At 71.2% G+C, this 55,379-nt stretch carries 54 protein-coding genes (1 of these 54 running past the window's edge); 29 read left to right on the forward strand and 25 right to left on the reverse strand.

What is annotated here, in order from left to right; translation table 11 throughout:
- The 4 genes from ACZ601_RS36090 to ACZ601_RS36105 all read right to left on the reverse strand — a co-directional run.
- The coding region (locus tag ACZ601_RS36090; RefSeq protein WP_469545832.1) for a putative T7SS-secreted protein at window positions 1–3,571 on the reverse strand (3,571 nt) is incomplete at its 3' end.
- Window positions 3,572–3,573: 2 nt separating this feature from the next.
- Window positions 3,574–4,236, reverse strand: coding sequence for a hypothetical protein (locus ACZ601_RS36095; RefSeq protein ID WP_469545835.1), 663 nt, complete (start codon window positions 4,234–4,236; stop codon window positions 3,574–3,576).
- Entirely contained in the window at window positions 4,233–4,565 is a 333-nt protein-coding gene (locus tag ACZ601_RS36100) for an SseB family protein (protein WP_469546013.1), read from the reverse strand. Before ACZ601_RS36100 ends, ACZ601_RS36095 begins: the two co-directional genes overlap by 4 nt.
- Before the next feature lie 292 nt (window positions 4,566–4,857).
- Window positions 4,858–5,484: a TetR/AcrR family transcriptional regulator gene (locus ACZ601_RS36105; protein ID WP_469545837.1), complete on the reverse strand. Its 627-nt coding sequence runs from the start codon at window positions 5,482–5,484 to the stop codon at window positions 4,858–4,860.
- A 145-nt stretch (window positions 5,485–5,629) separates the two neighbouring features.
- On the opposite strand from ACZ601_RS36105, the gene ACZ601_RS36110 reads away from it, so the two are divergent.
- The 3 genes from ACZ601_RS36110 (at window position 5,630) to ACZ601_RS36120 (ending at window position 7,482) form a co-directional block, all read left to right on the forward strand.
- Window positions 5,630–6,379 carry an SDR family oxidoreductase gene (locus ACZ601_RS36110; RefSeq protein ID WP_469545839.1) on the forward strand — a complete coding sequence of 250 codons (750 nt, stop codon included), beginning with the start codon at window positions 5,630–5,632 and terminating at the stop codon, window positions 6,377–6,379.
- A 127-nt stretch (window positions 6,380–6,506) separates the two neighbouring features.
- A complete protein-coding gene (locus ACZ601_RS36115; protein ID WP_469545842.1) occupies window positions 6,507–6,908 on the forward strand; it encodes a PadR family transcriptional regulator in 402 nt (133 codons plus the stop codon).
- The gene (locus tag ACZ601_RS36120; RefSeq protein WP_469545844.1) at window positions 6,895–7,482 is read left to right on the forward strand and encodes an HAAS signaling domain-containing protein; all 588 of its coding nucleotides are present in this window, start codon (window positions 6,895–6,897) and stop codon (window positions 7,480–7,482) included. Before ACZ601_RS36115 ends, ACZ601_RS36120 begins: the two co-directional genes overlap by 14 nt.
- A gap of 20 nt (window positions 7,483–7,502) precedes the next feature.
- Here the strand turns inward: ACZ601_RS36120 and ACZ601_RS36125 are convergent, their stop codons facing one another.
- Window positions 7,503–8,069, reverse strand: a complete 567-nt coding sequence (locus ACZ601_RS36125) for an NUDIX hydrolase (RefSeq protein ID WP_469545846.1) — start codon at window positions 8,067–8,069, stop codon at window positions 7,503–7,505.
- A complete protein-coding gene (locus ACZ601_RS36130; RefSeq protein ID WP_469545849.1) occupies window positions 8,066–8,509 on the reverse strand; it encodes a MarR family winged helix-turn-helix transcriptional regulator in 444 nt (147 codons plus the stop codon). Before ACZ601_RS36130 ends, ACZ601_RS36125 begins: the two co-directional genes overlap by 4 nt.
- Before the next feature lie 170 nt (window positions 8,510–8,679).
- Here ACZ601_RS36130 and eno point away from each other — a divergent pair, with 170 nt between their 5' ends.
- Entirely contained in the window at window positions 8,680–9,978 is a 1,299-nt protein-coding gene (gene eno / locus ACZ601_RS36135; RefSeq protein ID WP_440577291.1) for a phosphopyruvate hydratase, read from the forward strand.
- 33 nt (window positions 9,979–10,011) lie between these two features.
- Here eno and ACZ601_RS36140 read toward each other — a convergent pair whose 3' ends face one another.
- Window positions 10,012–10,302: a putative antibiotic biosynthesis monooxygenase gene (locus tag ACZ601_RS36140; RefSeq protein ID WP_469545851.1), complete on the reverse strand. Its 291-nt coding sequence runs from the start codon at window positions 10,300–10,302 to the stop codon at window positions 10,012–10,014.
- Between the two features lie 153 nt (window positions 10,303–10,455).
- On the opposite strand from ACZ601_RS36140, the gene ACZ601_RS36145 reads away from it, so the two are divergent.
- Entirely contained in the window at window positions 10,456–11,109 is a 654-nt protein-coding gene (locus ACZ601_RS36145; protein ID WP_469545853.1) for a TetR/AcrR family transcriptional regulator, read from the forward strand.
- Between the two features lie 87 nt (window positions 11,110–11,196).
- On the opposite strand, the gene ACZ601_RS36150 is transcribed toward ACZ601_RS36145, so the two are convergent.
- Window positions 11,197–11,877, reverse strand: coding sequence for a phosphotransferase (locus ACZ601_RS36150; protein ID WP_469545856.1), 681 nt, complete (start codon window positions 11,875–11,877; stop codon window positions 11,197–11,199).
- Between the two features lie 197 nt (window positions 11,878–12,074).
- Between ACZ601_RS36150 and ACZ601_RS36155 the strand changes: the two genes are divergently transcribed.
- The 3 genes from ACZ601_RS36155 to ACZ601_RS36165 all read left to right on the forward strand — a co-directional run bounded on the left by ACZ601_RS36155 (window position 12,075) and on the right by ACZ601_RS36165 (window position 14,655).
- On the forward strand, window positions 12,075–13,451 hold the full coding sequence (locus tag ACZ601_RS36155) for an alpha-lytic protease prodomain-containing protein (protein ID WP_469545859.1): 1,377 nt from the start codon (window positions 12,075–12,077) through the stop codon (window positions 13,449–13,451).
- A gap of 70 nt (window positions 13,452–13,521) precedes the next feature.
- Window positions 13,522–14,358, forward strand: a complete 837-nt coding sequence (locus ACZ601_RS36160; RefSeq protein ID WP_469545862.1) for a dioxygenase family protein — start codon at window positions 13,522–13,524, stop codon at window positions 14,356–14,358.
- 126 nt (window positions 14,359–14,484) lie between these two features.
- On the forward strand, window positions 14,485–14,655 hold the full coding sequence (locus tag ACZ601_RS36165) for a hypothetical protein (RefSeq protein WP_469545864.1): 171 nt from the start codon (window positions 14,485–14,487) through the stop codon (window positions 14,653–14,655).
- A gap of 9 nt (window positions 14,656–14,664) precedes the next feature.
- On the opposite strand, the gene ACZ601_RS36170 is transcribed toward ACZ601_RS36165, so the two are convergent.
- Window positions 14,665–16,377, reverse strand: a complete 1,713-nt coding sequence (locus ACZ601_RS36170; protein ID WP_469545866.1) for a bifunctional 3'-5' exonuclease/DNA polymerase — start codon at window positions 16,375–16,377, stop codon at window positions 14,665–14,667.
- Window positions 16,378–16,498: 121 nt separating this feature from the next.
- Here ACZ601_RS36170 and ACZ601_RS36175 point away from each other — a divergent pair, with 121 nt between their 5' ends.
- From ACZ601_RS36175 to ACZ601_RS36185, 3 genes are all read left to right on the forward strand, one after another.
- Window positions 16,499–17,410 (forward strand): NADP-dependent oxidoreductase, encoded by a 912-nt coding sequence (locus ACZ601_RS36175; RefSeq protein ID WP_440577200.1) that lies wholly within the window; start codon window positions 16,499–16,501, stop codon window positions 17,408–17,410.
- A gap of 244 nt (window positions 17,411–17,654) precedes the next feature.
- Window positions 17,655–18,857: a DUF2786 domain-containing protein gene (locus ACZ601_RS36180; protein WP_469545869.1), complete on the forward strand. Its 1,203-nt coding sequence runs from the start codon at window positions 17,655–17,657 to the stop codon at window positions 18,855–18,857.
- A gap of 146 nt (window positions 18,858–19,003) precedes the next feature.
- Window positions 19,004–21,163 (forward strand): FUSC family protein, encoded by a 2,160-nt coding sequence (locus tag ACZ601_RS36185; protein WP_469545871.1) that lies wholly within the window; start codon window positions 19,004–19,006, stop codon window positions 21,161–21,163.
- A gap of 32 nt (window positions 21,164–21,195) precedes the next feature.
- Here ACZ601_RS36185 and ACZ601_RS36190 read toward each other — a convergent pair whose 3' ends face one another.
- On the reverse strand, window positions 21,196–21,699 hold the full coding sequence (locus tag ACZ601_RS36190) for a hypothetical protein (RefSeq protein ID WP_469545874.1): 504 nt from the start codon (window positions 21,697–21,699) through the stop codon (window positions 21,196–21,198).
- 275 nt (window positions 21,700–21,974) lie between these two features.
- Between ACZ601_RS36190 and ACZ601_RS36195 the strand changes: the two genes are divergently transcribed.
- Window positions 21,975–22,217: a DUF397 domain-containing protein gene (locus ACZ601_RS36195; RefSeq protein ID WP_073733643.1), complete on the forward strand. Its 243-nt coding sequence runs from the start codon at window positions 21,975–21,977 to the stop codon at window positions 22,215–22,217.
- 19 nt (window positions 22,218–22,236) lie between these two features.
- On the opposite strand, the gene ACZ601_RS36200 is transcribed toward ACZ601_RS36195, so the two are convergent.
- On the reverse strand, window positions 22,237–22,764 hold the full coding sequence (locus tag ACZ601_RS36200) for an ATP-binding protein (RefSeq protein ID WP_469545877.1): 528 nt from the start codon (window positions 22,762–22,764) through the stop codon (window positions 22,237–22,239).
- Window positions 22,765–23,074: 310 nt separating this feature from the next.
- On the opposite strand from ACZ601_RS36200, the gene ACZ601_RS36205 reads away from it, so the two are divergent.
- The 5 genes from ACZ601_RS36205 to ACZ601_RS36225 all read left to right on the forward strand — a co-directional run bounded on the left by ACZ601_RS36205 (window position 23,075) and on the right by ACZ601_RS36225 (window position 28,034).
- Window positions 23,075–23,956 carry a helix-turn-helix domain-containing protein gene (locus ACZ601_RS36205; RefSeq protein WP_469545879.1) on the forward strand — a complete coding sequence of 294 codons (882 nt, stop codon included), beginning with the start codon at window positions 23,075–23,077 and terminating at the stop codon, window positions 23,954–23,956.
- Window positions 23,957–24,010: 54 nt separating this feature from the next.
- Complete coding sequence (locus ACZ601_RS36210; protein ID WP_469545881.1) at window positions 24,011–25,468, forward strand: aldehyde dehydrogenase family protein; 1,458 nt, start codon at window positions 24,011–24,013, stop codon at window positions 25,466–25,468.
- Window positions 25,469–25,585: 117 nt separating this feature from the next.
- On the forward strand, window positions 25,586–26,227 hold the full coding sequence (locus tag ACZ601_RS36215; protein ID WP_469545884.1) for a PadR family transcriptional regulator: 642 nt from the start codon (window positions 25,586–25,588) through the stop codon (window positions 26,225–26,227).
- A gap of 77 nt (window positions 26,228–26,304) precedes the next feature.
- Window positions 26,305–27,252 (forward strand): ATP-binding cassette domain-containing protein, encoded by a 948-nt coding sequence (locus ACZ601_RS36220; RefSeq protein WP_469546016.1) that lies wholly within the window; start codon window positions 26,305–26,307, stop codon window positions 27,250–27,252.
- Entirely contained in the window at window positions 27,249–28,034 is a 786-nt protein-coding gene (locus ACZ601_RS36225; RefSeq protein ID WP_469545886.1) for an ABC transporter permease, read from the forward strand. Before ACZ601_RS36220 ends, ACZ601_RS36225 begins: the two co-directional genes overlap by 4 nt.
- A 142-nt stretch (window positions 28,035–28,176) precedes the next feature.
- On the opposite strand, the gene ACZ601_RS36230 is transcribed toward ACZ601_RS36225, so the two are convergent.
- The 3 genes from ACZ601_RS36230 to ACZ601_RS36240 all read right to left on the reverse strand — a co-directional run bounded on the left by ACZ601_RS36230 (window position 28,177) and on the right by ACZ601_RS36240 (window position 31,449).
- Complete coding sequence (locus ACZ601_RS36230; RefSeq protein ID WP_469546018.1) at window positions 28,177–29,598, reverse strand: glutamate decarboxylase; 1,422 nt, start codon at window positions 29,596–29,598, stop codon at window positions 28,177–28,179.
- Window positions 29,599–29,696: 98 nt separating this feature from the next.
- Entirely contained in the window at window positions 29,697–30,971 is a 1,275-nt protein-coding gene (locus tag ACZ601_RS36235; RefSeq protein ID WP_469545889.1) for an ion channel protein, read from the reverse strand.
- 112 nt (window positions 30,972–31,083) lie between these two features.
- Window positions 31,084–31,449 (reverse strand): YbjQ family protein, encoded by a 366-nt coding sequence (locus ACZ601_RS36240; RefSeq protein ID WP_393340295.1) that lies wholly within the window; start codon window positions 31,447–31,449, stop codon window positions 31,084–31,086.
- A gap of 148 nt (window positions 31,450–31,597) precedes the next feature.
- On the opposite strand from ACZ601_RS36240, the gene ACZ601_RS36245 reads away from it, so the two are divergent.
- Window positions 31,598–32,314, forward strand: a complete 717-nt coding sequence (locus ACZ601_RS36245) for a DedA family protein (RefSeq protein ID WP_469545892.1) — start codon at window positions 31,598–31,600, stop codon at window positions 32,312–32,314.
- Between the two features lie 44 nt (window positions 32,315–32,358).
- Here ACZ601_RS36245 and ACZ601_RS36250 read toward each other — a convergent pair whose 3' ends face one another.
- Entirely contained in the window at window positions 32,359–34,077 is a 1,719-nt protein-coding gene (locus tag ACZ601_RS36250; protein WP_469545895.1) for a threonine/serine exporter family protein, read from the reverse strand.
- A gap of 189 nt (window positions 34,078–34,266) precedes the next feature.
- Window positions 34,267–34,761, reverse strand: coding sequence for an inorganic diphosphatase (locus ACZ601_RS36255; protein WP_024491916.1), 495 nt, complete (start codon window positions 34,759–34,761; stop codon window positions 34,267–34,269).
- Window positions 34,762–34,847: 86 nt separating this feature from the next.
- On the opposite strand from ACZ601_RS36255, the gene dacB reads away from it, so the two are divergent.
- The 6 genes from dacB (at window position 34,848) to folE (ending at window position 42,445) form a co-directional block, all read left to right on the forward strand.
- Window positions 34,848–36,344 (forward strand): D-alanyl-D-alanine carboxypeptidase/D-alanyl-D-alanine endopeptidase, encoded by a 1,497-nt coding sequence (dacB, locus tag ACZ601_RS36260; protein WP_469545897.1) that lies wholly within the window; start codon window positions 34,848–34,850, stop codon window positions 36,342–36,344.
- Between the two features lie 58 nt (window positions 36,345–36,402).
- Window positions 36,403–37,536, forward strand: a complete 1,134-nt coding sequence (locus tag ACZ601_RS36265; RefSeq protein WP_371772453.1) for a zinc-dependent metalloprotease — start codon at window positions 36,403–36,405, stop codon at window positions 37,534–37,536.
- A gap of 201 nt (window positions 37,537–37,737) precedes the next feature.
- Window positions 37,738–38,829, forward strand: coding sequence for a tRNA lysidine(34) synthetase TilS (tilS, locus tag ACZ601_RS36270; protein WP_440573610.1), 1,092 nt, complete (start codon window positions 37,738–37,740; stop codon window positions 38,827–38,829).
- 98 nt (window positions 38,830–38,927) lie between these two features.
- Window positions 38,928–39,467: a hypoxanthine phosphoribosyltransferase gene (hpt, locus tag ACZ601_RS36275; RefSeq protein WP_037777945.1), complete on the forward strand. Its 540-nt coding sequence runs from the start codon at window positions 38,928–38,930 to the stop codon at window positions 39,465–39,467.
- 196 nt (window positions 39,468–39,663) lie between these two features.
- Window positions 39,664–41,691 (forward strand): ATP-dependent zinc metalloprotease FtsH, encoded by a 2,028-nt coding sequence (gene ftsH / locus ACZ601_RS36280; RefSeq protein WP_469545902.1) that lies wholly within the window; start codon window positions 39,664–39,666, stop codon window positions 41,689–41,691.
- Between the two features lie 148 nt (window positions 41,692–41,839).
- On the forward strand, window positions 41,840–42,445 hold the full coding sequence (gene folE / locus ACZ601_RS36285; protein ID WP_469546022.1) for a GTP cyclohydrolase I FolE: 606 nt from the start codon (window positions 41,840–41,842) through the stop codon (window positions 42,443–42,445).
- 101 nt (window positions 42,446–42,546) lie between these two features.
- Here folE and ACZ601_RS36290 read toward each other — a convergent pair whose 3' ends face one another.
- The 7 genes from ACZ601_RS36290 to ACZ601_RS36320 all read right to left on the reverse strand — a co-directional run bounded on the left by ACZ601_RS36290 (window position 42,547) and on the right by ACZ601_RS36320 (window position 48,227).
- Window positions 42,547–42,978: a hypothetical protein gene (locus ACZ601_RS36290; protein WP_469545904.1), complete on the reverse strand. Its 432-nt coding sequence runs from the start codon at window positions 42,976–42,978 to the stop codon at window positions 42,547–42,549.
- 288 nt (window positions 42,979–43,266) lie between these two features.
- A complete protein-coding gene (locus ACZ601_RS36295) occupies window positions 43,267–43,749 on the reverse strand; it encodes a DUF3180 domain-containing protein (RefSeq protein WP_469545907.1) in 483 nt (160 codons plus the stop codon).
- Window positions 43,750–43,837: 88 nt separating this feature from the next.
- Window positions 43,838–44,449, reverse strand: a complete 612-nt coding sequence (gene folK / locus ACZ601_RS36300; protein WP_024493347.1) for a 2-amino-4-hydroxy-6-hydroxymethyldihydropteridine diphosphokinase — start codon at window positions 44,447–44,449, stop codon at window positions 43,838–43,840.
- Complete coding sequence (gene folB, locus ACZ601_RS36305) at window positions 44,446–44,805, reverse strand: dihydroneopterin aldolase (RefSeq protein ID WP_024493348.1); 360 nt, start codon at window positions 44,803–44,805, stop codon at window positions 44,446–44,448. Before folB ends, folK begins: the two co-directional genes overlap by 4 nt.
- A 211-nt stretch (window positions 44,806–45,016) precedes the next feature.
- On the reverse strand, window positions 45,017–45,499 hold the full coding sequence (locus tag ACZ601_RS36310) for a nuclear transport factor 2 family protein (RefSeq protein WP_440573614.1): 483 nt from the start codon (window positions 45,497–45,499) through the stop codon (window positions 45,017–45,019).
- Complete coding sequence (gene folP / locus ACZ601_RS36315; RefSeq protein WP_469545912.1) at window positions 45,496–46,356, reverse strand: dihydropteroate synthase; 861 nt, start codon at window positions 46,354–46,356, stop codon at window positions 45,496–45,498. Before folP ends, ACZ601_RS36310 begins: the two co-directional genes overlap by 4 nt.
- Window positions 46,357–46,385: 29 nt before the next feature.
- Window positions 46,386–48,227 carry a phosphatidylglycerol lysyltransferase domain-containing protein gene (locus ACZ601_RS36320; RefSeq protein ID WP_469545914.1) on the reverse strand — a complete coding sequence of 614 codons (1,842 nt, stop codon included), beginning with the start codon at window positions 48,225–48,227 and terminating at the stop codon, window positions 46,386–46,388.
- 139 nt (window positions 48,228–48,366) lie between these two features.
- Between ACZ601_RS36320 and ACZ601_RS36325 the strand changes: the two genes are divergently transcribed.
- Window positions 48,367–49,488 carry an alpha/beta hydrolase gene (locus ACZ601_RS36325; RefSeq protein WP_469545916.1) on the forward strand — a complete coding sequence of 374 codons (1,122 nt, stop codon included), beginning with the start codon at window positions 48,367–48,369 and terminating at the stop codon, window positions 49,486–49,488.
- A gap of 30 nt (window positions 49,489–49,518) precedes the next feature.
- Here the strand turns inward: ACZ601_RS36325 and ACZ601_RS36330 are convergent, their stop codons facing one another.
- Window positions 49,519–50,730 (reverse strand): betaine/proline/choline family ABC transporter ATP-binding protein, encoded by a 1,212-nt coding sequence (locus ACZ601_RS36330; RefSeq protein ID WP_469545919.1) that lies wholly within the window; start codon window positions 50,728–50,730, stop codon window positions 49,519–49,521.
- A gap of 131 nt (window positions 50,731–50,861) precedes the next feature.
- Between ACZ601_RS36330 and ACZ601_RS36335 the strand changes: the two genes are divergently transcribed.
- The 4 genes from ACZ601_RS36335 (at window position 50,862) to ACZ601_RS36350 (ending at window position 54,473) form a co-directional block, all read left to right on the forward strand.
- A complete protein-coding gene (locus ACZ601_RS36335) occupies window positions 50,862–51,575 on the forward strand; it encodes an ABC transporter permease (protein WP_469545921.1) in 714 nt (237 codons plus the stop codon).
- Window positions 51,576–51,578: 3 nt separating this feature from the next.
- Entirely contained in the window at window positions 51,579–52,253 is a 675-nt protein-coding gene (locus ACZ601_RS36340; RefSeq protein ID WP_440573620.1) for an ABC transporter permease, read from the forward strand.
- 78 nt (window positions 52,254–52,331) lie between these two features.
- Window positions 52,332–53,309, forward strand: a complete 978-nt coding sequence (locus ACZ601_RS36345; protein ID WP_440573621.1) for an ABC transporter substrate-binding protein — start codon at window positions 52,332–52,334, stop codon at window positions 53,307–53,309.
- A 102-nt stretch (window positions 53,310–53,411) separates the two neighbouring features.
- A complete protein-coding gene (locus ACZ601_RS36350; protein ID WP_469545925.1) occupies window positions 53,412–54,473 on the forward strand; it encodes a hypothetical protein in 1,062 nt (353 codons plus the stop codon).
- A 16-nt stretch (window positions 54,474–54,489) separates the two neighbouring features.
- Here ACZ601_RS36350 and ACZ601_RS36355 read toward each other — a convergent pair whose 3' ends face one another.
- A protein-coding gene (locus ACZ601_RS36355; RefSeq protein WP_469545927.1) for an NADH-quinone oxidoreductase subunit D crosses the window boundary here: on the reverse strand, window positions 54,490–55,379 show its 3' portion. Its footprint extends 253 nt past the window's final position; only the last 890 of its 1,143 coding nucleotides appear in the window; its start codon lies off the right edge, out of view; it ends in the stop codon at window positions 54,490–54,492.

Genomic DNA, 55,379 nt, shown 5'->3' on the forward strand with positions numbered 1-55,379 from the left:
GGGAGGGCCAGGACGCCGAGGTCTGGTTGCCGGCGTCGTCGTAGGCGTAGCGCTCGGTCCAGTTCTTGGCGTGGACGGCGGTGACGCGGCCCGCCGGGTCGAGGTCGAAGGTGCGGGTGCCCGACTTCCGGTCGGTGATGGAGGTCAGGTGGCCGTCCGCGCGGTAGGAGTAGGTACGGCTGTTGACGGGGCGGGCTCCGGCGGTGATGTGCTGCGCGGAGAGCCGTCCGGCCTCGTCCCAGGCCGACGTCATGGTGACCGTGTCGCCGAAGACGCGGGCGAGTTCTCGGCCTGCGGCGTCGTGGGTGAAATCGATCCGGTGCTCGCCGCTGCTCAGCTGCTGGGGGCGGCCGTCGGTTCCGTAGGTGTAGGTGGTGATGTGGCCGGTGGGGGTGGTGCGGCGGGTGCGGCGGCCCAGGGCGTCGTAGGAGTAGTTCATGGCGCGGCCGTCGACCAGTTCGGTCCTGGTGAGTCCGCGCCGGTCGTACTGGTAGCGGAGTTTGCTGTCCGGGCCGGTCGCTCCCAGGAGGCGCCCGGCCTGGTCGTAGGTGTAGGTCGTCAGCTGGCCGTCGACGTCCTTGCTGACCACCTGGCCGAGCTGGTCGCGGGTGAAGGAGATGGTCCCGCCGAGCGCGTCGGTGCGGGTGGTGACCTGGCCTGCGGCGTCCAGCTCGTAGGTGAGGGTGCGGCCGTCGAAGTCGGTCTCGGAGACGATGTCGCCGGCCGGGTCGTACGCGTAGGCCCAGGAATGGCCTTGGGGGTTGGTGACGCGGTTGAGGCGCAGTTCGTTGTCGTGGGTGAACTCGTAGCGGGCGCCGTCGGGTCCGGTGCGGGCGACCAGGAGATCGAAGTGGGTGTATTCGGAGCGGGATACGCCGCCGGTCGCGTCCGTGTGGGTCAGCGAGTTGCCCTCGCCGTCGTATGTCCATGACTCGGTGGCGCCGTCGGGGCCGGTGCGCCGGGCGAGTTGTCCGTCTGCGTGCCATTCCAGGAGGGTGGCGCCGCCCGACGGGTCGGTGACGCGGACCGGTCTGCCGAGGGCGTCCCGTTCCGTGCCGGTGACGGCGCCGGCCCGGTCGGTCACCTTCACCGGCAGGCCTGCCGCGTCGCACACCACGTGGGTGGTGGCGCCGAGTGCGTCGGTGACCGAGGTGAGCCGGCCGTCCCGGTCGTAGGTGTAGCGGGTGGTGGCGCCGGCCGGGTCGGTGGCCGATATCCGGTTGCCGCGTTCGTCGAACTCGTTGACCGTGCGTGTGCCGTCCGCCCCGACGGTCTCCACCGGCAGACCGAACGGGCCGCGCACGGTGCTCAGTTCGCTCCCGTCGGGGCGGGTTACGGAGATGAGCTGGTCGTCCTCGTCGTAGGCGAAGGCGGTGGTGCGGCCCAGGGGGTCGGTGCGGGTGGTGAGGTTGCCGCTCGGGTCGTAGGTGAACCGGGTGGTGCGGCCGAGTGGGTCGGTGACGGCCAGTGGGCGGCAGCCGGAGCCGAAGACGTGGCGGGTGGTGTGGCCGTCGGCGGTGGTGAGGGTGGTGGTGCGGTGGCCCGTCGTGGGGTCGGGGTCGGTGTAGGCCAGGGTGATGTGGACGTGGCCGGCCTCGCCGCCTTCGGCTATGACGCGGTCCTGGTCGTCGTAGACGTAGTCGTAGCGGCTGTTGTTGGAGTCGATCCAGGCGGTGACGCGGTGGCGGTCGTCGTGGACGAAGGTGGTGGTGGCGCCCGACGGCTTGGTGACGGTGGTCAGGACGCCGTCCTGGTAGCCGTAGCTCATCAGCGGCAGGTCCGCGCCGTCCTCGCTCGCCCCGGCCAGGGTCAGGGCGGTGACCAGGCCGTTGGTGGTGGACAGGTTCAGCTGGTGGCCCGCCGAGTGGGCCAGGGCCAGCGGCAGGCCGTCCTCGTCGCGGTCGATGGTGACCCTGTGGCCGTTGCGTTCGGTGGTCTCCGATAGCCAGGCCACTCCGTCGCCGCCGGGTTCGCTGCCCCGGGGGGCGTCGAAGTCGAGGACCAGGCCGCTGTCGGGGTCGGTGAGCGTGTAGTCGCCGCCCGCGTCGCGGGCCAGCAGGGTGCGGGACGCGCCCGACTCCGACTCGGTGGGCGCGCCGGGCACCGGGTGCGGGTAGCGGATCAGGAGGCCGGCGGCGGTGACGTGGACGACGCCGATGGCATCGATCTGGAGGCGCTCATCCACGGTGGACGTCCAGGACGGGCCCAGGAAGCGGCCGGCCGTCAGACCGGACTCGGTGCGGCGGGTGAACACCAAGGGCAGGATGCCGGGGATCGTGACGTCGGTCTGCGGGAGATACATCCGGCCCGTCGCGAGGTCGACCGGGTCGGTGCCCTCGCTGACGCGTTCCCCGTCCGGGCGGCGGTGGGTGCCCTCGGGGACGTCGTCGACGAGCCGGCGCAGCCGGGCGGCCTCGGCGGCCTCCTCCGCGACACGGGCGCCCTTGACCGCGGCGCCGCCGCCTCCGGTGGCCACGGTCAGCGCGATGTCGGGGATCAGCCGGCCCAGGCCCTCGGCCGGGTCCTTCATGAAGTCCTTGGCCATCTGGATGCCGGTGCCGGTCGGGTCGTTCGCGGCGACCACCAGACCCGCGGCCAGGCTGTTCAGGGACGTGACGTACTCGGCCGGATGCGTCAGGTTGTACGGGTCCATCGGGTTGAGGCCGCGCGCGAAGTTCACGATCCCCGCCGACGCCTTGATGATGCCGCCGTCCAAGTGCATTCCCATGACCTGGAGTTCCTCGAACCCGTCACCGAGCTGCTCCGTGTACGAGGGCTTCTTCGGCGCCATGTCACGGGCGGCACTGATCGCCGTGCGGGCGGTCTGCGCGGCCGAGTTCCGCTGCTCACGCGCCTCGGCCAGGATGTCCTGCGCATCCTTCATCAGCTTCTTGCCCGGGTCCTCGAACGTGGAGGCGGGCCGGGGCGGCAGCTCGGAGGGGTCACGCTTGTCGGACGGTTTGGCGTTGTAGCGGTCGACCGCCTTGTTGAAGTCGTCGACCTTCTTGCGGTGCGCGTCAGCGGCGGTCTCGGAGGCTTTGACGCCCTCCTTCCACTTGTCGATCGCGGTCTGCGCCTGGCCCTGCGCCCAGGTCACCGTCGAGGCGAACGAGTCGAGGGCGCCGAGCGCCTTGCTGGTGGCGTCGGCCGCGGCGTACCACTTGGCCGGCTGGGTGCCCACCGCCGTGCGCAGCGCGTCGGCCGTCTCGCCCTTGAGCTGACCGGAATCGAGCCCCTTCAGTCCGTCGCCGGTGCTGTCGAAGGCGGCCTGGAAGGCGCGGAGTTTGGTGACGGTGGAGTTGAGTTTGCCCGTGCTGCCGTAGATCAGCTTGGTCTTGTCCTCGGTCTGCCCGAGGTCCATCTCGTCGACCTCGGCGCCCATCCGGTTGGCGACCGAACGCGACTGCTCGCGCACCCAGTCCGCCCCGGAGTCCCAGCCGACGTCGTCCAGCCGGTCGGCCGTCCAGTTCCCGACGTCCTCGACCCGGTCACCGGCCCACTCGACACCGTCCTCCACCACGTCCTCGACCGAATCGGGCGTGATGTCCTTGATGAAGTCGCCTATACCCACAGTCAGTTGCCCCCCGGCTCCGACTCACCCTGCTGCTGCCCCTGCTGGGCGCGTTCCTCCGGTGACGGGCCGAGCGTGTCGTCCAGCGACTGGTCGAACTGCTCGTCGGATATGCCCAGCGCGTTGTTGAACATGTCGGACTGCCGCCCGCCATAGCCCTCGGTCAGGACGGTGCGGCCGGTGTCCTTCCAGGTCTGGCCCATGTCCTGGCCGGCCTTCTCGAACGACTCCGGGCTGTAGTCCGGGGTCAGATAGTCCGGCGTGAAGATATCGCCCCAGTCCTGCTGGGCGATCTCCTCCTCACTCGCGTGCGGATTCCCGCCGAACACGGCGTTGGCGCCGACCTTGAGGGTGCCCGCCAGGTACTGGTCGTTCTCCCACTGCGTACCCGCCGCCAGCCCGAGCCGGTCCGCGAGCCCACTCGCGTCCCGTACCAGGGCACGCACCCCCCACTCCCAGCGCTCGCAGAAGTCCTCGAAGTCCACCGACACCCCGTGATGACCGGCTTCCATCCCCGTGATCGCCAACGACGAGAAACCCTTGCCCATCACCGAACCCGTGGCGCCGCCGAGATCACCGAGCTCGTCGATCGTCGTGTTCAGGCCCTTGGTGAACTTGGTGACCGACTCCTTGTCCAGATGCAGATCCGCCCCGTCACCACTCACCGCTCAGCCCCCTCTTCACCCTCACCCGTATCGACGGCGACCGCCTCCGGAACGATCCCGGTGACCGGCGGGAAGAACATCGACCCGTCCTCGGTCGCGATATCCACGGCCAGGCCCGCGGGCTCACCCAGCGCGGGCACGATCTCATCGACGATGCGGGCACCCAACAACGCCGCGTAATCCACGGGCTGGTCCCCCGGACCGTGGTGCACGGCGAACCGGGCCAGCGCCGTCTCGTCGGTGAACCCGCAGATCCACCGCACCCCGCCCATCCGCACCGACCACAGCCGCTCATCGGCCACCGGCACCAGAAGGAGCGAACGCCGCATCTCACCCACCAACGCCCGCGGGTCACCAACACCGCTCCTGCGCTCGGCGATCTGCTCGGCCAGCGCTTCCCTTGTGTGCTCCACGGGCCCTCCCCCTCGTAGGCGACTCGATGGCGCCGTAGCTCACGACGCACGGGATGGCAGCGCCGGTTCTCACGACGCACGGCATGGCAGCGCCGGTTCTCACGACGTGCCGCTCGATGCCGATCCGCCTCAGAAATATATCGGGGGAGAAACGCGCTGGCGGGACGGCTCGTTGAGGCCCTGCGGTAGCGACTTCCCGCTCCGCGCGTCAGCCGACCGGGCCCGCCGGGTCCGGGGCGACGCCCTGGAGGAGGTTGGCGATCAGCCGCTCCGCGAACTCTCTGCTCAGCGGTTGCGCGGGCATCAGCAGCCGGTGGTAGACGGCGCCCCACAGCTGGTCGACGATCGTCTCGGGGTCGGCCTCCGCGCGGATCTGGCCCACCTGCTGTGCGCGGGTGAGCCGTTCGACGGCGAGGGCGCGGCGCTGAACGACGTAGTGGGTGGAGAGCGCCTCCGCCAGGCCGGGGTCGCCCTGGGCGGCTCCGATGATCCCGGCGATGACGGGGCCGTTGCGGGTCAGTAGATCGACGAAGCTGTGCAGCTGCGTGGTCAGGTCACGCCCGATGTCGCCGGTGTCGGGGAAGGCGAGGGTCTCCTTGAAGGTGTCGAAGTAGGCGTCGAAGGCCAGGGCGCCGGGGGAGGGCCACCACTTGTAGAGGGTCATCTTGCTGACGCCCGCGCGTGCGGCGACCTTCGAGAAGGTCAGGGCGTGGACCCCCTCGGCGAGCAGTAGCTCGGCCGCCGCGGTCAGCGTCGCGCGGCGGACGTCCTCAGCCCGGCGGCGTCCGCGCCCCGGCTTGAGCGGCTCTGTCCTGTCGGCCTCTGGTCGCTCCATGTGGCTGCTCCTGGTCCGGCGTGGCCGAGCCGGTGGGCGCGACCCTGGGAGGGATTATATGGACTCACCGAACATATCTATATGGACGACGAGTCCATATGGCAGTAGTGTACTTACTGTCCACAAAGATGAGAGGGAGGTCGCTATGGCCACCGTTGAGGAATCCGCCACCCGGGTGGCGATCGTGACCGGGGGCTCCGGCGGAATCGGCGGCGCCGTCGCGGCTGCGCTGGCCGCGCGGGGCATGGCGGTCGTCGTGCACTACTCCGGCGGTCCGGAGCGCGCCGGAAAGGTGGTGGCCTCGATCCAGGAGGCCGGTGGCCAGGCCGTTGCCGCCCCCGGCGACATTGCGGACGAGGTGGAGATGGCGGCCCTGTTCGACACCGCGGAGGAGCGCTTCGGCGGGGTGGACGTGGTGGTCAACACCGCTGGGATCATGCTGCTCGCGCCGGTGGCCGAGATGGACCTCGACGCGTTCGACCGGATGCACCGGGTCAACGTGCGCGGCACGTTCGTCGTCTCGCAGCTCGCCGCCCGGCGGCTGCGCCCCGGCGGAGCGCTGATCAACTTCTCGACCTCGGTCACCAGGCTCCAGCAGCCCACGTACGCCGCCTATGCGGCGAGCAAGGGGGCGATCGAGGCGATGACCCTGATCCTCGCCCGCGAACTGCGCGGCCGGGACGTCACCGTCAACGCCGTGGCTCCCGGGCCGACCGCCACCCCGCTCTTCCTGGAGGGCAAGAGCCCCGAGCTGGTCGAGCGGATCGCCGCCGCCTCCCCGCTGGACCGGCTCGGCACGAGCGAGGACATCGCGAGCGCCGTCGCCTTCCTGGCCGGCCCCGACGGGCGGTGGGTCAACGGCCAGGTCCTGTTCGCCAACGGTGGTATCGCCTGACTGCCTGACTGCCTGACTGCCTGACTGCCTGACTGCCTGACTGCCTGACCGCCCGACCGCCTGACCGCCGGGCTCTCGTGTGTGCGCGGGCGGGGCGTCAAATGCTTCGCCTGGTACATTGCTATGCATGGAACCAGGTGAGGCAAGGCGCCAGGCCTCGGGCAAGGCCGAGAGCCAGCTGCTCAAGGGAGTGCTGGAGTACTGCGTTCTCGCGCTGATGCGGGACGAGCCGAAGTACGGCGTCGAGCTGCTCCGCGAGCTTCAGGCGACCGGTGCCCTGGCGACCGGCCAGGGCACCGTGTATCCGCTGCTGTCGCGGTTGCGGCGGGACGAGCTGGTCGTCACCACCTGGCGAGAGTCGACGTCCGGTCCGCCGCGACGGTATTACGAACTGTCCAGGTCCGGCCGGGCCGCGCTCGCGGAGTTCACCGCGATCTGGCCCGGCTTCCGTGGCGCCGTCGACCGACTCCTCACGCCGGGCAAGGAGCTCGGCGCGCACCTGGAAGGGCACACTCTTGAAGACCGATGAAACGCTCGTGCGGGACTACCTCGCGGCGGTCGAGCGTGAGACGTCGACGCTGCCGCCGGCGGCCCGCCAGGAACTCATCGCCGATCTCGGCGAACACATCGAGGTCGCGCTCGCCGAACGGCCCGGCAGCACCCGCGAGATCCTGGACGAGGTGGGTGACCCCCGCGCGATCGCCGCGACGGCGTTCCAGGAGCTCGGCGGCGACGCGGGGGTGAAGCCGCGGAAGCCGGGCCGCCGTCGTTCTCCGGTCTGGCTGCCCCTGGTACTCCTGCTGGTCAGCACCGTCCTGCCCTACCTGGCGCGGAGCGCGGTCCTGAACTGGATAGCCGTCGCGGGCCTGGTCAGCGGCGTCGTGATCATCTTCCGTGCCCGCTACTGGACCGTGACCGAGAAGTGGACCGGGGTGGCCCTGGCCTTCATCGTCCCCCTCGTCATCAAGGTCGGCTGGTACATCTTCGTCCTCTCCGACGACGGAAGCAGTGCGGACTCGGCGCTGCGCTGGTCGGTCGTCGCCCTGACGTTCATCGTGACGCTGGCCGGAGCCGGGTACCTGTGGCGGAACAGGCGCCCCTGAACCACCAGCACCCCGCCTCCTCACCCGTCCGGGTGGTCCCGCAGGGCCTTCGCGATCAGGTCGTGGATGAGGTATTCGCCGGGGGCGCGGTTCTCCGTCAGACGGGGGAGGTCGCCGGGGCCGAACCAGTCGTAGGCGGTGTGCTTGGCCCACTCCAGGGCGGGGCGGCGCAGATCGCCGTCGACCTCGACGAGATAGTCGGCCTCGTGCCGCGTACCGGCCCCGTCGTCGCCGGTCCAGGTGGTGATCCCGAAGAGGCGGCGGACGCGGCGCAGGCGCCAGCCGGTCTCCTCCTCGATCTCGCGCGCGAGGGCGTCCAGTAGTGATTCGCCGGGCTCGACGTGGCCGCCGATGATGTCCCAGCAGTCGGGGAAAAGCCGCCGGTGGGGGCCGCGCCGCTGGGCGAAGGCCCTGCCGTCCGCCCCGAGGACGACCGCGCCGACCGCCCAGACCTCGCCGTCGGCCGGGACCGGGAACTCGACGCCCTCGTCCACGGCTACGGCCACGTCCGCACCGGCACGCGCACCGGCACCCGCACCCGCGCCGGCTCCGGAGCCGTCACCGCCGTCGTGACCGGGCGCGCTCATGACGTTCCGGACAGGCCCTGGCGGGCGGCCAGCCGTTCCATCAGGGCCGCGCTGCGCGCGAGCAACCTGCGTTCCTCCTCCGAGAGTTCGGCCTCGATGGCCAGGGCCAGCCAGCCGGCCCTGCGGCCGCGCTCCGCCTCCAGCGCGGACCGGCCGGCATCCGACAGCTCGACCAGGGACTTGCGTCCGTCCGTCGGGTGGGACCTGCGGGTGACCAGGCCCTGATCGAGGAGGAGGCCGACCGCGCGGGCCATCGACTGCGGGCGTACGCGCTGGTCGGCCGCGAGATCGCTGGTGGTCATGGCGCCGTCGCGGTCCAGGGCGCCGAGCACGGCGATCTGCCCGACCGGGATCAGGTCCTCGCGCTTCACGCGCCGGCTGAGCTTGCCCATCGCGGTACGCAGTTCGGTGGCGACGGTGGCGGCTTCCGGGGTCGGCATAGGGCACTTTAACCCGGAAACGCCGTCGCGCAGCATAACTGAACAGCGGTGCTGCGCAGCTGTGCTGTACAGCATGACTGAACAGCCATGCTGTACAGTTTCCAGATGTCGGGCCGAGCGCCAGCGTCGTCGCAGCCAGGGTCCGGCAGGTGACAAGGGAAGGAACTCCCATGCTCGTAAGCGCAGTTGAGCCGACCGCCGTCCGTAGCGTCACCGCTCGCGCCGTTCTGGACAGCCGAGGCAACCCCACCGTCGAGGTCGATGTCGTCCTCGCCGACGGATCCCTGGGCCGCGCCGCCGTCCCTTCCGGAGCCTCCACCGGAGCCCGCGAGGCGGTGGAGCTGCGGGACGGTGACCCCGGGCGCTGGCACGGCAAGGGCGTCGACCGGGCCGTGGCTCATGTGAAGGGTGAGATCGCGGACGCGGTCACCGGGCGCGACGCCGATGACCAGACCGGCCTCGACGCCGCGCTCGTCGCGCTCGACGGCACGCCCACCAAGGCGCGGCTCGGCGCCAATGCCCTGCTCGGGGTCTCCCTCGCCGCCGCGAAGGCCGCCGCCGTCTCGCACCGGCAGCCGCTGTACCGCTACCTCGGCGGGGCCGGTGCCGGTGTGCTGCCGGTGCCGATGATGAACATCGTGAACGGCGGCGCCCACGCCGACAACCCGCTGGACTTCCAGGAGTTCATGATCGCGCCGGTGGGTGCGGGCTCGTTCGCGGAGGCCGTCCGGATGGGCTCCGAGGTCTTCCATACGCTCCGCCGCGACCTGCTGGCGGCAGGTCACTCCACGGGCGTCGGCGACGAGGGCGGCTTCGCGCCCGCGCTGCGTACGGCCGAGGAGGCGCTCGACTTCGTCATGGCGGCGATCGAGCGGGCCGGATACCGGCCCGGCGCGGACATCGGCCTCGTCATGGACCCGGCCTCGTCGGAGTTCTACCGGGACGGTGCGTACGTGTACACGGGTGAGGGCGTCCGGCGTACGTCCGCCGAACAGGTGGACTACTTCGCCCAGTTGATCGACGCGTACCCGATCGTCTCGGTGGAGGACCCGATGGCGGAGGACGACCTCGACGGGTGGCGCGAGCTGACGGCCCGGGTCGGGGCCAGGTGCCAGCTGACCGGGGACGACGTGTTCTGCACCAACGAGGCGCTGGTGCGGGAGGGGATCCGTACCGGAGTGGGGAACGCGGTCCTGGTCAAGGTCAACCAGATCGGGACGCTGAGCGAGGCGCTCGGGACGGTGGAGGCCGCGCGGCGGGCCGGGTGGGCGGCGGTCATCTCCCACCGCTCCGGCGAGACGGAGGACACGACCATCGCGGATCTGGCCGTCGCCACGGGGTGCGGGCAGATCAAGACCGGGTCCCTGTCCCGCTCCGACCGCACGGCCAAGTACAACCAGCTCATCCGGATCGAGGAGGAGCTGGGGGATTCGGCGGTGTACGGATACGCCGCCCCGTCCGCCGGCTGAGGCGCGACGGCGGATCGGCGCCGGGCCCCGCCCTCAGCGAAACCGGCGCAGCGCCGCGGTGCGGGCCTTCAGGAGGTTCGGCACCAGGGCGTAGACCACGGCCGGGACGACGATGCCGGTGATCACCAGCGTGCGCAGGAGCATCGGGAAGCCCGAGACGTAGGGGCCGATCGCCAGCTGGACGACGGTGAGGGCGGTGAAGACGGCCAGCCAGGTGAGCAGGACCCGCATGTGTAGGGAGGGCAGCGGGACGGGCTGCGCCGAGGCGCTGGGAGTGGTGGGAGCGGTGGAAGCGGCGTAGGTGGTGGAGGTAGCGGTGGGCATCGGGTGGTCCTTCCGTGGTCGGGGGATCGTGCGGTGCTGCCGCCGGGGCTGTGCCGCTGCCCCCGGTGACGGGTTCCACTGAACCAACCAACTGGTTGGATGTCAACCATCCAGTTGGTTGGCCATCCGGTGGACTCGTTCTACGCTGGTGCCATGACCTCGGACACGCCCCCCACCAAGGAACGGCTCCTCGCTGCGGCGAAGGAGGAATTCGCGGCACACGGCATCGCCGGAGCCCGGGTCGACCGGATCGCGGAGCTGGCCGGTGTGAACAAGGAACGGATCTACGGCTACTTCGGCAACAAGCAGAAGCTGTTCGACGCCGTCGTGGGCCGTGCGCTCGACGAGTTGGCCGAGGCCGTCCCGCTCAGGAGCGGCGACGACCCCGCGGAGTACGTGGGGCGGGTGTACGACTTCCACCGGGACAACCCGGTCCTGGTCAGGCTGTTCTTCTGGGAGGGGCTGCACTACCGCGACGGGGTGCTGCCCAACGAGGAGCGTCGCCGCAGCCGCTACGAGGAGAAGATCGCCGTCCTGGCCGAGAGCTTCGGCACCGAGGCGTCGCCGAAGGTCGCGGCCTGTCTGCTGACCCTGATCGGGCTCGCCGCCTGGCCGAACGCGGTGCCGCAGCTCACCCGGCTGATCCTCGGTACGAGTGCGAGTGCGAGTGCGAGTGCGAGTGCGAGTGCGAGTGCGAGTGCGAGTGCGAGTGCGAGTACGGGCGCGGGCGCGGGCGCGGGCGCGGCGGAGCTGGATCTGCGCAGCCATGTGGTGGCGTTCGCTCGGCAGGCCCTGTCTGGGGGCTGACCCCCGACCTGACCGGACCGACACGGGGATCGCGCTGGCCAACACGCAGGTGATGGCCACCTCGGGCCGGGGGCGGGGGACCGGAGCCTACGCCGACAGCGAGGTGATCAGGTCCGACGCCTTCCCGATCAGGGCCAGTTCGGCCGGGCTCATCGTCGGGTTGGCGGCTCTGCGGGCCGCCGCCGAGGCGAGGTGGCGGACCGGGATGCCCTCGTCGGCGGCCAGCAGCGGCACCAGGATGTCGACCAGCGCGCGGGCGCCCGGCGCCGCCGGGGCGTGGGGATCGACCGCGACCTGGGCCAGGATCAGCGCGGTCATGGCCCGGTCCAGGGCGGGCGGGCCCTCCTCCGTGTTGCTCCAGTCGATCACCACGGGGCCACCGGCCGTCAGCATCACGTTGCCCGGGTGCAGGTCGAGGTGGAGGATCCGGTCCTCGGGATCCGCCGAGAGCCGGGCCGGGACGGTGTGCAGGTCCGCGAGCAGGCCGACCAGCATGGCGGAGCCCTCTTCCCCGCCGAGTTCGCCGGACATCAGGGACTCCAGCATCGTCGGACCGTTCAGGCGCTGCAGCACCAGATCGCCGGGTCCGGCGGAGACGGGCAGCGGGCCGAGCCGGGGGACCGGGTAACCGGAGGCCGAGAGATAGGACATGACGGGCATCTCCCGCCTGGCGTCCAGCCCGACGCGGTAGCGCCGCAGGACCCACTGCTCGTCCAGCTCGTATACGTCGGCGGAGCGTCCGGTGCCCAGCAGTTGGCCTATTCGCATGAGGGGAACCTACTCGGGCCGGGCCTGAACGGGGAGGCCGGAGCGCGGGTTTCACCGTATCGCCGCCGGTCACGTGCGCCCCATAACGCGATGCGATGGGGCGGACGGGATCTCCTGGAGCCGGGCACGCGCGGCTACGTTGTCGGCAATTCCCCCGCAAATTCCCCGCAACGAAGGAGAGTTCCGTGGAGAGATCCATGCTCCGAAGACGCGCACTGGCCGCGTGCGCCGCTACCGTGGCCGTCGGCGCGCTCGCCCTGGCCGGACTGACCGGCACCGCGTCCGCAGACCCTTCCCCCGCCTCTCCTGCCGCCCCCGCCGCTCCCGCCGCCGGGGCGGACCGGCTCTCCCCCGGCCTGATCGAGGCGATGCGGCGCGATCTCGGGCTCACCGCCGACGGTGCGCGGGCCAGGATCGGCGCGGAGTCCCGTGCGGCAGCCTCGGCCGCCGGGCTGCGGCACTCCCTCGGCGCCGGTTTCGGCGGCGCCCGGGTGAGCGGTGACGCGGCGGAGCTGACCGTCGCCACCACCGACGCGGCGGACACCGCCAGGATCACAGAGGCCGGTGCGCGGGCCGTCGTCGTCGCCCACAGCCTGGCCGAACTCACCTCGGCCAAGGCCGCCCTCGACCGGGTGGCGCGGCAGCGGCCGCCGAAGGACGTACCCGCCTGGTACGTCGATGTGAGCACCAACCGGGTCGTCGTCGAGGCCGGCCGGAGCGCCGCCGCCGAGACCTTCCTCGCCGAGGCCGGAGTGCCGCGTGGATTAGTGACGATCAGTCAACCCAAGGGGCTACCGCGCACGTTCACCGATCTCCGGGGCGGTGACGCGTACTACATGAACGGCACGGGACGCTGTTCCATCGGCTTCCCCGTCAAGCGTGGCACTCAGGGCGGCTTCGTCAGCGCCGGGCACTGCGGCACCCCGGGTGTCACCACCAGCGGTTACAACCAGCAGGCCCAGGGCTCCTTCCAGGGCTCCACCTTCCCCGGCCGCGACTACTCCTGGGTCGCCGCGAACACCGGCTGGACCCCGCGTCCGCTGGTGAACGGCTACGGCAACGGCGATGTCACGGTCACCGGGTCCACCGAGGCGCTGGAGGGTTCGTCGGTCTGCCGCTCGGGCTCGACGACCGGCTGGCACTGCGGCACCGTCCAGCAGCGCAACAGCAGCGTCACCTACCAGGAGGGCACCGTCTCCGGGGTGACCCGTACCAACGTGTGCGCCGAACCCGGCGACTCCGGGGGCTCGTTCATCTCCGGGAGCCAGGCCCAGGGCGTCACGTCCGGCGGCACCGGCAACTGCTCCCAGGGCGGTACGACGTACTTCCAGCCGGTCAACCCGGCACTCCAGGCGTACGGGCTGACCCTGGTCACCAGCGGCACCCCGACCGATCCGCCCACGGACCCGACAGACCCGCCCACCAATCCCGGCGGCAGCTGGGCGGCCGGCACGGTGTACGCGGCGGGCGACGTGGTGACGTACGGCTCGGGCAGCTACCGGTGCCTCCAGGGGCACCAGGCCCAGCCCGGCTGGACGCCCCCGAACGTTCCCGCGCTGTGGCAGGCGCTGTAGGGCCTGTCGCCTCGGCCCCTGGATCCCGGCAGCCCCGCGACCTCGCAAACCCCACCCCGAGGAGTCCGCCATGTCCCCCGACCCCGTCGACCGCTTCTCCGAGGACCGGCCGATCAGCCGCAAGACCCTGCTCAAGGCGGCCCTGGTGGCCACCGCGGTCCCGCTGTTCGCCGGGACCGGGGTGGCGCTGGCCCGTGACACCGGTTCCAGTGGTCTGCCGCTCGCCCCCACACCGGACTGCGACGACGGCGGCGGCCCGACCCACGACCAGATCGAGGGCCCGTACTTCAAGCCCGACTCCCCGCTCCGCACCAGCCTGGTGAGCGCGGGCACGCCCGGTGTCCGGCTGACCGTCAGCGGCTATGTCTTCGGGCGGGCCTGCGAGCCCCTGCCCGGAGTGCTGCTCGACTTCTGGCAGGCCGACACCAACGGCGCGTACGACATGAGCGGATTCGCCTTCCGGGGCCACCAGTTCACCGACGCGACGGGGGCCTTCACCCTCTCCACGGTCGTGCCGGGGCTGTATCCCGGCCGCACCCGGCACATCCATGTGAAGGCCCAGGCGCCCGGCTCCGGCGTCCTCACCACCCAGCTCTACTTCCCCGACGAGCCGCGCAACAGCACCGACACCCTCTTCGATCCGGCACTCCTGATGAACGTCCGGTCCGTCGGCCCGGCCAAGGAGGGGACCTTCGACTTCGTCCTCGACGTCGCGCAGGACCCGACCGATCCCACCGATCCCACCGATCCGCCGACCGGGCCGGGCGGCAGCTGGGCGGCCGGTACGCCGTACAAGGCGGGAGACCGCGTCACGTACGGCGGGGGCGCGTACCGCTGTCTGCAGGCGCACACCGCCCTGACCGGCTGGGAGCCGCCGAACGTCCCCGCGTTGTGGGAACGCGGGTAGCCGAGCCGGCCGGCGGGCCCCACCGCCCGGCGTGTGCCCCGGGCTCCTCCCCGGGGCACACGCCGTACCCGCCCTTCCGCAGTAGCCTGGAGTGACGGCGGGGGAGGCCCGAGGAGGCCAGAACGCATGGAGACCCTGATCACCGTGTTGGTAGTCATCGGCATGATCGCCGTGGTGGCGCTCGCGATCCATCTGCTCAACGGCCGCAACCGCCACCGGCACCTGGCCGGAGCCACCGTCCCCCGGGACCACGGGCTCACCGTGTTCCGCACCCGCACCGGCACCCGCCGCCGCTGATCCGGCCCGTCACTTGGCGTCCGAGTACCGCCGCACCACCGCCGTGGTGAACGGGAAGCGCACCGGTGTCTCACCGAAGGCGATCCGGCCGGCCAGTTCTCCGGCGGCCCGGATCGCCTCCACCACCGTCTCCGCCTCCTCCAGGGGGCAGTGCACGATCACCTCGTCGTGCTGAAAGAAGACCAGTTCGGCCCGGAGCCCGGCGGCGGTGAGCGAGCGGCGCAGCGCGGCCAGCAGCAGCAGCGCCCAGTCGGCGGCGCTGCCCTGCACCACGAAGTTGCGGGTGAAGCGGCCGCGGGCACGGGCGTTGGACGAGGCGTAGCCGGGCGTGAAGCCGCCGTCCGCCGGGGGGCCGGAGCCCTCCCCGGGGGGATCGTCGCCGCCCTCCTGCGGTATTCCGGCCTCCCCGTCGTCCCCGCTGCCGACCGCCGGCGGGCTGGTCCGGCCGAGCCAGGTCCGTACGAGACGGCCCTCCTCGCCGGCCTTCGCGGCGTCGTCCACGTAACCGACGGCATGCGGGAACCTCCGGCGCAGGGCGGCCAGATTCTTCAGGCCGTCCCCAGAGGTCTGGCCGTAGACGGCACCGAGCAGGGCGATCTTGGCGTGGTCGCGGTCGCCGTGGAAGGCGCGGTCGGACAGCGCGGTGTAGAGGTCGCCGTCGTGGCCGGCCACCTCCATCAGGCCCCGGTCGCGGGAGATCGCGGCGAGCACCCTCGGCTCCATCTGGTCGGCGTCCGCGACGACGAGGCGCCAGCCCTCGTCGGCGACGACCGCCCGCCGGATCACCTTGGGGATCTGCAGCGCCCCGCCGCCGTTGGTCGTCCAGCGGCCGCTGACCGCGCCTCCCGGCTGGTACTCGGGGCGGAAGCGGCCGTCGCGGACCCAGTCCTGGAGCCAGCTCCAGCCGTGGGCCGTCCAGATCCGGTACAGCTTCTTGTACTGGATGAGCGGCCGCACCGCCGGATGGTCCAGCCCCTCCAGCTCCCAGCGGCGGGTCGACCTCACCTTGATCCCGGCCTGGGCGAACGCCCGCACCACGTCGCCGGGGAGGTCCGGGCGGACCCGGTGGCCGAAGGCGGCGGACACCTCGTCCGCCAGCTCGGCCAGCCTGCGGGGCTCGCCGCCCGCGTACCGCTCGCCCAGCAGCTCCTGGAGGACGTCGCGGTGGACGTCGGCCCGCCAGGGCAGCCCCGCGCGGTGCATCTCGGCGGCGACCAGCATTCCGGCCGACTCGGACGCCGTCAGCAGCCGCATCCGGTCCGGCCGGGCCGTGGCGTCGTGCCGGGCGAGCTGGTCCGCGTACACCTGGAGCAGGGCGTCGAAGGGCAGCTCCGTGCCGGAGCGGGGTTCGAACAGGGAGGACTGGGAGCCGGGCACCGCATGGCGCGGCGCCGGATCGGGCGGCACCGGGGCGCGCAGCAGCCGGGCGTGGGCGGCGGCCGCGGAGCGGGGTTCGCCCAGTCGGCCCTCGTGTCCCAGCAGGAGCGACTCGGCGGCCTCGATGTCGTAGCAGCGCTCCACACGCACCCCGGCGGTGAGCAGCCGGGGGTAGATCTCGGTGGTCGAACGCCACACCCAGCGGGTCACTCCGGGGCGGCTGCGGACGGCTTCCGCCAGGTCGGGTTCGGTCACGGCCGGGGCGGTGGGCAGACCTGCGGCGTCCAGCGGGACGAGGCGGGCGCCGCCGCCCTCCGTGGCGGCTACCGCCCAGCGTTCGGTCATATGGCCGAGTCTGGCACTCCCCACTGACAGCGCGAGGCGGCTGGCACGGGCGGGTCGCAGCCGGGAAGATCGACACAGACCCTGCTCCGGGCCCCGGAGCACCCACCGAGGGGACAGACGCGTGGAAGCGATCGTTTTCGAGGAGTTCGGCGGACCCGAGGTCCTGCACCCCGCCCGGGTCGAGGACCCGCACCCCGGCCCGGGGCAGGTGCGGGTGAAGGTCATGGCCGCCGGGGTGAATCCGATGGACTACAAGATCCGGCGCGGCTGGATGCGGGAGATGGTCCCGACATCGCTCCCGGCGATCCCGGGCGTCGAGTTCGCCGGAGTGGTCGACCGGACGGGGGAAGGGGTCACCGGTGTCGAGGTGGGCGACGAGGTGCTGGGCCGCAGCGTCACCGGTTCCTACGCGGAGTACGTGCTGGCCGACGCCACCCGCGTCGCGCCCAAGCCGGCCGGGCTGAGCTGGCAGGACGCGGCCGCGCTGACCATCGCGGCGGACACCGCCCAGCGCGTCCTGGACGAGCTCGCGGTGGGCGCGGGCGACACGCTGCTGCTGCACGGGGCGGCCGGAGCCGTCGGATCGGCCGCGGTGCAGTTGGCGGTGGCCCGGGGTGCGACGGTGATCGGTACGGCGTCCGCCGCCAACCACGACTACCTGCGGGTGATCGGCGCGACCCCGGTGGAGTACGGGGACGGGCTGGTCGGCCGGGTCCGCGAAGCCGCTCCCCAGGGTGTGGACGCGGTCTTCGACGTGGCGGGGCGCGGTGCGCTGCCGGACTCCATCGAGCTGCGCGGCGGCACCACGGACCGGATCGTCACCATCGCGGACCCGGCGGCGGCCGAGCACGGCATCCCCTTCTCCGCAGGTTCGCCCGGGTCTGCGGAGCAGTTGGCCGAGCACGCCCGGCTGGCGGCGGACGGCGAGCTGCGGGTGCCGGTCGAGCGGGCCCTGCCGCTGGTCGACGCGGCCGACGCGCAGCGGCTGAGCGAGGCGGGGCACGTACGGGGGAAGCTCGTCCTCCTGCCGTGAGCCGTTCCGGGCGGGCCGCGCCTGGCTGTGAGCCGTTCCGGGCGGGCCGCGCCTGGCTGTGAGCCGTTCCGGGCGGGCCGCGCCTGGCTGTGAACCGTTCCGCGCGGGCCACGTCTGGCTGTGAACCGTTCCGCGCGGGCCACGCCTGGTGATCGGCCGAGTTCATCCACAGGCTGTGGATGAACTCGGCCGTCTCCTCGGCCTCCGCCGCCTCCGCCGAACCCGCCACGCCTACCCTGACCTCATGGAACCGGTGATCGACCAGGCATTCGCGGCCGCCCTCTACTCGGACGGCGACGCCGGTCTCGACACCGGAGCCTCGCTCCTCGCCGCGGACCCGGCGAGCGACGGCGAGCTGCTGCGGCGTGGCGAGGAGTTCGTCCGGCGGGCCTGGGAGCGCGGCTGGCTGCCCGCCGATCTCGTACGGCTCGTCCGCCGCGAACTCGACGAGCACGGGGCCGCGCTGGCCGCCGGGCTGATCGCCTCCGAGGTGCGGCGGTACGAGCGGCTGCCGCCCCGCTGGCAGTCCCAGCTGGACGAGCTGCCGCCGGCGCCGCAGCCGGGCCGGCCCGACCGGTTCTCGTACGCCTCCGCGTTCCTCGGGCTCTGCCGGCTGCTGCTGCGGCTGCCCGCCATCGAACCCGTCGGGCCCCCGCCCGGGGCGCCGCGCGACCGGCTGAGCATGCCGCCCGCGCACGACGAACCCCGCATGCTGACCCGGATCAGGGCGCTGCTGGCCAAGGCGGAGGCGACCGGGTTCCCCGAGGAGGCGGAGGCGCTCACCACCAAGGCGCAGGAGCTGATGGCCCGGCACAGCATCGACGAGGCGCTGGTCGCCGCCCGTACTCACAGCGACCGCGCGCCGGGCGCCTGCCGGATCGGGGTGGATGCCCCGTACGAGACGGCGAAGGCGATCCTGCTCGACGCCGTCGCCTCCGCGAACCGCTGCCGGGCCGTGTGGAACAGCGACCTCGGCTTCTCGACGGTCGTCGGCTTCGAACCGGACCTGGAGGCCGTGGAGCTCCTGCACACCTCGCTGCTGGTGCAGGGCACCGTGGCGATGACCAGGGCGGAGGCGGGCCAGCGGGCCGGCGGGCGCAAACGGACCAAGACCTTCCGGCAGTCCTTCCTGATGGCGTACGCCCAGCGGCTGGGCCGCCGGCTGGCGGAGGGCACCGCCCGCGCCACCGCGGAGGCCGGCGCAGAGGGGGCCGCGGCCGGACCGTCCAATGGGGCGGACCCCGGTCTGCTGCCCGTGCTGGCCGCCCGCGACATGGCGGTCACGGACACCGCGGAGCGGATGTTCCCGCAGACCACGACCACCCGGGTGCGGGGTGCCGTCGACCCGGACGGCTGGACCCACGGCACGGCCGCCGCCGACCGGGCCCGGATGGGCGCGGACACCCCGGAGATCCCCGGCCGGGGCCGCCGGACCCCGCGCACGTAAACCCCGGCGGACCCCACGGCCGTAAACCTCGCCGGACCTCGCGTACGTAGCCCCGGAAGCCTCGCCGGACCCCGCGCACGTCACTTCAGCAACCCCGATATCTCAGACAACTCGGGCATAACGCCAAATCCGGCTAGGCTCTCGGCATGAGCTGGCTCCGGGCGCTGAAGGAGACCGCCCGCTCGGGGCTGACGATCGAGCGGCGGCGCCTCGAACCGCTGATCGCGATCCGGGGCGCGGTCGGTCTCGCCCTGGTGATCGGGGTGACCCTGGCCCTGTTCGGTCCGGTGGTCGCGGCCGGCGCCGCCTTCGGCGCGTTCCAGGCGGCCATCGCCACCTTCCAGCGCAGCTGGCGGCCCCGGCCGGTGCTCGCCCTGGTCTCCGGCGCGAGCCTCGCCGTCTCCACGTTCCTCGGCTACGTCACCGGCTCCCATCTGCCGGTCTTCATGCTCCTGCTGGTGCTCTGGACCTTCGTCGCCGGCCTCGCCTGGGCGGCGGGTCCGACCGGCGGCATCATCGCCGCGTCCAATGTCGCGATCATGCTGGTGACGATCACCCTGCCCACCTCCGTCGCCCAGGCGGCCCTGCACGGGGCGGTGATCGCGTTCGGCGGGGTCGTCCAGGCGGCCCTGATCGTGGTGTTCCCGGTCCGCAGATGGGGCGCCCAGCGCGACGCGCTGGCCGACGCGCTGGCCGCGGAGGCGGACTACGCCCGCAGGCTGCGCCACGACCCGGTCGCCCACTTCGACCCGCTGCCGCTGATGGAGGCCCGCAGCGCAGCCGCCGTCACCCCGCGCCAGGCCCGCCGCCGCCCGGCCGAACTGCACGGATCGCGCGGGGTCGCGGAGCGGATCAGGCCGGTGCTCGCCTCCCTCGCGGACCCGGCCATGGGCGTACCGGCCGAGGGCCCGGAGCGCGACCGGGTCCGTGAGCTGCTCGCCGCCGCCGGATCGCTGCTCGACGCGGCGGCCAGGGCGATCCGGCACGGCGATCCGGTGCGGCTCCCCGCGTCCGCGGTCGCCGCGCTGAAGACCCCCGACACCGGGTCGCTGCTCGCCGGCCCGCCGCTGCGCGCCGCCGACCGGCTCGCCGCCCTGCTCTCCGACGTGATCGAGGCGGCAGAGGGCGACGGGACCAAGGAGGAACGGGCGCAGGCGGAAAGGTCCGCCGACGTCGTCGCGGCGAGCCGGGGCCGGCGGCAGCCGGACCACCAGCGGCGCCCCACCCTGCTGCGGCTGGTCCCGGTCGTGATCGGTTCGATGCGCCGCGAGCTGCACCCCGGCTCACCGATCCTGCGGCACGCCATCCGGGTCTCCGCCGTCGCCGCCGGCGGCTACCTGCTGGGCACCGTGCTGCCCTACGGCCACGGCTACTGGGCGCCGATGACGGCCGTAATGGTGATGCGGCCGGAGTTCTCCCGGACGTACGAACGCTCCGTGGCCCGGTTCGGCGGCACCGTCGTCGGGGTCTTCGTCGCCACCCTGATCGTGCAGACCGCCACCCCGGGAGTGGGGCTGTCCGCCGCGCTCGCCGTGGTCTGCGCCCTGCTGATGTACCTGCTGATGCGCACCGGCTACGCGGTCGGCCAGGCCTGCGTCGCCGCGTACGTCGTCTTCCTGCTGGGCATGGCGGGCGACGACTGGTCGCAGACCGTGCTGGAACGGCTCGTCCTCACCCTCGGCGGCGGCCTCCTCGCGATGGTCTCGTACGCCGTCTACCCGGCGTGGGAGACCCCTCGGCTGCGCAACCGGCTCGGTGACTGGCTCAAGGAGGACGGGCGGTACGCCGCCTCGGTCGTCGACCAGTACGCCGATCCGGCGGACCGGGGCCACGACGACGTGCGCGAGGCGCTGCTGCGCACCAGGGCGGCCCGGGTCGCCTGGCAGGAGGCGGTGGCCACCGCCCAGCACGAACCGGTGCGCCACCGGGGCCTGTCGCACGCCGCGGCCGGTGACACCCAGCACGCCCTGTCCCAGCTCGGCCGGGTCGCCATGCTGATGGAGGCGCACCTGCCGGAGGGCGGCGCCACCCCCGTACCGGAGGCCGGTCCGCTGGCCGAGGCGTTGCGCCGGGCCACGGACCAGGGCGCGAAGGCGGTGCGGGAGCGGCGGGTGCCGGACTGGGGGCAGGTGCGGGACGCGCTGGCGGAATGGGACGAGCGGGAGCGGCTGCGCGACGGAGTGGCGGACCCGGTCGTGCGCAACGGGGCCGGTCTCCTGCTCGACGCGCTGGAGGAGTTCTCCCGGGGCCTGGACGACGGCCCCCGGCCCGGGGCGACCGGCGCGCCCGCCGGGCCGGCGGACTGAGGGCGCGGCCAACTGCCGCGCGGAGCCGGGTGTTACGGGGTCGGCAGTCCGGGCAGTCCTTCGAGCGGGTCGGCGTCGGTCTTGCCGAGGGAGTCCTTGGTCCCGCCGTCCCACGAGACGACGAGGACCTTGCCGTCGTTGGACTCGACGGTTCCGGCGGTCCGGTCGGTGTCGCCGTCGGCGCACTTGAGCGCCAGCTGCACCTTGTCCGTGCCCTTCGCACTGCCCGAGCAGACATGGGAGTCGGCGACGACGACGGCCTTGCCGTGCGCGACGGACAGCACCACGGCCTTGCCGTCGGTCTGCCCGGCCCAGGCGCCCTCCAGCGCCTTGAGGCCGTCGGTGGACGTGCCGCCGCCGTCCCCGCCGCCCGCAGCGGAGCCGTCGCTGTGGTCAGGCGCCGGCGCGGAGGCGGAACCGGAGCCCTTGCCGGAGTCGGAGTCGGGCTTGTCGTTGTCACTGCCGCAGCCGGTGAGCGCGAGCGCGGTCAGCAGGCCGGTGGCGACAACCGCACCGGTACGTACGAGTTTGCGCATCGGGAATTCCCCCTGGATGACGAAAGACCATCCAAGCTACCAGTGGGTCGCAACGGGCTTCGGCCGGTCAACTCGGGGAATCGGGAGCGGAACGGGCCCGTCGTCCGTCTCTCTTAAGAGCTCTCTTACGGGCTCTCGCTCACGAGAAGCTGTAATCAGGGGAACACCCCGCGTGCACGTGCATCTGCTCATGCATCCGCTCATGCATAGGAATTTGAACACAGCTATGATCCGAGACAGTTGACACTTGCACCTTGCAACTCGGGGAGCGTCCTGTGCACCACGTGTACAACGGCATGGCGGCGACAGAGCTCCGCGGAGTCGCCTGGCAGAAGAGCAGACACAGCAACTCCCAGGGATCCTGCGTGGAGTTCGCGAAACTGCCCGATGGAGATGTGGCGATGCGTAATTCGCGGCATCCCGACGGGCCGGCGCTGGTCTACACGCCGGCCGAGATAGAGGCGCTGCTTCTCGGCGTCAAGGACGGGGAGTTCGACCACCTCATCGCGGAGGGCTGAGCTCCGCCCCCGCGGCGGGTCACACCGAGTCGGACAGCCGGAAGAGCGCCCAGACGACCTTTCCGCGCAGTGCCGCACCGGAGGAGGCACTGTCCGCGCCCAGCGCGGGCGAGGGGTGCCAGCCCCAGGAGTCGCTGAAGGACTCCACCAGGAACAGCCCGCGGCCCGATTCCGCGGAGTCGGGGGCCTGCGACGCCACCGGGCTCGACTGGCTCGGGTCCCGTACCGCGCACACCAGCCGCGAGGTCCAGCGCATCAGGTGCAGCCGTACCGGCGGGTCCTGTGATTCGCGCGGGACGTCGGAGGGCAGCGCGTGCCGCAGGGCGTTGGTGACCAACTCGGAGACCACCAGGGCGACATCGTCGAACCGCTCGCTGAGACCCCAGCCGGTCAGGGTCGATCTGGTGAACTGCCTGGCCCCGCCCACGGCCTCGTAACGGGCGGGCAGGGTGCAGGTGGCCGATCCGGAGACAGCGGAGGGATCGATGGGGGGAAGCCCCTGCCGTAACGGCTCGAAATCGAGCATCGTCGATCCATTCGTCCCCATGCGAGGCACTCCCGGGATTCGCGGCTGTCTCGGTACTGCGGTACTCGGGTACAGCGGCACAACACGAACGAGCACGCAGGTGCGCGACGCCCATGGTTCCGAATGCGCAGGGCAGATGCAAGGGCAGATGCACGTGCACGCGCCTGACCTGTCCGACCCCGTGCCGGTTCTGGCTCATTTCTTCCCGGGGGCAGTTTTGGAGTCTTGGGCAAGTCTTCTCATTTCCGTAATCGAATGAGTACGGGCTGAAGCGTTTTGATGGCAGAATCCGCCCCTGGGGTTCAGGGGGAGCCCCGATGCCAGGGAAGCGATGGGGAGGGTTGGACCAGTGGCGGCAGGCGAGTCGAGTGGATCCGTGGTGCGGCGCATCCTGCTGGGCTCACAGCTCAGACGGCTGCGTGACTCGCGCGGTATCACCCGTGAGGCGGCCGGCTACTCCATCCGGGCTTCCGAATCGAAGATCAGCCGCATGGAGTTGGGACGGGTGAGCTTCAAGGCCAGGGACGTCGAGGACCTGCTCACGCTCTACGGCGTCACGGACGAGGCGGAGCGTGAATCCCTGCTCGGCCTGGCCCGTGAGGCCAACGTGGCGGGCTGGTGGCACAGTTTCGGCGATGTGCTGCCCGGCTGGTTCCAGACGTATATCGGTCTGGAGGGAGCGGCCTCGCTCATCCGGATCTATGAAGTCCAGTTCGTCCACGGCCTGTTGCAGACCGAGGGCTACGCCCACGCGGTCGTCTCCCGGGGCATGCGCGGCGCCCCCGCCGCCGAGATCGACCGCCGGGTCGCGCTGCGGCTGGAGCGCCAGAAGGCGCTCGTCGCGGAACGGGCTCCACGCTTCCACGCGGTGCTGGACGAGGCGGCGTTGCGCCGTCCGTACGGCGGGCGCGAGGTGATGCGCGAGCAATTGCGGCATCTGCTCGAAATGTCGGAACAGCCGAACGTGACTCTCCAGGTGATGCCCTTCAGTTTTGGCGGGCACGCGGGTGAGAGCGGTTCCTTTACGATGCTGCGATTCCCGGAATCCGATCTGTCGGACATTGTCTATTTGGAGCAGCTGACAAGTGCGCTCTATTTGGACAAGGCCGAAGAAGTCGCCCAGTACGAAAAGGCGATGGTGCGGCTCCACGCGGACAGCCCGGGTCCCGAGGAGAGCCGGGATCTGCTCCGTGGTCTACTCCAACTCGCCTGATCTTTCAGTACCATGACATCCCCACAGGAGTCTGCACCTGAGTTAAGGGATCGCATGTCCTTCTTCCACGAGCTGGCCGGCCAGTACATCGACGGTGAATGGCGCACCGGGACCGGCTCGTGGGACATCATCGATTTCAATCCCTACAACGGGGAAAAGCTCGCGGCCATCACCATCGCCACCGCCGCGGAGGTCGACCTCGCCTATCGCGCCGCCGAGCGCGCCCAGCGGACCTGGGTCACCAAGAGCCCGTACGAGCGCGCCCAAGTGATGGAACGGGCCCTGCGCATCACCGAGGAACTGGCCGACGAGATCGTCGAGGCGATCATCGATGAACTGGGCGGCACCCGGGTCAAGGCGTGCTACGAACTGCGCGCCGCCCAGGAGTTCCTGCGCGAGGCCGCCCGTCAGGCGCTGGTCCCCGGCGGCCGGATCCTGGCCTCTCCGGTGGACGGCAAGGAGAACCGGCTGATCCGCCGGCCCGTCGGGGTCGTCGGTGTCATCAGCCCCTTCAACTTCCCGTTCCTGGTGGCGATGAAGTCGGTCGCGCCGGCCCTGGCGCTCGGCAACGCGGTCGTCGTCAAGCCCAACCAGAACGCCCCGGTGGCCGGCGGCGGACTGGTCGCGAAGATCTTCCACGACGCGGGGCTCCCGGCCGGACTCCTCAACGTCCTGGTCACCGACGTGGCCGAGATAGGCGACGCGTTCATAGAGCACCCCGTCCCCAAGGTGATCTCCTTCGCCGGTTCCGACCGGGTCGGCCGCCATGTCGGCGCGACGGCGGGCGCGCTCTTCAAGCGCACCATCCTCGAACTCAGCGGCAACAGCGCCCTGGTGGTGCTCGACGACGCGGACATCGACTACGCGGTCGACGCCGCCGTCTTCAGCCGCTTCGTCTACCAGGGCCAGGTCTGCATGGCCGCCAACCGCATTCTGGTGGACCGGTCCGTCGCCCCCGAGTTCACCGAGAAGTTCACCGCCCGGGTGGCGGCGCTGCGGACCGGTGACCCGCGCGACCCGGAGACCCAGATCGGCCCGGTCATCAACACCTTCCAGGCCGACGCCCTGACCGCGCTGGTCGACCAGGCGGTCGCAGAGGGTGCCACGGCGCTGGTCCGGGGCCGCACCCGGGGCAACCTCGTGGAGCCCACCGTGCTCGCCGGACTCGCGGAGGACTCCCCGCTGCTCTCCCAGGAGATCTTCGGCCCGGTGGCGCTGCTGGTCACCTTCGACGGCGAGGCGGAGGCCGTACGGATCACCAACGACAGCCCGTACGGGCTCAGCGGCGCCGTGCACACCGCTGACGTGGAGCGCGGGGTGCGGTTCGCCCGGCGGATCCGCAGCGGGATGTTCCACGTCAACGACGCCACCGTCCAGGACGACCCGCTGGTCGCCTTCGGCGGCGAGAAGGACTCCGGGACGGGCCGGCTGAACGGCGACGCGGCGGTGGACGCCTTCACCACCCAGAAGTGGATCTCGATCCAGCACGGCCGCAGCGTCTTCCCGTTCTGAACCCGAGCGTCTTTCCGCTCCGGACCTGAGCGTCTTCCCGCTCCCGACCGGAGTGTTTTCCGGGTCCGAATCACGCACCGCTACTCTCATCAAAGTTGAGTAGAGAGGTGTGTGGGTATGTCCGCGATCCGGCTGCTGGTCCTGTGTGCCGTACGGCAGCACGGCCGGGCGCACGGCTATCAGATCCGCAACGACCTGGAGTACTGGGGCGCCCACGAGTGGTCCAGCGCCAAGCCGGGCTCGATCTACCACGCACTGAAGCAGATGGCGAAGCAGGGCGTCCTGATCGCCCACGAGGTCGCCCCGAGCACGGCCGGCGGCCCGCCGCGCACCGAGTACGAGATCACCGAGCAGGGTGACGCGGAGTACTTCGCGCTGCTGCGCGCGGCGCTCACCTCGTACGACCAGAAGCTGGACGTGCTCTCCGCGGGGCTGGGCGGCATCGTCGACCTGGAGCGGGCGGAGGCGGTGTCGCTGCTCAAGGAGCGGGTGGCGGGTCTGGCCAGGTGGCGGACGTCGGTCACCGAGTTCTACACGCCGGAGGCGGGCCCCGAGTCGATCGGCCACATCGGCGAGATCATGAACATGTGGGTGCACTCGGCGGACGCGGGCGCCGAGTGGACGCGCGGGCTGATCGCCCGGATCGAGGGCGGCGCGTACACCTTCGCGGGTGAGGGCAAGCCGTTCGTCGGCGTACTGGCCGAGGGCGAGGAGAACCCGTACGCGACCGGTGTGGCCGACCCCGGGGACGCTCACTAATCAAGTTTGACGAATGGGGTGCGGGCGGCTACCTTTCCCTCGCTAGTCAAGTTTGACTACGAGAGGGTGTGACGATTTTGACCGACGCGATCGTCGTCGAAGGAGTGCACAAGCGATACGGCGCGAAGCGGGCCCTGGACGGTCTCGACCTCGCGGTCGCCCGCTCCACCGTGCACGCGGTGCTCGGGCCCAACGGCGCCGGAAAGACCACCTCGGTCCGCGTCCTGTCCACGCTGCTGCGGCCCGACGCGGGCCGGGCCCAGGTGGCGGGGTACGACGTACGGCGGCAGGCGGGCCGGGTCCGGCGCCGGATCGGGCTGCTCGGGCAGCACGCGGCGGTCGACGAGCGGCTCGGCGGCCGGCAGAACCTGGAGATGTTCGGGCGGCTGTACCACCTGGGCGCCCGCCGGGCGGGCGTCCGGGCGGACGAGCTGCTGGAACGGTTCGGGCTCGCGGACACCGGCCGCAAGGCGGTCGCGGCGTACAGCGGCGGCATGCGGCGCCGGCTCGACCTGGCCGCCTCACTGATCACGGACCCGGAGGTGCTCTTCCTGGACGAGCCGACGACCGGGCTCGACCCGCGCGGCCGGGCCGAGGTGTGGGCGGCCGTGCGCTCCCTGGTCGGCGGCGGCACGACCGTACTGCTGACCACCCAGTATCTGGAGGAGGCCGACCGGCTCGCGGACCGTATCTCGCTGATCGACGGCGGACGGGTGGCCGCGGAGGGCACGGCCGACGAGCTCAAGGCGAGGGTCGGCGGCGACCGGATCGACGTCGTCGTCCGCGACGCGGCGGATCTCGACCGGGCGGCCGGGCTGCTGCCCGGCGGCACGGTGCTGGACCGGGACCGAGGGCTGGCCGGCGCACCGGCCGGGGACCGGATGGCGACGCTCACCCGGACCGTACGGGCGCTGGCGGAGGCGGGCATCGAGGCGGAGGACATCGCGGTGCGCCGGCCGACGCTGGACGAGGTGTTCCTCTCCCTGACCGGACACGGTCCGGACGGCGTGGAGGTGGCTCCATGAGCGCGGTGGGCTGGGCGGTATCGGATTCCTGGACCATGACCCGGCGCGAACTGGCGCACTGGGCGCGGCAGCCGTTGCAGGTCTCCGTGGGGCTGGTCTTCCCCGTGATGCTCCTGCTGATGTTCAACTACCTGGTCGGCGGCGGCCGGGGCGTCGAGGGCGACACGGCCGAGTACCTGGTGCCCGGCATGCTCGCGCTCACCATGGCCTTCGGCCTGGAGTCGACGATGCTCGCGGTCACCCAGGACCTGAACAAGGGGGTCGTGGACCGGTTCCGTTCGATGCCGATGGCCTCCGGCGCGGTGCTGGTCGGCCGGTCCGTCGCGGACATGCTCCAGTCGGTGGCCGCGCTCGCCGTGATGGGCGCGGTGGGGTACGCGATGGGCTGGCGGTGGCACGAGGGGGCGGCCGCGGCGCTGGGGGCGGTGGGGCTGCTCCTGCTGCTGCGGTTCGCGATGCTGTGGCTCGGCATCCTGCTGGCGCTGGTCGCCGGACGGCCGGAGATGGTGCAGGCGGTGCAGATCCTGGTCTGGCCGGTCGGCTTCCTCTCCAACGTGTTCGCGGCGCCGGAGTCGATGCCGGGCTGGCTGGGCGCGGCCGTCGAGTGGAACCCGATGTCGGCGACGGCCACGGCGGTACGCGGCCTGTTCGGCAACCCGGGCGGCGGCGGTGACTCCTGGGCGTCCGCCCACGCCGAACTCCTGGCGATTCTCTGGCCGTTGGCGCTGCTGGCGGTGTTCTTCCCGCTGGCGGTACGGCGGTTCGCGAGGCTCAGCCGCTGAGCGAATCCAGCCCGTCCGGCCACCTTCGCGGACCGGGCGGACCGGGCGGACCCGGCAGATCCAGCCCGTCCGGCGTTTGAGGACGGAACCGGTGACCGGCCGGGACCGGTGCCGTCGCGTACGGGCCGGGACCGGCGCGGGCTCAGTGGTGGAACGACGTCGCCGCCCCGTGGTCCCGGCTCAACGGATGGTCCTGCGCACGCAGTTCGGGCAGCAGCAGCCGCAGGTCCTCCAGCAGCAGCTCCGCGAGGTCGGAGGAGAAGCCGTTGCGGCAGACGATCCGCAGCACCGACAGATCCTCCCGGTTGGCCGGGAACGTGTACGCGGGCACCAGCCAGCCCCGCTCGCGCAGCCGCCGGGACACGTCGAAGACGTCGTACGCCGTCACCTCCGGCGCGGTCGTCAACGCGAACACGGGCAGCTGGTCGCCCCGGGTGAGGAGGCGGAAGTCGCCCAGGGCCTCGATCCGTTCGGCGAGACCGCGCGCCACGTCCCGGGACGCCTGCTGCACGGCCCGGTAGCCCTCCCGGCCCAGCCGCAGGAAGGTGTAGTACTGCGCCACCACCTGCGCGCCGGGCCGGGAGAAGTTCAGCGCGAACGTCGGCATGTCCCCGCCCAGGTAGTTGACCCGGAAGACCAGCTCCTCCGGCAGCTCGGCGGGCGAGCGCCACAGCGCCCAGCCGACCCCCGGGTAGACCAGCCCGTACTTGTGCCCGGAGGTGTTGATCGAGGAGACCCGGGGGAGCCGGAAGTCCCAGACCAGGTCCTCGTCCAGGAACGGCGCGACCATCGCCCCGGACGCGCCGTCCACGTGGACGGGGATGTCAAGGCCGGTGCGCTCCTGGAGGGCGTCGAGGGCGGCGCAGAGCTCCTCGATGGGCTCGTACGAGCCGTCGAAGGTGGAGCCGAGGATGCCGACCACGCCGATGGTGTTCTCGTCGCAGAGATCGGCCGCCGCCTGCGGGTCGAGGTGGAAGCGGTCGCCCTCCATCGGGACCAGGCGCGGTTCGACCTCCCAGAACGTGCAGAACTTGTCCCAGCAGACCTGCACGTTGACGCCCATGACCAGATTGGGCCGGGCGGTCGCCGGATAGCGGTCGGCGTTGCGCAGGGCCCAGCGGCGCTTCAGCGCGAGCGCGGCCAGCATGCAGGCCTCGCTGGAGCCGGTCGTCGAACAGCCCACCGCCGTCGCGGGGTCGGGGGCGTTCCACAGGTCCGCGAGCATCGCCACGCAGCGCCGCTCCAGCTCGGCGGTGCGCGGGTACTCGTCCTTGTCGATCATGTTCTTGTCGCGGCACTCGCCCATCAGCACCCCGGCCTGGGGTTCCATCCAGGTGGTGACGAAGGTGGCGAGGTTGAGCCGCGAGTTGCCGTCGAGCATCAGCTCGTCGTGGACCAGGCGGTACGCGGTGGCGGGCGGCAGCGCGCTGTCCGGCAGCTTGTGCCGGGGCGGCGCCGACTCCATCCCGGCCGTCGGATCGGCCTCCCCGAAGAACGGGTTGAGGGCCAGCCTGCGCTGCTCTGCGGACGGTTCGCTGCGGGGTGAGCCCTGGTGGAGCGGCATCGCCGGCCTGCCCTTCATCGGTTCCTGGCCGCGAGGCCGTACGAATCAGACCTTACGGACACTCCGGGCGTCGGGCGCGGCGGGCGGGTCCGCCCGGGTCACCGCAGCGGTGTGCCGTCCTCCTTCAGCTGCATCTGCGGACGCCCCGTCACCAGCAGCCAGGCCGGGAGCGTGGCGACGCAGAGCAGCGGGAGCAGGTTCATGTCGGAGGCCAGCACCGCGGCCGTGAACAGGCTGAGCCAGCCCTGCCGGGTGACCGCCAGCAGCACCCCGAGCACCCCGCACGTCACCGCGACGGCCACCGGCACCCCGTCGACCAGGGCGTGGGCGCACAGGCCGAGCGCCACGCCGACGAACACGGCCGGGAAGATCCGCCCGCCCCGGAAACCACAGGTCGCCGCGATCAGCAGGGCCGCGGCCTTCACCACGGCCATGAGCGCGAACCGCCCCGCCGACCAGCCGTCCGGGTCCGCGGCCAGCTCCTTCACCTCGTCCAGCCCCTTGAACAGGGTGAGATGCCCGCCCAGGGCGCCGAGCAGCCCGAGCAGCAGCCCGCCCAGGGTCAGCGCCAGGACCGGGTGGGGCAGGGCGCGGAAGGCGCGGTGCACGTAGGGGAAGGCGTACACCGCCGCCAGCCCCAGCACCGCCCCGGCCGAGGCGATCACGACGGCGGCGAGCAGGTCGCCCCAGTCCGTGTGGGTGTAGGCGGGCAGCGCGAGGTCGAAGCTGGGGTGGGCGGCCAGCGTCATGGTGAGGGAGCCCGCCGCGCCCGCCGCGAGCGGCCCGAAGAGCCGGTCCCAGAGCGCGCCGGGTCCGGGCTGCGAGGCCAGTGTCTCGGTGAGGATCAGCGCGGCGGCGACGGGGGTGCCGAACAGCGCGCCGATGGTGCCGGCCGCGGCGAGCGCCACCCACAGCTCGGCCGGGGCGCCCGGCGCGAACCGGCGCCCCGCCCAGAAGGCCAGTGCGATGTTGGCTGCCACGATCGGGTTCTCCGGGCCCAGGCTGACCCCGCCCGCCAGTGCCACCACCGTCACCAGCAGCAGCCCCGGCACCACGCCGGGCGGCAGCGGCGGATCGACCAGGCCCATGGTCGCCGGATCGGGACCGGCCCGGCCGGGCACCGCCCGGACGACCAGCCCGGCCACCAGCCCGATCGCGGTGAGCATCACGATCATCCACAGCGAGGAGTACCGGCCGATCGACAGCGCGTCGGGCAGCGTCTCCCAGAGGACGTCCTGCAAGCGGTCCGCGAGCAGACTGACCCCGAGCAGTACGAGGGCCGAGACCACTCCGACGGCGAGCGCGGGGACGAGGAGCGGCAGCAGCCTGCGTGCGGGGGCCGGTTCGGCGGAGACAGCGGAATCGGTGGACATCGGCTCACCATAGCGACGCAAAAGCCGTATAACCCTCAACGTCAACGCGGGCCGCCGGGAGTAGCCGGAGGCGCGGTTACGGGGGGACGGGGTGCCCGCCCCCGTAAGGCGTTCAGAGCCTGCTGATCACCGCGGCCGTGCCGTACGCGCAGACCTCGGTGCCCACGTCGGCGGCCTCCGAGACGTCGAAGCGCATCATCAGCACCGCGTTGGCGCCCCGGGCCTTCGCCTGCTCCACCAGCCGTTCCATGGCCTGGTTGCGGGTCTCGACGAGCGTCTTGGTCAGCCCCTTCAGCTCGCCGCCGATCATGGACTTCAGCCCGGCACCGATCTGGCTGCCGAGGTGCCTGGACCGCACGGTCAGGCCGAACACCTCCCCGATGACCTGGGTCACCTGGTGGCCCGGCACGTCGTTGGTGGTGACGACCAGCACATCGGCCTGTGCCGCCTGGCCGCCGCCGTAATCCTCAATGCCCATGGTGTGGCACCTCCTGACACCGAGTTTTGCCCCGGTTCGCCCGGTGTGCATCTCCACGGGGGCCGGTGGAACCCGGAGGCGCTCCGCCGCGTTGATAGCTTTGGGCGGCCACGCAGCCGTCATCCACCACATCCTGGAGCCCGGACCCTTGAATACGCTTGCGCTCGGACCGAGCTGGCTGGACCCGGACTATCTCATCGGCGAGTTCGGCCTGATCGGTGTGCTGGCCATCGTCTTCGCCGAATCCGGTCTGCTGATCGGGTTCTTCCTGCCCGGTGACTCCCTGCTGTTCACCACGGGTCTGCTGGTGACGACGGGCAAGCTGCACACCCCGTTGTGGCTGGTCTGCATCCTGGTCGGGCTGGCCGCCGTCATCGGTGACCAGGTGGGCTATCTCTTCGGCCGCAAGGTCGGCCCGTCGCTCTTCAACCGTCCGGACTCCCGCCTCTTCAAGCAGGAGAACGTCGAGAAGGCCCACGAGTTCTTCGAGAAGTACGGCCCCAAGTCGCTGATCCTGGCCCGCTTCGTGCCCGTGGTGCGGACGTTCACGCCGATCATCGCCGGGGTGAGCCGGATGAACTACCGCTCGTTCATCACGTTCAACATCATCGGCGGCGTCCTGTGGGGCGTCGGGGTGACGCTCCTGGGCGCGGTCCTCGGCAAGATCGAGTTCGTGCACAAGAACATCGAGGCGATGCTCGTCCTGATCGTGCTGATCTCGGTGGTGCCGATCGGCATCGAGTTCCTGCGCGCCCGCGGCAAGTCGAAGAAGGAAGCGGCCGCCGCGCGGGACGACGAGGGCGAGGACCCGGCCGCCGGTGGCTCCACCGGCACCGGCCGTCGCGGCCGTCACGCCAAGCGCTGACGCGGCGTCCGCCCCGCCCCCGCTCCCGGCCAGGGACCGCCTGATCAGAAGCCGCGCGTCCGCTTGGCCGCGCGGCGGTTCGCGCCGCCGATCGCGCCCGGCACCCGCATGAACAGCCGGGAGATCTCGCTTCCCAGGTTCACCCCGATGGCGATGGCCCCGGCCGTCGCCACCGCGGTCGACAGCGAGGCGAGACCCCGGTCCAGCTCGTTCTGCGCGATGCCCAGCAGACCGAAGTACGTCGCGGAACCGGGCAGCAGCGGGCCGATCGCGGCCGTGATGAACGGCAGCGAAGAGGTGTAGCGGTACCGCGAGAACAACTGCCCGAAGAGCCCCACCAGACCGGCCGCCACCGCCGTGGCCGCCACCGGCGAGAGGTGGCCCGTCCGGGCCATCGCACCGAAGATCACCCAGGCCACACCGCCGTTCAGGGTCACCGCCAGCACCGTGGACCGGTCCTGCTGGAGCAGGATCGCGAAGGCCAGGCTCAGCAGCATCGACGCCAGGATCTGGAGCCACGGCCGGTCGTGCGAGATCAGCCGCTCCTCCGGGTTCAGCTCCGCCCCCAGCTGAAGGCCCCCGTAGAGCACCAGCAGCACACCCGCGACGATCCCGATGAAGAAGTACATGACTTCCAGCAGCCGCGCGGCCGCGGTGATGTAGTAGCCGGTCAGCCCGTCCTGCACCCCTGCCACCAGGGCCCGCCCCGGCAGCAGCGCGAACAGCCCACCGGTGATGACGGCCGACGGGCGTACGTCCGACCAGTGGGTCAGGGTCAGCGCGACCCCCAGCGCGGCGGGCGGCATCGCCGCTACCACGAACTGGTAGAACTCCGGAAGCCCGCGCCCGGCACACAGCCAGGCCAGCCGGTCCCCGAGCATCGCGCCGAGCGCCGCGATCAGGAAGACCACGAACCCGCCGCCGACCAGCACCGATGCCGCGCCCGCCAGCCCGCCGGCGGCCAGCGTGAGCACCCAGCCGGGGTACGGGTGCCGGTTCCTGCGGATCTCCGCGAGGCGCCGGTACGCCTCCTCAAGGGAGACCTCGCCCTCCTCCGTGGTGATGTCGTCGATGAGCCGGAAGACCGCGGCCAGCCGGGTGTAGTCGGTGCCCCGGCGGCGTACGGTACGGCTCGCCGTCACCGGGTCGTCGACCAGCGAGGGCTGGTGCGAGATCGACAGCAGCGTGAAGGTGACGGTCGGCTCGCAGCGGTCCAGCCCGTAGCTGCGGGTCACGGCGAACATCGCCGCCTCGACGTCCTCCGCGCCCTCGCCGCCGGCCAGCAGCAGCTCCCCGATACGCAGCGTCAGGTCGAGCACGCGCGGCACCGCGGGGCCCGCGTCGTCGTGCTTCTGGACCGGCTCGGGCGCCGGGCGCTCGGCCACCGGCATCCGCAGCATCGTGCGCATCCGGTCCTGCCAGGGCGCTTCCTTGGTCAGCCGGATCATCGGGATGCCGTGCGCGGGCGTGAAGGCGGGGGAGTCCCGGGCGCTGTAGGTGCGGGGCGGGGCGAACGCGGAGCCGATCGTGTCGGAACCCGAACCGGAACCCGTTCCCGGACCGGAAGCGGAACCCGTGCCAGAGGCACCGCCCGGACCCTGCGGCTCAGGCGTGAGACCGGCCGGAAGGGCGAACTCCGACGTCGGGTGGTCCTCCTCCGACGGTGACGCCGACCTCCCCACCCCTGCGGGCTGGGAAAATGCGCTGCGTGCCTCGTCGGACTGGGGCTTCTGGTCCTCCGGACCGCCCGGTTCCGCCACCACTGACCTCACTCGTTATCGGCTGCGCGTCTTCGGCAGCGCTCCTGCCCAGTATGGCCGCGGAGATGGGTGGCCACGCGAAACGGGCGGCACACCGGTGAAGGTGTGCCGCCCGCTAGCTGGAGCAGTCGCACAAGCGGAACCGCGAACGGACCGCGAACGGAACCGTAGGACGGAACCGCGAACGGAACGTCAGTGCGCGCCGCCCTGCGCCTCCAGGCGCTTGTACGAGTTCTCGATCTCGGCCTCGGCCTCGGTGCGGCCGACCCAGTCGGCGCCCTCGACGGACTTGCCGGGCTCCAGGTCCTTGTAGACCTCGAAGAAGTGCTGGATCTCCAGGCGGTCGAACTCCGACACGTGGTGGATGTCGCGCAGGTGCTCCACCCGGGGGTCGGAGGCCGGCACGCACAGCAGCTTGTCGTCGCCGCCGGCCTCGTCCGTCATCCGGAACATGCCGATGGCACGGCACTTGATGAGGCAGCCGGGGAACGTCGGCTCCTCCAGGATGACCAGCGCGTCCAGCGGGTCGCCGTCCTCGCCGAGGGTGTTCTCGACGAAACCGTAGTCCGCCGGGTAACTGGTCGAGGTGAAGAGCCGACGGTCCAGACGGATCCGGCCGGTCTCGTGGTCCACCTCGTACTTGTTCCGCGAACCCTTCGGAATCTCGATAACGACGTCGAACTCCACGGGTGGCTCCTCCATGATCAACACATACGACTGATGGTTAAGTGTCCCTCACGGAGATGTGTGCTCGCGAAAGGGGCTGGTCAACGGTGGACGATCCGGTGAAAAGACCGTCGGTCAATCCGTTCTCCAAGCTGACCGGGGCCGCCCTGACGGACCACCTCGGCCTGCGGAACGGGCTGAGCAACTGGCAGTTCACGGCCGTCTCCGCCGCCCTCGGCCTGGCGCTCGCAGCCGGCGTCGTCCTTGCCGCCGGTCCCTGGGACTCGGGTCAGCGTAAGGCCGAGCAGGACTGGGCCGCCGCCCGGGACGGCACGGGTGGCGCACATCACGACCCCGACGCGCCCGCCGGACCGGCCCCCGCACCCAGCGCCCCGGCCGTGCTCGCCGCGCTCGGCACCGCTGCGGACCGGACCGCCCCCGAGACCCAGGACGGCGCGGCGGCCGGACTCGGCTCCCTGCTCGACCCCCTGCTGAAGGACTCCGCGCTCGGCACCCGGCGCGGCGCCGTCGTCATCGACACCGCCACCGGCAGGCGGCTGTACGGGAAGGGGGCCGACGCCCCCATGACCCCGGCCTCCACGGTCAAGATCGCCACCACCGTCGCGGCCCTGACCGCGCTCGGCCCCGACCACCGCATCCCCACCACCGTGCGGGCCTCCGCCGACTCCCGCACCGTGACCCTGGTCGGCGGCGGCGACCCCACCCTCGACCGGGCGGCGCTGCGCACCCTGGCCGCGGACACCGCCCGCGCCGTCAAGGCCGCCGGCGTGCACGAGGTCCGGCTCCGGTACGACACCTCCGGCTACTCCGGGCCCGCACTCCACCCGATCGGCCCCAACGAGAACATCGCCCCGCTGAGCGCCCTGATGGCCAACGAGGGGCGCCTCGACGACACCACGAGCGGCCCCGCCCAGCGCAGTACGGACCCCGCCCGGGACGCCGCCGACGCCTTCGGCGAACTCCTGGACCAGGCCGGCGTCGACACCGAGTCCGGGCCGGAGGCGGGCCGGGCGGCCGCGAAGTCCCGTCCCGTCGCCAAGCACCTCTCCGCCCCGCTGTCCGGACTCATCGAGCGGGCGCTGACCAACAGCGACAACGACATCGCGGAGGCACTGGCCCGGCAGACCGCGCTGGCCGCGGGCGAACCGGCGGACTTCGCCGGCGGCCGACGGGCGGTCACCGCCCAGCTGAAGAAGCTGAAACTGCCGCTCAAGGGCGTCGTCCTCACCGACGGCAGCGGACTCGACCGCCACGACAAGGTCACCGCCGCACTCCTCGCAGGGCTGCTCGCCCGTACGGCCGATCCGGACCACCCCGAACTGCGCTCCGTCCTCTCCGGGCTCCCGGTGGCCGGTTTCAGCGGCACGCTGAGCGGCCGCTACACGACGAAGTCCGGCGGCACCGGCCTGATCCGCGCCAAGACGGGCACCCTCACCGGCGTCAACACCCTGGCCGGCACCGTCGTGGACCCGCACGGCAGGCTCCTCGCGTTCGCCTTCCTGGCATCGGGCACCACAGACCCGGCCGAGGCCCAGTCCGCCCTCGACTCGCTCGCCACCGCCCTGGCCGCCGGGAGGCGCTGACGACGGCGACCGCGTCAACACCTCACCGCATCAAGGACCGAGCACGTACGGTTGACGCATGACGAGCATCGGTGGTGCGGGGATGGTCGACTGGAAGCTCGCGGTTGCGACCGCGACCCGATTTGTGCGGCCGGGGCCTGAGATCAGCCGCGAGGAGGCCCGCGAGGTCGTCGCGGAGCTGCGCAGGCACGCCAAGGCCGCGGAGGAACACGTCCGCGCCTTCACCCGGATGATCCCGGAAGGGACCGAACCGGAGGACACCCCGGTCCTGGTCGTCGACCGGGCCGGCTGGATCAAGGCGAACGTCGCGGGCTTCCGCGAACTGCTGCGCCCCCTCCTGGACAAGATGGAGGAACGCCGCGGCGGCGGTGCGGGCGGCGCCGTGCTCGGCGCGGTCGGCTCCAAGGTGACCGGGGTGGAGGTGGGGATGCTGCTGTCGTTCCTGGCCTCCCGGGTCCTCGGCCAGTACGAGACGTTCGCCCCCGCCACCCGTGACCTCCCCGCCTCTGCCGACGGTGGCGGCAGGCTCCTGCTCGTCGCCCCGAACATCGTCCACGTCGAACGGGAACTGGAGGTCGACCCGCACGACTTCCGGCTCTGGGTCGCCCTCCACGAGGAGACCCACCGCACCCAGTTCACCGCGGTGCCCTGGCTCCGCGACCACCTGCAGGGCGAGATCCAGTCATTCCTGGACGAGACCGACGTCGACCCGATGACCGTGCTGGAACGGCTCCGCGAGGCCGCCCAGTCGCTGGCCGGTGGCCGGCCGGAGGGCGAGGAGGGCGAGGACGGCGGACGCAGCCTCGTCGAGGTCGTGCAGACGCCCGCCCAGCGCGAGATCCTCGGCCGGCTCACCGCGGTGATGTCCCTGCTGGAGGGCCACGCGGACTACGTGATGGACGGTGTCGGCCCCGAAGTGGTCTCGTCCGTCGGGGAGATCAGGGAGAAGTTCCAGCAGCGCAGGGCGCGCGGCGCGAGCCGGCTCGACCAGGCACTGCGCAAGCTCCTGGGCCTCGACGCGAAGCTGCGCCAGTACCGGGACGGCGAGCGGTTCGTGCGCGCCGTGGTCGACGAGGTCGGCATGGACGGCTTCAACCGGGTCTGGACCTCGCCCAACACCCTCCCGACCAAGGCGGAGATCGCCAAGCCCGCGGACTGGATCGCGAGGGTGCACCGTAAGGCAGAGTCATGATCACGGCGCGAACAGGGGCTCGCGGCCACGGTCGAACGCGCCGGTAATCACCCATCCGAGGGACCGTAGGGGCATGGGAAGGCGTGCAATGCTCGTTGAACGGCATTGCTCTGTCACCATCGACGCACTCTGAGTGACGGCACTCTTTCCTGTCCCGGCACTCCGAGGCTCCCCTCCGAAACTTCACGAAGGGCACCGGACATGGGTCCCCATCCTGCGGTCGCGGCGATACGCCTGGCGGTCCGCCGCGTACTCCACGACGTCATCACCGACTTCGCCGAACAGACCGAACGAGCTCCGCACGCCGGACGCGCCCCGCACCCCGAGCTCGCCGAAGCCGGCGCCGGCCGACGGCGCGCCGCACTTCCCGAACGACCCGATACCCCTCTGGTGCTGGTGGCATGCTCCGGTGGCGCCGATTCCATGGCACTCGCCTCCGCACTCGCCTTCGAGGCCCGCAAACTCCCCGTCCGGGCCGGCGGCATCACCGTCGACCACGGCCTCCAGGACGGCTCCGACACCCGGGCCACCGAGGTCGTCGGCCGCCTCACCGCCATGGACCTCGACCCGGTCGAGGCCGTCGCGGTACGGGTCGGCCACGACGGCGGACCCGAGGCCGCCGCCCGCGACGCCCGCTACGCCGCACTGGACGCGGCGGCCGAACGCCACGGCGCCGCCGCCGTACTGCTCGGCCACACCCGCGACGACCAGGCGGAGACGGTGCTGCTGGGGCTCGCCCGCGGCTCCGGCATCCGCTCCCTCTCCGGCATGGCCGCCGCGTCCGGCCCGGCCGGCCGCTACCGCCGCCCCTTCCTCCAGCTCGACCGGCAGACCGCCCGCAAGGCCTGCCTGGTCCAGTCCCTGACCGTCTGGGACGACCCGCACAACATCGACCCCGCCTACACCCGCTCCCGGCTGCGTCACGAGGGCCTGCCCGCCCTGGAGAAGGCGCTGGGCAAAGGAGTCGTCGAGGCCCTCGCCCGTACCGCACAGCTCTCCCGCGACGACGCCGACGCCCTGGACACCTGGGCCGCCGAGGCCGGCCGTGACGTACGCGACGAAGCGGGCCGGCTGGAGTGCGCCAAGCTCTGCGTCCTGCCGCCCGCCGTCCGCCGCCGGGTACTGCGCCGGGCCGCCATAGAGGCGGGCTCCCCGGCCGGTTCGCTCTTCGCCCGGCACATCGAGGAAGTCGACCGCCTCATCACCGGCTGGCGCGGCCAGCAGGCCATCAACCTGCCCGGCCGCGTCGAAGCCCTGCGCCAGGGTGGCAGACTGGTGATTCGGCAGAGCTGACGCACAAGCGGCTGACATGCAGGCGAGCGGCCGCGCAGGTCCGGGACACCACCCGGACCCGGCAGGCAAAGAAAGAGACGCGGGTGAACGAGAAGGACATGGGTACCGACCTTCAGTCGGTGCTCCTCACCAAGGAAGAGATCGACGCGAAGCTCGTCGAACTGGCCGCGAAGATCGACGCGGAGTACGCGGGCAAGGACCTGCTCCTCGTCGGTGTCCTCAAGGGCGCGGTGATGGTCATGGCGGACCTGGCGCGCGCCCTGTCCACCCCCGTCACCATGGACTGGATGGCCGTCTCCTCGTACGGAGCGGGCACCCAGTCCTCCGGTGTCGTCCGGATCCTCAAGGACCTGGACACCGACATCAAGGGCAAGCACGTCCTGATCGTCGAGGACATCATCGACTCCGGTCTGACCCTGTCCTGGCTGATGTCGAACCTGGGCTCGCGCGAGCCCGCCTCGCTGGAGATCTGCACCCTGCTGCGCAAGCCCGACGCGGCGAAGGTCGCGCTCGACTGCAAGTGGGTCGGCTTCGACATCCCCAACGAGTTCGTCGTCGGCTACGGGCTGGACTACGCGGAGAAGTACCGCAACCTCCCCTTCGTCGGCACGCTCGCCCCGCACGTCTACGGCGGCTGACCAGGAACCGCACAACCCGCACCGACTCCGGGGAACCCTCACGGATTTCCCGCCGTTGAGCCTTCGAAGGCGGGTTTGACAGACGTCCCCGGCGGTCGTCGGTGACAATGCTGGGGTACCGTCCGAGGAACAGTCTTTACTCACACGCAGCATTTACCTACGGGCAGGAGGGACGGGGCGACTTCGCTCCGTATGGATGGACGTGAAGCGATACTTCCGTGGGCCGGTCATGTGGATCGTGCTGGCCGTCCTCGCCGTGGTCGTGTTGATGCAGGTCGTCGGCTCGTCCGGCGGCTACAAGACGGTGGACACCGGCAAGGTGATCCAGGCGATCAGTAAGAACCAGGTGGAGCAGGCCAAGCTCACCACCGGTGACGATCAAATCCTCAAGATTGAGATGAAGGACGGCCAGAAACTCTCTGGCGAGTCCGGCAGCAAGTTCCAGGCGAGCTACATCGGCGACCAGGGCGTCCAACTGGCCGACACGCTGCAGAAGAAGTTCGAGAGCGGTGACATCGAGAAGGGTTACACCGTCTCGCCGTCGAAGCAGTCCCCGTTCGTCTCGATCCTCTTCTCGCTGCTGCCCTTCGTCCTCATCGTGGTCGTCTTCCTGTTTCTGATGAACCAGATGCAGGGTGGCGGCTCCAAGGTCATGCAGTTCGGCAAGTCCAAGGCCAAGCTGATCACCAAGGACACCCCCAAGACGACGTTCGCCGATGTGGCGGGCTCGGACGAGGCGGTCGAGGAGCTCTACGAGATCAAGGAGTTCCTCCAGGAGCCGGCGAAGTTCCAGGCCGTCGGCGCCAAGATCCCCAAGGGTGTCCTGCTGTACGGGCCTCCCGGTACGGGTAAGACGCTGCTCGCACGCGCCGTCGCCGGCGAGGCGGGCGTCCCGTTCTACTCGATCTCCGGTTCCGACTTCGTCGAGATGTTCGTCGGTGTCGGTGCCTCCCGGGTGCGCGACCTCTTCGAGCAGGCCAAGGCGAACGCCCCGGCGATCGTCTTCGTCGACGAGATCGACGCGGTCGGCCGGCACCGCGGTGCCGGTATGGGCGGCGGTCACGACGAGCGCGAGCAGACGCTTAACCAGCTGCTCGTCGAGATGGACGGCTTCGACGTGAAGGGCGGCGTGATCCTGATCGCCGCCACGAACCGGCCGGACATCCTCGACCCGGCGCTGCTGCGTCCGGGCCGCTTCGACCGGCAGATCGCGGTCGACCGTCCCGACATGCTGGGCCGGCTGGAGATCCTCAAGGTCCACCAGAAGGGCAAGCCGGTCGCACCGGACGTCGATCTCGGCGCCGTTGCCCGTCGTACGCCCGGCTTCACCGGTGCCGACCTGTCGAACGTGCTGAACGAGGCGGCGCTCCTCACGGCGCGCAGCAACCAGAAGCTGATCGACAACAACATGCTCGACGAGGCCATCGACCGCGTCGTGGCGGGTCCGCAGAAGCGGACCCGGATCATGTCCGAGAAGGAGAAGAAGATCACCGCGTACCACGAGGGCGGACACGCCCTGGTCGCGGCGGCCTCACCTCAGTCGGACCCGGTCCACAAGATCACGATCCTCTCCCGCGGCCGCGCCCTCGGTTACACGATGGTGCTCCCGGAGGAGGACAAGTACTCCACGACGCGCAACGAGATGCTCGACCAGCTGGCTTACATGCTGGGCGGGCGCGCGGCCGAGGAGCTGGTCTTCCACGATCCGACCACCGGCGCTGCGAACGACATCGAGAAGGCCACCGCAACGGCCCGCGCGATGGTCACGCAGTACGGCATGACGGAGCGGCTCGGCGCGATCAAGTTCGGCGGCGACAACACCGAACCCTTCGTGGGCCGCGAGATGGGCCACCAGCGCGACTACTCGGAAGAGGTCGCCGCGCTGGTCGACGAAGAGGTCAAGAAGCTCATCGAGACCGCGCACAACGACGCGTGGGAGATCCTGGTCGAGAACCGAGACGTTCTGGACGCACTGGTTCTCCAGCTCCTTGAGAAGGAGACCCTCGGCAAGGCGGAGATCGCCGAGATCTTCGCTCCGATCGTCAAGCGTCCGGCCCGTCCGGCGTGGACCGGGTCCGCCCGGCGCACGCCGTCCACCCGGCCGCCGGTGCTCTCCCCGAAGGAGCTCGCCCTCACGAACGGCGCCACCACGGCGAACGGCTCCCCGGTCGCGGACATCGTCCCGCCCACCGAGTCGATCCCCGAGGATCGTCCCGAGAGCTAGATACCGGACCCGTGCGACCCCCGTCACAGGGGTTCGGACGGGCCCGGAATGGAAGCCGCGCCCTCCAGGTTTTAGCCTGTGGGGGCGCGGCTTTCGTATATCTGCGCGAATGTCCACGCAGCTGACAGCTCAATGGAACGAGGCACAGATGACCGACCCGGTGACGCTGGACGGCCAGGATCCGATCGGTGAGTTCGACGAGAAGCGGGCCGCCGCAGCCGTACGCGAACTCCTCATCGCCGTGGGCGAGGACCCGGACCGGGAGGGGCTGCGGGAGACCCCGGGGCGGGTGGCACGGGCGTACAAGGAGATTTTCGCGGGCCTGTCTCAGCAGCCCGAGGACGTCCTCACGACCACGTTCGACCTCGGCCACGACGAGATGGTGCTGGTCAAGGACATCGAGGTGTACAGCACCTGTGAACATCATCTGGTGCCGTTCCACGGGGTCGCGCATGTCGGGTACATCCCGGCGACCAGCGGCAAGATCACCGGCCTGTCGAAGCTGGCCCGGCTGGTGGACGTCTACGCCCGGCGTCCGCAGGTCCAGGAGCGGCTGACCACGCAGATCGCCGAGTCGCTGATGACGATCCTTGAGCCGCGCGGCGTCATCGTCGTCGTCGAGTGCGAGCACATGTGCATGTCGATGCGCGGTATCCGCAAGCCCGGCGCGAAGACACTGACCTCCGCGGTGCGCGGACAGCTCCGCGACCCCGCGACGCGGGCCGAGGCGATGAGCCTGATCATGGCCCGCTGACCGGTCCGGTACCGGCCCGGCCGACTCCCCGCACCCACGGCTGAGGGCCGGCGGATCACTGGGATCCACCGGCCCTCAGGCCTGCAGAGAGGCTTTGCGGGCTACTTGTACTTGTATGTGGCGTGGGCCACGCTGTTCACGGGCCACCACGAGTCGGAACCATTCTGGGAAATGAAACTACCCGTTCCGGAATTCGAGGCCCGGTAGGTCCACTTCTTCGTCGCCTTCACCTTGACCGTGGGTGTGCTGCACGACTTGGACTTACGGCAGCCTGCGATTTTGCTCGCGAATGTCTTTCCGTTGTTCCCGGAAAGCGCGATGGACGGGCGCTGGGCGCTCATCTTGTGGGTGCAGACCTGCTTCGCGTTCGCGTAGACGGTCTTCCCGGTGCGCCACACCTTCACTGTGTTGGTGCAGCCGTAGTACGCCTTTCCCTTGCCCGAGATGGCTGCGGCCTGGGCCGACGTGGAGGAAAGGAGGACGGAGGCGACGACGGCCACCCCGACGCCCACACTCTGCAAACCGCGCTTCACGTTGATGCTCCCCGTTTCGATTCGAGATCCGGACGCCGAGGGGCGCCCGGCTGATCTTGGTCGAACCGGAACGCTAACACGCTCGCCTGCTCGTTGCCGGGGGTAATCCAAAGGAATTCGGGAATGGCGGAGGTGCACCTCAGATAACCCTCAAATGCATTGCGCGGGGTCCGGGGGATGGTATAGGGAGAGTAATGCGAGTGGTGTCCCGGAGGTCCCGTGACCCGGAATTCGGGAATCAGTAACCGGCCGTTCCGGTTTGTTGTCCGGAACCGGAACGGAGACCGGTCACGCCCCCGCCGCGTTCTTGTTGTCGTCCTCGTCGTCCGGGAGCTTGCAGACGCGTTCCAGGAAGAGGGCGGCCGCTATCACCGCGATGCCGGCCAGGACCGCGAAGCCGGCGTAGATCGCCTGGTCGCGGCGGGCCGGCATGTCGAGGGAGCCGAGCAGGAAGACGCCGACGCCGCCGTACATCCCGGCGACCAGGGCGACGACCAGGGCGCTGGCCTGGCCGAAGACCACGGCGCGGGCCGCCATCATGGGCTCGACGCCCTTCGCGCCCGGCCGGCGCTCACGCTGGGCGCGCAGCCGGGAGCGGATGGAGAGCGCCGTCGCCAGCAGGACGACGGCGATCACCGCGAGCACGATGGGGGCGGCCAGCGGCACGCTCGGCAGGGTGCCGAGGGAGTCCCAGAGGCGGGCGCCGCCCCAGGACAGCACCCCGGCGGCGGCGAAGAGGCCCGCCAGTACTCCGAGCCGTAGTTGCTTCACCGGGTGAGCCGCCCTTCGCCGCCTGTGATCCGTGCCGCTGTGATCTATGCCGCTGTGATCTTTCCTGCTGTTCCTCAGAGCCTAACGACTACTCGGGCAGCCGGAGTTCCAGGTCGGCCCGGGGCAGTACGCCGCCGCGGCCGACACCGGCCAGCAGATCGGCGACCGGGCCGACGCCGGGCAGCTGGGCCGCCGGATCCACGTCGTGCCACGGGGCGAGCACGAAGGCGCGCTCGCGGGCCCGGGGGTGCGGGAGGGTGAGCACCGGATCGTCCGAGACCACATCGGCGTACGCCACGATGTCGACGTCGATCGTGCGCGGGCCCCAGCGCTCCTCGCGGACCCGGTCGAAGGCCTCCTCGATGGCCTGGCCGCGCTCCAGGAGGGAGGACGGGGGCAGCGTGGTCTTCACGACGACGACCGCGTTGAAGTACGAGGGCTGGGAGCCGGGGTCGACGCCCCAGGGCTCCGTCTCGTACACCGGGGAGACCGCCTTGACCCGGAGGCCGGGGGTGTCCTCCAGGGCGTCGATGGCGCCCTGGAGGGTCTCCAGGCGGTTGCCGAGGTTGGAGCCCAGGGAGATCACGGCGCGTTTGGGGTTGGAGAGGGTGATGTCCGCGGCGTCCACCTGTTCGACCACGGAGGCGGGAACCGGCTGTACGGTCGGGTCGCTCTGCCCCTCGGTAGAAAATGCAGTCATGCTCGGCTCCGGGTGATGGTGATGGTGACGTCGTCGAAGGGGACGGTGATGGGCGCATCCGGCTTGTGCACCACGACCTCCACCTCCTCGACGCCTTCGTGCTTGAGGCACTGCTGGGCGATGCGCTCCGCGAGCGTCTCGATCAGATCGACCGGTTCGCCCTTGACGACGTCGACGACCTCCTCCGCGACCACGCCGTAGTGCACGGTCTTCGTCAGGTCGTCGGCTGCTGCCGCGGGGCGGGTGTCGAGGCCGAGCACCAGGTCCACGATGAAGGTCTGTCCCTCTTCCCGTTCCCGGGGAAAGACGCCATGGTGCCCACGGGCCTTGAGGCCGCGCAGCGCGACACGATCCACGCGAATCACTCCTGCTGTTGTTGGTCGTAGGGGCACGGGCCGCGTGCGGGCGGCGTCCTGCCCTCATTGGAATCTACCTGCGGGCACCGACAGCACTCGCCCGTGGGGCCCGCGGCGGACCGCACGGGGCCGGGTAGCCGCAGATACCCCGATGTGCCCGATTCCAATCCCGGGGAGTCGCTAGTCGGTCCTCCACCGGTCTTGTACCCGTTCAGGAGGGGGACTCTTCGTCCTCTTCCTCACCGGTTTCGGCCAGTACGGGCGACCCGTGGTGGGACCAGAGCTTCCAGCCGTCGGGAGTGCGCCGGAACACGTTGGTGGCGACCACCAGCTGGCCCACCAGCGGCCCCAGCGAGCTGCCCTCCTCCGCGGGGCCGCCGCTGAGGATGTTCTCCGTGCAGGTGACCAGGGCGGTGTCGCCCGTCATGGACACCCCGACGTCGGTCAGGAAGAACTGGATGTACTCGGTGTTCGCCATGATCAGCGCGTAGCTGCGCAGCACCTCGCCGCGGCCGGTGAGCACCGGCCAGCCCGGGTGGACGCAGGAGACGGTGAGGTCCTCGCCGGGCAGCCAGAGCCCGGTGAGCTCGTCGAGGTCCCCGCGCTCCATCGCCTCGTAGAAGGCGGTGTTGGCCAGCTCGACCGCCTCGATGTCGGCGGCCGCTTCCGCGTGCTCGTCCCGCGACTCGTTCACGCGGCTCCCTCGACGGCGCGGGCGACGCGTACGGCGTCGGCGGTGGCCCGTACCTCGTGGACCCGGACGGCCCAGGCGCCGGCGTGGGCGGCGAGCGCGGAGATCGCGGCGGTGGCCGCGTCACGTTCGCGGGCGGGCGGCGGTGCGGCGCCCGGCCCGGCCAGTACGTGGCCCAGGAACCGCTTCCGGGAGGCGGCGACCAGCAGCGGACGGCCCAGGGCGTGCAGGGCGTCCAGCCGGGCGATGAGCGAGAGGTCGTGGCCGGCGTCCTTGGCGAAGCCGAGGCCGGGGTCGATCACGATGCGTTCGGGGGCGACACCGCCGCAGACCACGGCGTCCATCCGGGTCCGCAGCTCCTCGACGACCTCCGCGACGACGTCCCCGTACACCGCCCGGCTGTTCATCGTCTCGCTGAAGCCGCGCCAGTGCATGACGACGAAGGGCACCCCGGCGGCGGCGACGACCGGGACCATGTCCGGGTCCGCGAGCCCGCCGCTCACGTCGTTGACGAGGACCGCGCCGGCCTCGACGGCCTGCTCCGCGACCCGGGCCCGCATGGTGTCCACGGAGACCGTGACCCCTTCGGAGACGAGTCCGCGGACCACCGGGACGACCCGGCGCAGCTCCTCCGACTCGTCGACCCGGCTGGCTCCGGGGCGGGTCGACTCACCGCCGACGTCGACGAGGTCGGCGCCCTCGCCCACCAGGTCGAGACCGTGCTTGACGGCCGTCGTGGTGTCGAACCAGCGGCCCCCGTCGGAGAAGGAGTCCGGGGTCACATTGACGACACCCATGACCGCACAGCGGTCCCACTCCGGCAGGCCCTGGACCGTGCCTCGTCCACGCAACGTACTCATACGACCAGCCTAGGCCGTGACGGGACCCGTCACGCCGCGTGGACGCCCTGCTCCGGTGCGGAGGGCCGGCTGTGCGCACAGGGCCGTCGCTCGCCCGAGGGCAGCCGGCGGGCCAGCGGACGGGGCAGCGCGAAGCTGACGAAGCCCTCGGCCTGCATCGCGGCCAGCGAGATCCGGGGCAGGTCGCGGGCGGTGCGGTAGACCACGAACCGGGGCTCCCAGCGGGGCCGGAACTTGGCGTTGAACTTGTACAGCGACTCGATCTGGAACCAGCGCGACAGGAAGATCAGCAGTCCGCGCCAGACCCGCAGCACCGGTCCCGCGCCCAGCTTCTCGCCGCGGGCCAGCGCGGCGCGGAACATCGCGAAGTTCAGCGAGACGCGGGTGATGCCGAGCCGGGGCGCGGCCTGGAGGGAGGCGACGATCAGCAGCTCGTTCATCCCCGGGTCTGCGGCGCGGTCGCGGCGCATGAGGTCCAGGGACATGCCGTCGGTGCCCCAGGGGACGAAGTGGAGCACGGCCTTCAGGTCGCCGTACGGGGATTCGGCGCTCTGTTCGTCGGTCTTGTGGGCGGTGGCGATGAAGCAGTCCCCGTCGGCGCCGTCGCCGATCCGGCCCAGGGCCATGGAGAAGCCGCGCTCGTTGTCGGTGCCGCGCCAGTCGGCGGCGGCCCGGCGGATGCGGGCGAGCTCGGTCTCGCCGATGTCAGCCACGCGCCGGACGCGGGTCTCGTAGCCGCCGCGCTCGATGCGCTTCACCATCTGGCGTACGTTGCGCATCGCCCGTCCGGCGAGGGAGAAATCCGCGACATCCACCACCGCCTCGTCCCCGAGTTCGAGGGCGGCCAGTCCGGTCTCGCGGGTCCAGACCTCGCCGCCGGTCTCGCCGCAGCCCATCACGGCCGGGGTCCAGGAGTGGGCTCTGGCCTCGTCCATGAACCGTTCGATGGCGCCGGGCCAGGCCTCCACGTCCCCGATCGGATCGCCGCTGGCCAGCATCACCCCGGAGACCACGCGGTAGCAGACGGCGGCCTTGCCGCTGGGGGAGAACACCACGGCCTTGTCGCGGCGGAGCGCGAAGTGGCCGAGCGAGTCGCGGCGGCCGTGCCGGTCCAGCAGCGCGCGCAGCCGGGCCTCGTCGTCCTCGGTGAGGCGGGCGGCGGGGTGTTCGGGGCGGAACGCGAAGTAGATGGTGGTGACGGCGGTCAGCAGGCCGAGCGCGCCGAGCGAGTAGCCCACGGTCCAGGAGGTGACACCGGCGTACTCGACCGGGCCCTCGAAGCCGAACAGGCCGTACAGCACGTGCTGGAGCCGGTCGGCGATGCTGGGGTTGCCGACCAGCCGGCCGGGGTGGACGCTGACGATGACCAGGCCGAGGCCGAGCGAACCCGCGCCGAGCAGGACGAAGTTGGCCAGGGCCCGCCAGCGGCTGCGCGGGTCGGGGAGGGCCGCGAACTCACTCCGGTGGCGTACCAGCAGATAGCAGAGCGTCAGCGAGACGACCGCGCCCAGCACCGAGTGCCGGTAGAGGAACTGGGACAGCGCACCGGCCGGGAGCAGCACGACGGCCGCCCGCCAGGCCCGTCGTTTGTGCCGCTTGAGGCCGTGGGCCAGGAGCAGCAGCAGGACGCCGGCGCTCAGTGAGAGCGCGGCGGCGAAGGGGCCGAGGGCGCCGGGCAGCACCTCCGCGAGGGTGTGCATCCGGCTGTGGCGGAAGCGGGGGAAGACCCCGGCGGCGACGTCGATCAGGCCGACTACGGTGCAGGCGGTGCCGACGAGCACCGGTACGGTTTCGGGCCGCGGTCCGCGCACGAACTTGCGTGCGCTTTTCGGAACCGATCCCGATTTATCCCCATCTAGCGTGACAGACATCGCTTCCCGTGGTTCCGCGAGAGATTTGTGGAGTACGTCGGCCGGAGTCCGGCGGACGCTGTGCGACCTCTAGGACGAGCCTTCCGGGCGGAGGGTTCACCCGTATCCGGGAAATTTCCAGACAGAAAGTTCAATCGTCATGGGCCTTACCGGCAAGGCAGTGCTGATCCTGGCGATCGCGCTCGCCGTCGTGCTGTTCGCCGTCACGATCTGGCTCTGGCCGAGGTTCGCCCGGCGCAGTGTCCCGATGGTCTTCGGCAGGGTCGGCCTGCTCCTGGCGACCCAGGTGGCGGTCTTCGCCTCGGTCGGCCTGATGGCCAACAACTCGTTCCTCTTCTACGGCTCCTGGGCGGACCTGTTCGGCCAGAAGCAGGACCTGGGCGTGGTCACCGACCACGCCGCCGGGACCCTGGCCGCGAAGAACATCGTCCGGGTGGGGACGCAGCGGCCCGACGTGCCGGGCGGTTCGCTGGCCACCAGGGGAGGCCGGATCGACAAGGTGGTGATTGCGGGGCACCACTCCGGGATCGAGAGTTCGGCGTACGTGTACCTGCCGCCGGAGTACTTCCAGGAGGCGTACGCCCGGCGCAATTTCCCCGCGGTGGTGGTGCTCACGGGCTACCCGGGTACTTCGGAGAACCTCCTCAAGGGGCTGCGCTACCCGCGTACGGCACTCGATCAGGTGAAGGCCGGACGGTCGCAGCCGATGATCCTGGTGATGCTGCGGCCGACCCTGGCACCGCCCCGGGACACCGAGTGCGTCGACATAAAGGGCGGCCCGCAGACCGAGACGTTCTTCGCGAAGGATCTGCCGCGCGCGGTCTCGGCCGCCTACCGGGTGGGTCATCGCGCCCGCAACTGGGGCATCATCGGCAACTCGACCGGCGGCTACTGCGCGCTGAAGATCGGGCTGCACCACCCGGACCGGTTCACGGCGAGCGCGGGGCTCTCCGCGTACTACAAGGCGGCGGAGGACCCGACGACCGGCGACCTCTTCCACGGCGACCAGTCGGCGCGCGAGCGGGCGGACCTGCTGTGGAGCCTGGACCACCGGCCGATGCCCGACTCGTCCTTCCTGGTGACGACCTCCCGCCACGGCGAGGAGAACTACGCGGACACGAAGAAGTTCCTGGCCAAGGTGAAGTCGCCCGCGCAGGCCTCCTCGATCGTGCTCGGCAGCGGCGGGCACAACTTCAACACCTGGCGCCGGGAGATCCCCGCCGCCCTGGAGTGGATGAGCAGCCGGCTCAGCGAGAACTGAACCGGCGGCGCACTACTCCCGGCCTCACTCTCAGGAGGTCGCGCCCGCCCCGCCCGTGACGCCCGCCCCGCCCGAAACGCTCGCGACGCTCTCCACGGCCACCTCGGCGCGCGGCACGGCCCGGTCGTCCGCGTCGATCGAGCGGCGCAGCGCCTCGTGGAGGCGGGCCGGGGTGAGCACGCCGAGAAACCGGCCCGCGCTGTCCTCGTCGATGACCGCGATCCAGCCGGCGTCGTGCTGGAGCATGGTGGCGAACGCCTGCTTGAGCGGGGCGCCGACGGGCAGCCAGGCCTCCATCCGGCGGGCGTGCTCGCGGACCGTGCCCTTGGTGGCGGTGAGCGCTTCGCCGGCCGGGATCCAGCCGTGCAGATGGTCGTCACCGTCCAGTACGACGGCCCAGCGCGCGCCCTGTGCCCGCAGCCGTTCGGTCGCCGCGGCCAGCGGGTCGTCGAGGTGGACGACCGGCGGCTGGTCGAGGTCGCTCTCCTCGATCGGGGTGACGGAGAGCCGCTTGAGCCCCCGGTCGGCGCCGACGAAGTCCGCGACATAGCCGGTGGCGGGGGCGCCGAGCACGGTGGCCGGTGAGTCGAACTGCTCGATCGAGCCCTGTCCGTAGACGGCGATGCGGTCCCCGAGGCGGACCGCCTCCTCGATGTCGTGCGTGACGAACAGCACCGTTTTGCGGACCTGTGCCTGGAGCTTGAGGAATTCGTTCTGGAGCCGTTCCCGGACGACCGGGTCGACCGCGCCGAAAGGCTCGTCCATCAGCAGTACGGGCGGGTCGGCCGCCAGCGCCCTTGCCACGCCCACGCGTTGGCGCTGACCGCCGGACAGCTGTTCCGGATATCGGTCACCATAAACGGAAGGATCGAGTCCGACCAGATCGAGGAGTTCGGCGGCGCGTTCGCGTCCCTTTCCGCGTTTCCAGCCCAGAAGATGGGGCACGGTAGCGGTGTTTTCGAGGACCGTCCGGTGCGGGAACAGCCCGACCTGCTGGATCACGTAGCCGATACGGCGCCTCAGTTGGACGGGGTCGATGGCCGATATGTCGTCCCCGTCGAGGAATATCCGGCCCTCGGTCGGTTCGATCAGCCGGTTCACCATCTTCATGGTGGTCGTCTTGCCGCACCCCGACGGTCCGACGAGCGTGACGAGTTCACCCTCGGCGACCTCGAAGGAAAGGTCGTCGACGGCGGTCGTGCCGTCCGCATACCGCTTGGTGACGTGCTCGAAACGGATCATGGTTCCCCATTGTGGCGCGTGTTTTGTGAAGGACATGTTGCTGGAATACAACGGCTTCCGTGATTGTCAGTGGTCGAGGATAGGCTCGCCGGACATCAGTACGAGTGGGCGATCGGGAGGTGGGGGACAAGATGGCCGCACAGAACTGCCTGGTGACGAACGACTGGATCTGCGGGGAGTATCTCCGTTCCCGCAGCCAGGAGTTGACCGATGCCACGGTCCAGCACATCTGGATCACCGCGGTCTCGGTGGCGATCGGGGTCGCCGTGGCATTCCCGCTGGCCCTGCTCGCCCGCCGCAGCCGGCGTTTCGCCGGACCGGTGCTCGGGCTGACCACGGTGCTCTACACCGTGCCGTCGCTCGCGATGTTCTCGCTGCTGCTGCCGCTCTTCGGGCTCTCCGCGGCGCTGGTCGTCACCGGGCTGGTGCTGTATTCGCTGACCATTCTCGTGCGCAACATCCTGGCGGGTCTGGAAGCGGTCCCGGAGGAGGCGAAGGAGGCCGCGCGCGGCCTGGGTTACGGACCCGCCCGGCTGCTGTGGGAGGTGGAGCTGCCGCTCGCGATGCCCGCGCTGATGGCCGGAATACGCATTGCCACGGTCTCCACGATCGCGCTGACGACCATCGGTTCGATCGTCGGCCGGGGCGGTCTCGGCAACCTCATCGACGACGCCCTGCCCAGCTTCTTCAAGGCCCAGGTGCTGGCCGCCTCCGTGCTCTGCGTACTGCTCGCGGTCGTCGCGGACCTGCTGCTGCTCTGCGTGCAGCGGCTGCTGACACCGTGGACGCGCATATCGAAATCCCACGGAGCCGTGGACACGGCCGGTACGGCGAAGGCGGTCTGACCCATGGGAGTTCTCGGCGAGGCCTGGACCTGGCTCACCACCGGCGCCAACTGGTCGGGGGAGAGCGGAGTGAGCCACCGGCTCGGTGAGCACCTGTACGTCAGCGGCGTGGCGCTCGCCCTGGCCTGCGCCATAGCGCTGCCCGTCGCGCTGTACCTCGGACACATCGGGAAGGGCGGCGCGCTGGCCGTCAACATCTCCAACGTGGGCCGGGCGGTCCCGGTCTTCGCGGTGCTGGCGCTCTTCATGGTCTCGCCGCTGCGCAACAGCGGGTACCTGCCGACCGTCATCGCCCTGGTGCTCTTCGCCGTGCCGCCGCTGCTGACCAACGCCTACGTCGGGATGACCGGGGTGGACCGTTCGGTGACGGAGGCCGCGCGGGGGATGGGCATGTCGGGCGGCCAGCTCTTCGTCCGCGTCGAGCTCCCGCTGGCCTACCCGATGATCATGACCGGGCTGCGTTCGGCCGCCGTCCAGGTGGTGGCCACGGCGACGATCGCCGCGATGGTCGGCCAGGGCGGCCTCGGCCGGATCATCACCGCCGGCTTCAACACGTACAACACCCCGCAGGTGGTCGCGGGGGCCCTGCTGGTCGCCGTGCTCGCCCTGCTGGTGGAGTCGGTGCTGGTCGCCCTCGACCGGCTGCTGTCACCGCTGCGCCGCCGCCGGACGGCGTGAGCCCGGCCCCCTCTCGTAACCCCCCCCGCAGATCGCACACATCGCATATGGCCCTGTTGCCGTGGACGGAGAACCAACATGAGCAAGACCTCGCGCATAGCCGGCGCGGTCATCGGCATGGTCGCGCTGGCGGGCTCGCTCGCCGCCTGCGGCGGTGACACCCTGGAGAAGGACAAGGGCGCCCCGGCCGGTGGCGACGGCTCCGGGAAGAAGGGCTCGCTCGTCGTCGGCGCCGCCGCCTTCACCGAGTCCAAGGTGCTCGCGGAGCTGTACGCGCAGATCCTGGCCGACGCCGGATACAGCACCTCGGTCACCACGGTGAAGAACCGCGAACTGTACGAACCCTCCCTGGAGAAGGGCGAGATCGACGTCGTACCCGAATACGCGGCGACGATCACCGAATTCCTCAACGCCAAGGCGAACGGGGCGAAGGCGGCCGAGGAGAAGCCGCTCGCCTCCGGCGACACCGACGCCACCGTCGCCGCCCTGGAGAAGCTCGCGACCCCGCGCGGACTCAAGGTCCTGCCGCCCGGCAAGGCGATCGACCAGAACGCCTTCGCGGTCACCAAGGAATTCGCCACGAAGAACAAGCTGAAGACGCTTTCGGATCTCGGCGCCGCCAAGGTCAAGGTGAAGATCGCGGCCGGTGACGAGTGCGAGGTGCGGGCGTTCTGCGCGCCCGGTCTCAAGAAGACGTACGGCATCGATGTGACCGGCATCGACCCCAAGGGAGTGGGCACCCCGCAGTCCAAGCAGGCGGTCAAGGACGGCAAGGACCAGCTGGTCCTGTCCACCACCACGGACGCGGTGCTGGACAGCTACGGCCTGGTTTTCCTGGAGGACGACAAGAAGCTGCAGAACGCGGACAACGTACTCCCGGTCGTCAATGCCAAGGACGCGGGCGGCGATGACATCGCGGCGGCACTCGGCAAGCTCACCGCCGCACTCACCACCCAGGACCTCGCGGAACTGAACCGCAAGGTCGACGCGGAGCGCGCCAAGCCCGAGGACGCGGCCAAGGAATACCTCCAGTCCAAAGGTCTGATCAAGAAGTAGGCGGGTCCGGGGAGGGAGTTTCGGGGGCCGTCAGGTAACCGGCGGGGAACAGATTGCCGGGCGGCCCCCCAAGCAGGCCGTATGCACGGTAAATTTCAGGCCATGCCACGTGGACGCCATCGTCATTCGCCACCTCTGCACAGAATCCTTCCGCCTTCGGTCGTGGCCGGAGCCTCGGTTCTCTGTGCCGCGGGAGCCTGGCTGCTCGCCGAGCCCCTGGTCCTGCGCGCCCTGGTCGCCGCCGCCGCGGCCGCCGCCCTCACCGGCGCGTATCTGATGCGCAGCTGGGACCGGGAGGCGGGCCGTCGCGTCGCGGAGCTGACGCGCGCCCGCGCGGGCGACGAGTGGCGGGCCGAGGAACGCATCGCGGAGATCGAGGCCGATCTCGACGAGTCGCGCGAGCTGCGCGCCCGGCTGGAGACGAAGCTGCGCCGCAAGCGCGTCGAGCTCGCCGGTCTCCGTGGCGAGCACGCCGCCCTGCTGCGGCGGTACGCCAACGCAGAGACCGAGCGCGCCAGCGTGCTGGAGAGCCGCCGGCAGCTCGCCCTGGAGGCGGCCGCGCCGTCGCCCCGCGAACTGCCCGCCGCGCGCAGCACCCCGACCCCGGCCGGATATCTGCGCGCCGCCCAGGCGCTGGAGGACCTCTCGCGCAACCGCGCGCTCCAGGAGGCCCGGCGCACCGCGGAGCAGGCCAGGAAGCACGATCTCGCGGAGCGCGCCCGGGAGGCGGAGGAACGGCGGGGGAAGCACGCGGCCGCCGCGCTCACCGGCGCCCCGACGGGCGACGAGCAGCACCGTCGTCCCACGGCCGCTCTGCCCGCCTCGCCCCGGCCGCCTCAGGCACTGCCGCCCAAGGCAGTGCCGGCCCAGGCACTGCCGGAGCGGCGCGCCGTCCCGGCCGCCGCCTCGGTCGTCCCGTACGCCGCGGCCCGCCGCCACCTGGTCCCGCAGGGCAGCTTCGACTTCTTCGGTACGCAGAAGGCGCACGCCGCGATCGAGTCCGTGCAGAACGAGGACCTCGCCGACGTGGTGGGTGAGGAGGCGCTCGCCGCGCACCGCACCGGCGCGACCGAGAACCGGGCCGTCGGCAAGGTCATCGACCTGACCGCGCACGACGAGACCGAACAGCTGGACGTCGCGGAGCTGCGCAGCGCGATCTCGTAGCCCCGCCGGGGCCGGGCTACTTGTCGATGTCCCCGACGACGAAGAACAGCGAGCCCAGGATCGCGACCATGTCCGCGACCAGGGTGCCGGGCAGCAGCTCGGTGAGCGCCTGGATGTTGTTGAACGACGCCGAGCGGAGTTTCAGCCGGTACGGGGTCTTCTCGCCCTTGGACACCAGGTAGTAGCCGTTGACGCCGAGCGGGTTCTCGGTCCAGGCGTAGGTGTGGCCCTCCGGGGCCTTGAGCACTTTGGGCAGCCGCTGGTTGATCGGACCGGGTGCCAGGTCCGCCATCCGGTCCAGGCAGGCGTCCGCGAGGTCCAGGGCGTTGTGCGTCTGGTCCAGCAGGCATTCGAACCGGGCCAGGCAGTCGCCCTCGGTGCGGGTGACGACTTTCAGGGTGTCCTGGAGCTCCCCGTACGCGAGATAGGGCTCGTCCCGCCGCAGGTCGAAATCGACGCCGGAGGCACGGGCGATCGGCCCGGACACCCCGTACGCGTGCACGGCCCGCGCCGACAGCACGCCGACTCCGCGGGTACGGCCCCGGAAGATCTCGTTGCCGAGCACCAGCTTGTCGTAGACGTCCATCCGGGACCGGACGGAGGCGACCGCGTCCCTGGCCCGGCCGAGCCAGCCCGCCGGGAGGTCCTCCTTGAGGCCGCCGACCCGGTTGAACATGTAGTGCATGCGGCCGCCGGAGACCTCCTCCATCACGGCCTGGAGCTCCTCGCGCTCCCGGAACGCGTAGAACACCGGGGTGATCCCGCCGAGTTCCAGTGGGTACGAGCCGAGGAACATCAGGTGGTTCAGGACCCGGTTCAGCTCGGCCAGCAGGGTGCGGGTCCAGACCGCGCGCTCCGGGACCTCCATGCCGAGCATCCGCTCGACGGCCATCACGACGCCCAGCT

Source organism: Streptomyces sp. NPDC104307 (assembly GCF_055584045.1).

Coding starts and splice junctions, on each gene's coding strand:
- ACZ601_RS36160 (WP_469545862.1), top strand. CDS start 13,522: ATGTCCCCCGACCCCGTCGACCGCTTCTCCGAGGACCGGCCGATCAGC.
- ACZ601_RS36105 (WP_469545837.1), bottom strand. CDS start 5,484: ATGGAGCGACCAGAGGCCGACAGGACAGAGCCGCTCAAGCCGGGGCGC.
- ACZ601_RS36215 (WP_469545884.1), top strand. CDS start 25,586: ATGTCCGCGATCCGGCTGCTGGTCCTGTGTGCCGTACGGCAGCACGGC.
- ACZ601_RS36225 (WP_469545886.1), top strand. CDS start 27,249: ATGAGCGCGGTGGGCTGGGCGGTATCGGATTCCTGGACCATGACCCGG.
- ACZ601_RS36345 (WP_440573621.1), top strand. CDS start 52,332: ATGAGCAAGACCTCGCGCATAGCCGGCGCGGTCATCGGCATGGTCGCG.
- ACZ601_RS36145 (WP_469545853.1), top strand. CDS start 10,456: ATGACCTCGGACACGCCCCCCACCAAGGAACGGCTCCTCGCTGCGGCG.
- ACZ601_RS36110 (WP_469545839.1), top strand. CDS start 5,630: ATGGCCACCGTTGAGGAATCCGCCACCCGGGTGGCGATCGTGACCGGG.
- ACZ601_RS36125 (WP_469545846.1), bottom strand. CDS start 8,069: ATGAGCGCGCCCGGTCACGACGGCGGTGACGGCTCCGGAGCCGGCGCG.
- ACZ601_RS36130 (WP_469545849.1), bottom strand. CDS start 8,509: ATGCCGACCCCGGAAGCCGCCACCGTCGCCACCGAACTGCGTACCGCG.
- ACZ601_RS36210 (WP_469545881.1), top strand. CDS start 24,011: ATGTCCTTCTTCCACGAGCTGGCCGGCCAGTACATCGACGGTGAATGG.
- ACZ601_RS36240 (WP_393340295.1), bottom strand. CDS start 31,449: ATGGGCATTGAGGATTACGGCGGCGGCCAGGCGGCACAGGCCGATGTG.
- eno (WP_440577291.1), top strand. CDS start 8,680: ATGCTCGTAAGCGCAGTTGAGCCGACCGCCGTCCGTAGCGTCACCGCT.
- ACZ601_RS36180 (WP_469545869.1), top strand. CDS start 17,655: ATGGAACCGGTGATCGACCAGGCATTCGCGGCCGCCCTCTACTCGGAC.
- ACZ601_RS36335 (WP_469545921.1), top strand. CDS start 50,862: ATGGCCGCACAGAACTGCCTGGTGACGAACGACTGGATCTGCGGGGAG.
- ACZ601_RS36340 (WP_440573620.1), top strand. CDS start 51,579: ATGGGAGTTCTCGGCGAGGCCTGGACCTGGCTCACCACCGGCGCCAAC.
- ACZ601_RS36200 (WP_469545877.1), bottom strand. CDS start 22,764: ATGGGGACGAATGGATCGACGATGCTCGATTTCGAGCCGTTACGGCAG.
- ACZ601_RS36185 (WP_469545871.1), top strand. CDS start 19,004: ATGAGCTGGCTCCGGGCGCTGAAGGAGACCGCCCGCTCGGGGCTGACG.
- ftsH (WP_469545902.1), top strand. CDS start 39,664: ATGGACGTGAAGCGATACTTCCGTGGGCCGGTCATGTGGATCGTGCTG.
- ACZ601_RS36205 (WP_469545879.1), top strand. CDS start 23,075: ATGGGGAGGGTTGGACCAGTGGCGGCAGGCGAGTCGAGTGGATCCGTG.
- ACZ601_RS36330 (WP_469545919.1), bottom strand. CDS start 50,730: ATGATCCGTTTCGAGCACGTCACCAAGCGGTATGCGGACGGCACGACC.
- ACZ601_RS36320 (WP_469545914.1), bottom strand. CDS start 48,227: ATGTCTGTCACGCTAGATGGGGATAAATCGGGATCGGTTCCGAAAAGC.
- folK (WP_024493347.1), bottom strand. CDS start 44,449: ATGACTGCATTTTCTACCGAGGGGCAGAGCGACCCGACCGTACAGCCG.
- ACZ601_RS36140 (WP_469545851.1), bottom strand. CDS start 10,302: ATGCCCACCGCTACCTCCACCACCTACGCCGCTTCCACCGCTCCCACC.
- ACZ601_RS36265 (WP_371772453.1), top strand. CDS start 36,403: ATGACGAGCATCGGTGGTGCGGGGATGGTCGACTGGAAGCTCGCGGTT.
- ACZ601_RS36235 (WP_469545889.1), bottom strand. CDS start 30,971: ATGTCCACCGATTCCGCTGTCTCCGCCGAACCGGCCCCCGCACGCAGG.
- folP (WP_469545912.1), bottom strand. CDS start 46,356: ATGAGTACGTTGCGTGGACGAGGCACGGTCCAGGGCCTGCCGGAGTGG.
- hpt (WP_037777945.1), top strand. CDS start 38,928: ATGGGTACCGACCTTCAGTCGGTGCTCCTCACCAAGGAAGAGATCGAC.
- ACZ601_RS36155 (WP_469545859.1), top strand. CDS start 12,075: ATGCTCCGAAGACGCGCACTGGCCGCGTGCGCCGCTACCGTGGCCGTC.
- ACZ601_RS36100 (WP_469546013.1), bottom strand. CDS start 4,565: ATGCGGCGTTCGCTCCTTCTGGTGCCGGTGGCCGATGAGCGGCTGTGG.
- ACZ601_RS36115 (WP_469545842.1), top strand. CDS start 6,507: ATGGAACCAGGTGAGGCAAGGCGCCAGGCCTCGGGCAAGGCCGAGAGC.
- ACZ601_RS36150 (WP_469545856.1), bottom strand. CDS start 11,877: ATGCGAATAGGCCAACTGCTGGGCACCGGACGCTCCGCCGACGTATAC.
- ACZ601_RS36170 (WP_469545866.1), bottom strand. CDS start 16,377: ATGACCGAACGCTGGGCGGTAGCCGCCACGGAGGGCGGCGGCGCCCGC.
- ACZ601_RS36325 (WP_469545916.1), top strand. CDS start 48,367: ATGGGCCTTACCGGCAAGGCAGTGCTGATCCTGGCGATCGCGCTCGCC.
- folE (WP_469546022.1), top strand. CDS start 41,840: ATGACCGACCCGGTGACGCTGGACGGCCAGGATCCGATCGGTGAGTTC.
- ACZ601_RS36230 (WP_469546018.1), bottom strand. CDS start 29,598: ATGCCGCTCCACCAGGGCTCACCCCGCAGCGAACCGTCCGCAGAGCAG.
- ACZ601_RS36190 (WP_469545874.1), bottom strand. CDS start 21,699: ATGCGCAAACTCGTACGTACCGGTGCGGTTGTCGCCACCGGCCTGCTG.
- ACZ601_RS36350 (WP_469545925.1), top strand. CDS start 53,412: ATGCCACGTGGACGCCATCGTCATTCGCCACCTCTGCACAGAATCCTT.
- ACZ601_RS36165 (WP_469545864.1), top strand. CDS start 14,485: ATGGAGACCCTGATCACCGTGTTGGTAGTCATCGGCATGATCGCCGTG.
- tilS (WP_440573610.1), top strand. CDS start 37,738: ATGGGTCCCCATCCTGCGGTCGCGGCGATACGCCTGGCGGTCCGCCGC.